Raw genomic sequence first — 57671 nt, 5'->3', positions numbered from 1 at the left:
TGGCACGGAAAGGCTGCGCATCACACCGTCGCCTCTGCATGACGACGCTTTGATCGACGGCCTCAAAGATGCTTTGCTCGAAGTATGGAACACGCTCGGCATTCCTTATGCGGAGCCTACGGTCTCACAGCCCGCCACTTCCGAGCGGATCATTCCGCTGATGGTCTCCAAGGCTGGCGGCTGACAATTTCTTAAATCTTCAAATAAAAGGCCGCTTCAAGTGGCCTTTTCTTGTCAGAGTTTCTCGATCCAGCGCACAAGCCGTTCTGCAGCTTCATCCACCTGTTCAGGATTCCGGCAGAAACAAAGGCGGAAAAACCCTTCACCACCGCGGCCAAATGCGCTGCCGGGCGCCAGCCCGACATTCGCATTGTCCACCATATCCATAGCTGCCTTGACGGAATCCTCAACACCATCCACGCCGAAGAATAGATAAAATGCCCCCTGTGGCGGTGTCAGGCGAACTTTCCCTGTTGATATCAGCGCGGCGCACAAACTATCGCGCGTGGAACGTGCCCGTTCAACCTGCATCGAAATAAAGGCATCGCCCTCATCCAGAGCCGTAACGGCACCACGTTGCATGAATTGCGCTACACCTGAATTCGAATATTGGATCAGATTTTCAATGACTGGTCCTAATGACGGGTGAACGGTCATCCAGCCGACACGCCAGCCGGTCATCGCCCAGTTCTTGGAGAATGAGTTGACGAAGATGATGCGATCATCCGGCTCCATGATATCCATGAAGGACCGAGCGCGACCGCCACCGTAATAGAAATGGGTATAAATCTCATCGGCGATGATCCAGAGACCATGCTTGCGCGCAAGATCGAGAATAAATTCCAATGTTTCCCGATCCGCCGTCCAACCTGTGGGATTGGATGGGGTATTGATGAAGAGTGCTTTCGTGCGCGGCGTGATGGCGGCTGCGATCTTCTCGGGATCCAGCATCCAGCCATTGGCACCGAATTCCAGCTCGACCGGAACCGGTACCGCTCCCGCGAGGCCAGCTGCGCCAACAAAATTAGGCCAGGCAGGGGAAAGATAAATCGCTTCTTCGCCCGCTCCAACGGTTGCTGTCAGCGCCATTTCGATGGCATGCATGCCGGAGCCGGTGACATAGAAATTCTCCGGCTTCAAAGGCAGCGGAAAATGGCGGGCATGATAGCGAGCCAGCGCCTCTCGCAGCTCCGGGATGCCAGCTTGCCAGGTGTAGAAGGTCTCACCGTCAGAGATGCCTTTTTGAGCCGCAGCGCGGATGAAATCAGGCGTCGAAAGATCGCCTTCACCCACCCAGAGCGGAATAAGCCCTTCGCGCCCGCGCCCGTGATTGGCGACAGCCACAATCCCGCTTTCCGGTGATTGAGCTGCTTCCCGACGAAGATTGGCTATGAGCGTCATGATTTCCCCGCGTTGAATTTCGATTTTGATTTCGTGCTTATCAAGGCTGGCTATCGAAATCACGCGGCTTTTTGTGATGGTCCGATCAAGCGTATTTATGGATCAAAAGAAAACGGGACCATAAGGCCCCGTTTTCACTGACCCGTTCTGAACCGATCAGGCTTTCTGCTTTGCCAGAAGATCGCGGATTTCAGTCAACAGGACCTCTTCGCGCGGTGCTTCCGGTTCCGGCTTTGCCTCTTCCTTCTTCTTCATGCGGTTCATCCCTTTCACCACAAGGAACAATACCCATGCGATGATCAGGAAGTTGATGAGAAGTGTAATGAAGTTACCGTAAGCGATAGTCGCACCGGCTTCACGGGCAGCTGCCAGCGTGGTCTTGGGTTCACCTGCCAGCTGAATGAACATGTTCGAAAAGTCCACACCGTTCGTTAGCAAGCCGATGAGCGGCATGATGATGTCATTGACGATGGAGTTGACGAGACCGCCGAACGCCCCGCCGATGATGACACCGATGGCCAGATCGACCATATTGCCCTTCAGGGCGAATTCCTTGAATTCCTTTAGCATAAGCCTGTCTCCCTCACGAACGCGGACCATCGGGCCGTCCTGCTGTGGCGGCGTTCGCCAAATCAACCTGGGCACCAGATAAACTGGCAATGGATGGCAGGCCGTCTTCCTGAAGCGGAACTGAAAAGCGCTCTGCCATTTCAAATGCTATCCTGAAAAGTGACGTGCACTTATTCTGGATCACGCTTCTAGTGTGTAAGCGAAAATTACCAAAGAAAAGATGAAACAGCTAAAAAACACTGTTTTCATCAACAGACATTTCCTATTTTGCCTGAACTGTGGAAGATGCTCTATCTCTTTATTTTACACATTCGCCTCACACGCAAAACCGCTTCACTCTTTTTGGATACGCTTTAACCTTGCGCGAACGCACCGAAAGTGCTTGCGTCAAATCATATTCAAGGAGTGAGGGAATAAGCCGGTTATGCAGGGCTGGGGTATTATTGGCGCCGCCTTCTTATATTTGCTGCTGCTTTTTGCGGTAGCCAGCATCGGCGACCGGCGCACCTCACGCTGGAACAGCGCCCCACGCCCATATATTTATGCGCTCAGCCTGGCTGTTTACTGCACCTCCTGGACCTTCTTCGGCTCGGTCGGCCTATCGGCTCAGCGGGGCCTCGAATTCCTGGGAATCTATATCGGCCCCATTCTCGTCTTTACGCTTGGCAACCGGTTGTTGCGACATATCGTACGACTGGCTAAATCCGAACATATCACCTCAATTGCCGATTTTCTCGCGGCCCGATATGGCAAGAGCTTCGGCGTAGCTTCTCTTGCAACCTGCATCGCAGCCGTCGGCTCGATCCCCTATATCGCACTACAGCTCAAAGCCGTTTCCGGCAGTGTCGGGCTTGTCATGGAGCATTACGGATCGGCCGTCGACCCGTCAGTATTCATATTCGGCGACATCTCCCTCCCCGTCGCGGCTGTGCTGGCTGTCTTTGCGATCCTGTTCGGAACGCGCCACACCGACGCTACGGAGCACCAGAACGGTCTCATTCTGGCTGTGGCCCTGGAATCAGTCATCAAGCTTTGCGCCTTCCTGACCGTTGGCTTTGCCTGCACCTTTTTCCTGTTCGGCGCTCCGTCGCAGCTGATCAATCAGATATCCCAATCGCCGGAAGCGCTGGAAGCGTTCCACTACCAGACATCCATCGGCACGTGGATCGTACAGAGCGCGCTGAGTGCCGCCGCCATCATCATGCTGCCGCGGCAGTTCCATGTGACGGTGGTGGAAAGCCGCAGCGAAAAGGAACTCCGCACCGCCTCCTGGCTGTTCCCGCTTTATCTGGTCCTTATCAATATCTTCGTGTTTCCCATCGCGCTGATCGGCGTGATGACGCTCGGAGGTAATGTCAGCGGAGATTTATACGTTCTGGCTCTGCCGCTGGCAGCGGGTGCCCATTGGCTCGCGCTCGTGGCTTTTCTTGGCGGATTATCAGCAGCAACGGCGATGGTCATCGTCGCCTGCGTTGCGCTTTCGATCATGATCTCCAACCATCTGGTGCTGCCACTCTTCATCCGGCGGCTGGCAAAGCAACACGCGGCAGAACAACGCGACCTCACCAAGATCATTTTGAACACACGCCGCCTTACCATTATTGGTATTCTGGCACTGGCATTCGCCTATTACCGCTTTACCTCCAACAACATTCATCTGGCTTCGATCGGTTTTGTTTCCTTCGCCGCGATTGCGCAATTCGTTCCCGCCTTCATCGGCGGATTGTTCTGGCGCAATGCGAATGGACGCGGCGCCATGCTGGGATTATCAGCCGGATTTCTTGTCTGGGCCTACACACTATTGCTGCCAACCATGGCGCCGGAAAATGCCGCCATCCTGCGCGACGGCTTTCTCGGCTTTACGGCCTTACGCCCCGAAGCGCTTTTCGGAACCAATGCTCTCCCTTTGACCAACGGCGTGCTGTGGAGCCTTGCGGCCAACTCACTCTTCTACATCCTTGGCTCCCTTTCGCGCGCCTCGACGCCGCTTGAACGCATTCAGGCCAGCATTTTCCTACCGCGCTATTTCATCGGCACACCGACACTCAAGCGCTTTCGCACAACTGTCACTGTCGCGGAACTGAAAGCCACCATGGCGCGTTATCTCGGTGCTGAGCGTGTCGAACGCGCCTTTCTTCGTTTTGAAGGAAGGGAACAGCGGCGTCTCGATCCAGGCATGACCGTCGACACGCCGCTGATCCGTCATGCGGAACAGCTTCTTGGCACAGCTGTCGGTTCCGCATCGGCCCGCCTTGTCCTGTCGTTGCTGTTGCAGAAGAGCGATGCATCCGGGCGTGACGCACGACAGCTCCTTGACGATGCTTCCACCGCCCTGCAGCAGAACCGCAATCTGCTGCAGACCGCCCTCGATCAGATGGAACAAGGCATCACCGTTTTCGACAAGGATCTGAGACTGACATTCTGGAACCGGCAGTTCCGCAAGCTTTTCAACCTTCCCGATGAAGTGATGCAGGTCGGGATACCCATTTCGGAAATCGTGGAACATCTTCACCATCGCGGCGATATATCGTTCAACGCGCAGAATGGGGTCATCCGTTCGCTTGCAGCTGCGCGCCAGCCATGGCGCATCGACATGAAATCGACGGGCAAGGTGCTGGAAATTCAATCCAACCCGATGCCGGACGGCGGAATTGTCGCGACATATACCGATATCACGGCGGCAGTCGAAGCCGACGTCACGCGCCAGAAGGCAGCGGAAATGCTGGAGCAGCGCGTGGCGGATCGCACGGCAGAACTGACCCGCGTCAACCAGCAACTCGCCAAGGCGCAAGCCGCAGCGGAAGAAGCCAATCAGGGAAAGACGCGATTTCTGGCAGCCGCCGGTCATGACATTCTGCAACCGCTCAACGCAGCGCGATTGTACAGCACCGCACTTGCCGAAAAACTTGGGCGCTCCGAAACCAGCGAATTCGCACGCAACATCGATTCCTCGCTGGAAGCCGTGGAAGCCATTCTAGGCATGGTGCTGGATATTTCCCGGCTGGACACCGGATCGCTCAAACCCGATCTCTCGGTATTTCGTCTCGACAAGTTGATGAGCCAGATTGCCACGGACTTTACGCCTCTTGCAGCCGCCAAGGGGTTGAAGTTGCGCGTTGTACCGTCAAGCATCGTCGTCAAAACTGACCGCAACATGCTGCGGCGCCTGATCCAGAACCTTGTTTCCAATTCGATCAAGTATAGCCGCAAGGGCGGCATTTTGCTTGGTGTCCGGCGCCGCAGCTCCTTTGTGGAACTGCAGGTACTCGATACCGGCATCGGCATACCGCCTCAGAAACTCAAACTCGTCTTTCGGGAATTCACACGCCTGGATGAGGGGATGCGGGAAGCGGAGGGGCTTGGCCTCGGCCTTTCCATCGTTGACCGTATCGCAAGGCTGCTGTCGCTGTCGTTGTCTCTGTCTTCTACCCCCGAGAAGGGAACTATGTTCACCCTGCGTATTCCAATTTCGCAGGAAAAAGTGCCCGTCGATGAAGCGAAGAGCCCTCGCGGTTTGCAACGGGCGCTGGAACTGACCGGGCTTGATGTTCTCTGCATCGATAATGACGCCAGCATCCTGTCCGGAATGGAAACGCTGCTTCGTGGATGGGGGTGCCAGGTCACGACGCTACCCAATGGAACTGCATTGAGGGGCTATTGCGCGGACCACGCCGCTCCCGATACGATCGTCGCAGATTATCATCTACTGAACGAAAACGGTCTCGATATGATCGGCTTTGCCCGCGAGACGTTTCAGGTGGAGATACCGGCCATTCTGCTAACGGCCGACCGTTCCAAGGAAGTCCGTCAGCGCGCTGAGGATGAAAATGTCACTGTTCTGCACAAGCCGCTTCGGCCTGCTGCACTCCGTTCCCTGCTATCGCATTTTTATCATGCGCGGCAAGACAACACTTCAGCACAGAACGCCGCTCAGTAACAGTGCAGCATCTAATCCGTGCTCAGCGCATCATTGCCGATGCGTGACAGAAGAATGACCGCCTGTGTGCGGCTGTCGACGCCGAGTTTCTGCAGTACTGCCGAAACATGCGCCTTGACCGTGGCTTCCGACACACCGAGTTCGTAAGCGATCTGCTTGTTCAGCAAGCCTTCTGCCAACATGGTCAGCACACGCGTCTGCTGTGGCGTCAATGTACGTAACCGCGTAATCAGAGCTTCGATTTCCGGATCGTGCGGATGATCCAGCTCAATGTCTGCCGGCGTCCAGATATCGCCTGCCAAAACAGCGGCTACGGCCTCGCCAATGGTCTCCATGCTGGCGGATTTGGAGATAAAGCCTGAAGCGCCGAGTTCGACTGCGTGGCGGATGGTTGCTGCATCGTCTGTCGCCGAGACGATGATGACGGGAAGCGCTGGCTGCAACGCTTTCAACGTCACCAGACCGGAGAGCCCCGTTCCGCCCGGCATCGTCAAATCCAATAACAGAAGATCGATATCCTGTCGCTCGCCGACCAGTTTCTTGACGGCGTCAAAATCGCCGACTTCGACGATTTCTACACTCTGTGACTGGCCTGAAAGGACCTGCCTGAGCGCTCCCCGGAAAAGCGGGTGATCGTCAGCGATGATGAAGTGCATGAGCCTCGCGCGCCATTGTTTCAGATCTCCTCCCCTCGCGGTGCCAACTATTCAAGTCGACCACTCCGTTTTATGCTGTTTTTTGGCTCGGGCAACCAAAATTCACGTTGCTAACCTCTTTTCACATTCGTCATTGCCGCCATCTAGCCGCATTGTGTGTTAGGCTGAGCATTGAAAATAACAAAAGAACGGCCCAACCAACCAATGGAAGGGAACCAAAAAGGCATTTCATGACGCGCAATACGCTTTATCCAGAAATCCAACCGTTCAAGGAAGAGATGCTTCAGGTTTCTCCGCTGCATCGAATCCATGTCGAACAATGCGGCAACCCCGACGGCAAACCGGTCGTCATGATCCATGGTGGCCCCGGTGGCGGCATCACGCCCACCATGCGCCGCCTGCACGACCCCGAGCGCTACCGCATCATCCTGTTCGATCAGCGCGGCTGCGGTCGTTCGACCCCGCATGCGGAACTGCGTGAAAACACAACCTGGGATCTCGTGGCGGATATGGAGCATATTCGCGCGCATCTCGGCATCGAGAAGTGGCAGGTCTTCGGCGGCTCCTGGGGATCAACCCTCGGCCTTGCCTATGCGCAATCCCACCCGGACCGGGTGGCAGAGCTTGTTCTGCGCGGCATCTTCATGATCCGCCGTTTCGAAGTCGACTGGATGTATTCCAACGGGGCAAGCATTCTCTTTCCCGATCATTTCGAGGCTTACCAAGAACATATACCCGAAGCCGAGCGCGGCGACATGATCGCCGCTTACTACAAGCGCCTCACCGACCGTGACCCGCAGGTGCAGCTTGAAGCAGCACGCCGCTGGGCGCGCTGGGAAGGCTCGGTCATTTCGCTTCTGCCTGATCCGGCGCGCGTGGACGCATTTGGCGAAGACCAATACGCCATCGCCTTTGCACGCATCGAATGCCACTATTTCCAGAACCGCGGCTTCCTCGATTCCGATGACCAGCTTCTGCGCAATGTAGATCGCATCCGGCATATTCCCGGCGTGATTATCCATGGGCGCTATGATGTCTGCACGCCGTTTATCAATGCCTGGCAGCTCAAGAAGATGTGGCCGGAAGCCGATCTCAGAACCGTCGAGGACGCAGGGCACGCGGTAACGGAACCCGGCATTACCCACGAATTGATAGAGGCGACAAAGCGTTTCGCGCAATAGGGCGAAACGCACTCACATTTGCTGGGAATGTTATAATGAAAAGGCGCCGCGCGGCGCCTTTGTTCCTTGCAGTCAGGTCCGCCCGCCCGGTGCAGCCTCGTTGACCGGTTTTTCCGGCTCGCTGTCAAAACTTTTCGCTATATCCATGAAGCGGCGCATAAAGCGTTCCATATAGCTCATGGACTGCTCGAATTCCTGCTCGGTTGGCAGGCCCGAAGCGGCACTTCCACTTTTCCCTTCAAGGACGGAAACCTTGTCCTCCAGCTTATTCACGCGATCCTGCAAGTCTGCAATGTCGTTCTCATAAGCTTCGCGATCCTCTGTCGCCATCTTGCAGACGAGTTGTCCCTGCTGCTCCGTACAGGTCGAGAGTGCCCCGGTTCGGGTGTCCAGACGGACATAGCCAGTTTCCGTGCCTTCCAGCCGGTAGCGCCCGTTTTCCTGCGCAACTGCATTAGCCGGAGCGAGCGCTGAACCGAGAAGAGCAACAGCAGCCAGATTGCGAACCATCAATGTCTTTCTGTTCAACATAATGCAATTCCCTTCAGCTTCTCTTTCAGATGTCCCCATCATATGGGACGTTTACGACGAAAATCGAACATGCGGGACTTTGATTTCCGAAGAATTTCGGTCTAGAGAACAGCCATGACAATTCAGATCATCTATAAGATCGCTCCGCGCGACCTTTGGGTACAAGCAGAACAGGCCGGTAGTTTTACCGGGGCTCCGGTTGATATTGCCGATGGCTATATCCATTTCTCCACTGCAACACAGGTGCGGGAAACGGCTGCCAAGCATTTTGCGGGCCAACAGGATTTGCTTCTGATCAGTGTGAATGCTTCTGCGCTCGGCACAGCATTGAAGTTTGAAGTTTCACGTGGTGGAGCTCTGTTTCCTCATCTTTATGGCGAGCTGCCGCTTGCAGCTGTTTTGAAGGTTGATCCCTTGCCATTGGGTGACGATGGTCTTCACATTTTTCCGGAGCTTGAAGATTAATGAGCGGGCTTTTTGAAACTCTCGGGCGACGTGCCCTTTTTGCCTTCGATGCGGAACAGGCACACGGTCTTTCCATCGCGGGCCTGAAGACAGGTCTTGTGACCTGCGGTGCGCCAAACGATCCCGCTCTTTCCGTCAAGGTCGCTGGACTGCAGTTCCCAAATCCGCTTGGCATGGCCGCCGGTTATGACAAGAACGCCGAAGTACCGGATGCACTGTTGAAACTTGGTTTCGGCTTCACCGAAGTCGGCACCATCACACCGCGTCCGCAAAGCGGCAATCCGCGCCCGCGCATTTTCCGCCTTGTGGAAGATAGAGCGGTTATCAATCGCCTCGGCTTCAACAATGAAGGTCATGACGCGGCGTTTAAACGCCTGTCGCAACGCGCAGGCAGGAGCGGCATCGTGGGCGTCAATATCGGCGCGAACAAGGATACGGAAGACCGCATTACCGATTATGTTGCCGGTATTCGCCGTTTCTACCAGCTTGCGCGCTATTTCACGGTCAATATCTCTTCGCCCAACACGCCGGGCCTGCGCAACCTTCAGGCGCGCGAAGCCTTGCGCGAATTGTTGAACCGTGTACTGGAAGCCCGCAATGAAGAAGGCAAAATGTGCACGCTGAAGCGTCCGGTTTTTCTCAAGATCGCACCTGATCTGGCCGACGGAGAATTGGACGATATCGCCGCCGAGGCAACCGAACAGAACCTGGACGGCATCGTCGTATCCAACACGACGCTGTCACGCGCCGGATTGAAAAGCGCAGAAAACCGCAATGAAACAGGCGGGCTTTCCGGTGCCCCGCTTTTCGACCGCTCCACCATCGTCCTTGCCCGGATGCGCGAACGCGTCGGTCCCGACATGCCGCTGATCGGTGTCGGCGGCGTGGATAACGCTGAAACAGCGCTGACCAAGATCAAGGCAGGCGCCGATCTTGTGCAGCTCTATACGGGCCTGATCTATCGCGGCCCGAACCTGCCTGCCGAAATCGTGAGAGGGCTGTCAGCCGCGGTAAAACACGAGGGCGTTACAAATATTGCCGCATTGCGCGACCGGGATACCAAAGACTGGGCCAGGCGCGAATTGCCCGCATAATCAGGCGATGAATTCCGCACGATAGCGTCGCGGCAGGATCGCCAGAAGCGTGACGCCGCGGATAGACAGAAACAGGTTAAGAGCAAGCCAAAGCCCGTGATTGCCCATCACGGGCTTTGCTGCATAAAGAACCACCAGAAAAAATGCAAGCGACAGAAACATCATGTTGCGCATGTCGCGCGACCATGTAGCGCCGATATAGACCCCGTCCATATGAAAGGCCAGCAAGCCCGTAATGCCTGTCAGCGCCGCCCAAGGGAGATACTTCAGGGCCTCAGCATGAACGTCTTCCGCCTTGGATAGAAGCGCGATGATCGCATCGCCGAACACCAGCAGGAAAAAGGCGATTATGCTCGCCATGATCAGCCCCCAAACAAAAGTAAGCTTGGCGCCGCGCACAAAGGCCGGACTGTAACGCGCCCCGATCGACCGACCCACAATCTGTTCGGCAGCCGCCGCCATACCGTCCAGAAAGAAACCGGCAACGAGAAAGAAGTTCAGCAAGACGGCATTCGCCGCCAGTGTGACCGGGCCGAGATCGGACCCCGCCCGCGTGAAGAATGCGAAGGCCGTAAGAAGCAGGAATGAGCGGATCATGATGTCGCGATTGACCGCGAACATGCGCAAAATACCCTCTTTCTGAAAGATTCGTACCCGGTTGGGGCGTAGCGATGCGTCCTTGCGGAAATGCCGCAGCACAATGAACATGCCGACAAGCGCTGCAACGGTTTCACCGGTCACCGTGGCCCAGGCAACACCGGTAACGCCCCAGCCCAATTCCAGCCCGAGGATAATGCAGAGTACGATATTGATGCCGTTTAGCAGCACTTGAAGACCGAGGCCGACGATGCCCTGCCCGCGACCGAGGACAAGCCCCAATATCGAATAGTTGATGAGCGCAACCGGTGCCGACAACATGCGGATGGAAACATAAGTCGCCATGGCTTCCTGCGTGGCGGAGGTTGGGTGCATGAAGGTGGATGAGACGGCGATGATGATCGGCAGGCAGAGGATCATCAGACTGCCAGCCACGACCGCGATGATGATTGCGCGCCAGAAGATTGCCTGCTCTTCGACGGCATCTTCCGCACCCACGGCCTGCGCAACAAGTCCAGTCGTGCCGGAACGGAGGAAATTGAACATCGACAGCAGGAAATCAAAAACAAGCGCGCCAATCGCCAGACCGCCTATTAGCTCAGCCTGTCCCATCTGGCCAACAACGCCCATGTCCACCAGCCCGAGAAGCGGCGTCGTGATCGCGGCAAGCGTCATTGGAATGGCGATCAGCATCACCATCCGGTGTGTTACGTCGAACGGCCTTGTTACGCCACCGACGCGTTGCAGCGACTGATCCATATGCTTGTCCCGAATGCATTCCCTCTGATCAAGATCATCTACTCTGGAATCAATCGAAACGACAGATAATTCGGCCACCGGATTGTCGCAACTCCTGACAGCGAACTGTCAGGAGAAAAAAGGACTATTACAGTCCGAGCATCATGGCCCAATATATATAAGTGGGTTTGTCTTCGGGCGTAGCCCAGGCAAGGCCGTAATGCTCAAATGTTGGATCAAGCATGTTCTTGCGATGGCCGGGAGATTTCATCCATGCGTCGAAGACAGCCTGTGTATTGCGTTGTCCCGATGCTACATTTTCCGCTGCCGGTCCACGGATACCCACCTGACGCAGTCGCGCAACGAAACCATTACCCCAACCAATGCTGTGACCGATCTTGCCATAACTCGCCATACGTCTGGCCTGATACAGCGCGGCCTGCTCAAGCTTGGAATCCGTCGCCATCAAAGGCAGACCGTTCGCCTTGCGAATAGCGTTGAAAATGAGGGTTGGGTCATTGTCGCCCGCAGCCCGCGCCATGTTCAATGGCACTGCCGACACCGCCAACGCTCCACCGACCAGAACCAGAAATCCGCGCCGGTTGAGTGTAAATCCTTGTTTTTGCTGCATTGCCTGTCTGTACTATCCAATTACCGAACCAAGAGCATTTCCAGCAAAAGTGTAAACCGGTTTTGCGTAAGGAAAATGCGATGAAACAAACCGTTAGAGCGGTTCCGGCGATTCCGTTAAAATAGAAACCGCTCGAGTTCATTTCCGGTAGCTGAGGATACGGAGCAAAATAAAGGCAGGAATAACGACTGCCGCACCAAGGATGAAATAATCGACAAAGCCTGCGATCGCCGAAAAGCCCATATTCCAAAGCCGCAGGAAGAAGTCACGAATACCGTAGAAAATATCGTAGGGCGTCCAGTGAAATGCACTCATAACCACACCAACGACCAGCGAAATCAACACCAGCTTGATCAGGACACGGGCGGGCGTATCGCCAAGAAAACGGTTCACACCATCCGACATGCAAATCTCCTGTGTGGTTATTGGTCAGAGCGACAGACTCATCGCGCAAGAAATAGGCTGTCCGTGCAGCCTTCGCAAGTTCTGCACCCGCTCATCGCTGCTTGCGGTATTCGCGGGGCGCTTTCTGCTTTTGCCGTGAGAACGAGCGGTTCATGCTCCGCGTATCGGTGAAGCCGCTTGCAACAGCCACTTCCAGTAGTGACAGGCCTGTTTCGGACAAAAGTTCCTTGGCTTTCTTGACCCGAAGCTCTTCACGAACCTCGAATGCCGTTCGTTCAAGGGCAAGCCTGAAGCCACGCTCCATCTGACGAACGGAGATTCCCAATCGACGCGCGACATCGATCATCGGCACCGGGTCTTCCAGCGTTTCCTCGAATATACGGATCGCCTTGCGGATCATCGGTGAGCGCACGCCGTTGAAGCTCAGGGCCGGTTGTTCAGACCGCACAAGCTCGTAAGGGATCATGAGGATGGATGCGCTCTTGCGCGCCAGTTCCTCAGAAATCTCGTTCTGGATAATTGAAAGCGCCAGCGACGCAGCACCAAGTCCGCCGGCGCAAGTGTAATGTCTTCCGCTACGATGAAACAGACTGGTCGTATCGGCTGTATAACCGTCGAAAAGCTCCAGAAAATCGTCGCGATGAAACCAGCTCACACAACAATTGCGATCCGGCAATAGATCCGCTTCTGCCAACAGAAAGGCGGCAGTGCAGAGACCAACCACGGTCTTGCCGCGTCGGTCTGCACGTTTGATAAGATCAATCAGCGTTTGTTGCCTTGGCCGATACTGTGCAAGCAGCCCACCGACAATGGCCACATAATCGCAATCGTCGAGTTCTCCCATGGGAGCGGTTGGCTCGATCACCATGCCGGAACTTGACGTGACGGGATCGCCCGACAGCGTGCAAATTTTCCACGCACAACGTATCTGACGGCTCTTGTCGCGATCATCAGCAGCAAGGCGAAAAGGATCAAGAAAAAGGCTGAGTGCGCTCAACGTGAAGCCCGGCAACGCAACAATACCGACCGACAGCCTGCGTTGCGGGTCATCGCTTGCAGCTTGAAACTTCTTGTCCTGGTCCCGTTCAGTTCCATTCATCACGTCGAGCGTTCTCCTCCACCCCCAATTATATCTGCTCGGAGGAGGCTAATATAGTCAACGAAAATGCTTGGAAAGCTTCAACTGCTGTGCCTGATAATTGGAGCCGAGATCGACACCATAGAGCGCCGAAGGGCGGTGCAACATATGTTCGTAAACCAGACGCCCGACAATCTGCCCATGCTCCAGAATGAACGGAACTTCGTGGCTGCGGACTTCCAGAACAGCGCGACTGCCGGTTCCGCCTGCAGCACTATGCCCGAAGCCCGGATCGAAGAAACCAGCATAATGAACGCGGAATTCACCGACCAGCGGATCGAAGGGCGTCATTTCCGCCGCATAGAGCGGCGGGACATGCACCGCCTCGCGCGAAACGAGAATATAGAATTCATCCGGGTCAAGCACGAGTTCGCGCGAACCCCGATCATAGATCGGCTCCCAGAAATCAAGGATGTCGTGCGCCGCACGCTTGTCCACATCCACCACAGCCGTATGGTGCTTGCCGCGATAGCCAATCAGCCGGTCAGGACCACCTGAAAGATCAACCGACAACGCAATGCCACCGCCGGAGATGTTCGGCATTTCCGCTGCGACCAGCGTTTCGGTCTTATGCAATGCAGCAAGTTCAGCCTCGCCCAGCTGAGCCCGCCCCTTGCGGAAGCGTATCTGCGACAAGCGCGACCCCGTACGCACGACAATCGGAAATGTGCGCGGGCTGACTTCCAGATAGAGCGGACCATTATATCCGGCAGGCACCTTGTCGAATTCCTGTGCCCCGTCAGCAATGACGCGGGTGAAGATGTCGAGGCGGCCCGTTGAACTTTTCGGATTTGCCGATGCCGAAAGGTCTGGCGATAGCGCCAAACCTTCGAGAAGCGGAACAATGTAAACACAGCCAGTTTCAAGAACAGCACCAGCGGTCAGGTCGATCTCGTGCAGCTTCAAACGTTCCAACTTATCGATGACTGGTGTGCCGGGACCCGGCATGAAGGAGGCGCGAACACGATAAGCTTTTGCACCGAGCCTCAGATCAAGGCTCGCCGGCTGTATCTGGTCGGGGTCGAGGGGGCGTGGAGACGCCAGCAAACCGTTTTCAAACAGCGCGGAAATATCCGCATCCGCCAGAATTCCAGCATCTTTCTGCATCATCAACCCGAAACTCCATAGCCTAGAGCGCCGTGCGCCCATTTGGGCGCACAAGGGGCGCTCTAACGTATTGAATCTACGCATCGTGTTTCCAAAAATCGATTCCGATTTTTAGGCCGATGCTGTAGCACATTGCTTGTCAAAGACAATTGACCGGTCGCGGCGACAATGCCAAGCCTTGGAGCAGCATGAAACCGAGTTTTCCGCAGGTTTCGGAGCATTATCGGGCCATGCGGGACGTACTTTTCCTAAGATGGAGCGGTTTCGGCATTGACGGCTCCATTCAACAGGCATAATGAAAAACTGTTCCGTGGTGATTTGGCCGGCCGGCTTGCAGCCACGTTAAAGAATTCGCTAAAAAAGGCCGCGGTTCGTTACCGGCCTTTTGCGTGTTCGCAAGGCCGGTTTTTTATTGGCCGCCGAGGCTTTTCTTCCTGCCCCGGCCGACCAGCTTTTCGACAGGTTGGAAAAATGACGACTGACAATACCCGCAAGTTTCGCCCCGCGACCGAACTCGTGCATGCCGGATCGCTTCGCTCCGGATTTGCCGAAATGTCGGAAGCAATGTTTCTGACGCAGGGCTTCCTTTATCCAAACGCTGAAGCTGCGGAAGCGCGCTTCAAGGGCGAAGATCCGGGTTTCATCTATTCGCGTTATGCCAACCCGACCACCGACATGTTTGAAAAGCGCATATGCACGCTGGAAGGCGCCGAAGAGGCGCGCGCCACCGCATCCGGCATGGCGGCAGTGGCCGCCGCCATTCTGTGCCAGGTGCAGGCGGGCGATCACGTAATTTCCGCTCGTGCTGTCTTCGGCTCCTGTCGCTACATCGTTGAAACGATCTTGCCGAAATATGGCGTCGAAATCTCGATCATTGACGGTTCCGATATTGAAAACTGGAAAGCGGCCGTTCGCCCGAACACCAAGGTCATGTTCCTTGAAAGCCCGTCCAATCCAACGCTCGAAATCATCGATATTGCAGCAGTCGCGCAGATTGCCAATGAGGCAGGCGCCAAGCTGATCGTCGATAATGTTTTCGCAACGCCGCTTTTCCAGAAGCCCCTAGAGCTCGGTGCACATATCGTTGTTTATTCTGCGACAAAGCACATTGACGGCCAGGGACGCTGCCTTGGCGGTGTGGTCCTTTCCGACCGTGAATGGATTGAAAACACTCTGCAGGATTATTTCCGTCACACAGGTCCGGGGCTTAGCCCGTTCAATGCGTGGATCATGTTGAAGGGCCTCGAAACATTGGCCGTCCGCGTTCGCCAGCAGACGTTATCGGCGACTGCGGTTGCCAATTTTCTGGCTGGTAAGCCGGGCGTCAAGCGCGTGATCTATCCGGGACGGGCAGACCATCCGCAGGCCGACATCATCGCCAAGCAGATGACGGGTGGCTCGACCCTTATTGCTCTCGAACTGGAAGGTGGTAAGGAGGCTGCGTTCAAGTTCCAGAATGCCTTGCAGGTCTTCAGCATCTCCAACAATCTGGGTGATGCAAAAAGCCTTATTACTCACCCGGCAACCACGACACACAAGAACCTTGCCGACGAAGCTAAGGCAGAGCTGGGCATTTCCGACGGGTTGCTGCGAATCTCGCTCGGTCTTGAAGATACCGACGACCTCGTGGAAGACGTGGAAGCAGCCCTGAAGATCGCTCGCTGAACGCCTCCATTTCAATATTGTAGGCTGCAGACAGAGAAACAAACGATGCAATTGCCGGAACATTCCGGCAATTGCCGCGCATTTTCCGCTCCGAATTGTTGACCTCCCCCGCAACTTTAGCGATAGGTGAGTGAATAACGGCGTCCGTAAACCAGAACCGACGAACCGTTGAGTAGACAAGCATCATTGCGATACGGCTTCGTCATATTGCAGGGTGCCAGGGCCGATGCGAATGTAGGGCGGGTGCGCATGTACAGAGCGGTAACGCGGGGGATCGAAGTTTCGGTCGAACCTTTCTATCTGGAAGACCAATCCGAGCCCGACGAAAACCGTTATGTCTGGGGCTACCGCATCACGATTGCCAATAATTCCGCAGAAACAGTGCAACTTCGCTCGCGCTACTGGCAGATTACCGACGCGAATGGTTATGTCGAAGAAGTGCGCGGGCCGGGCGTGGTCGGGGAACAGCCAACACTTGAGCCAGGCGATTCATTTCAATATTCATCGGGCTGTCCGTTGACCACCACATCAGGCGTCATGGTGGGTCGTTATCAGATGCAGGGCAACAGCGGCAGCCTGTTCGAAGTGGAGATTCCCGCCTTCTCGCTTGACATGCCGGACCTGCAACGTACATTGAATTGAGGATTTCCTCAACTTATTCCCCGGCGGACAGCGTAATGAGCAGGACTAACAGTAGCATTCTGTTCATTGCGATCTTTTGCCTATACTGGATCACGCTCGATCCTTTTATTGATTTGCGCGATCCGGATGTTCTTCTCGCTCAGGAAGCGGGAAATCCGATGCAACAGGTGCTTTCACTACTTATCACCACTCTCTGCCTCGGAGTTCTCTGGCAAAACCGCAGTCTGGTCGGCAAGGCACTGCCGCCGTCTTTGGTCTTATTGCTGGGATGGCAATTCATTACAGTCATTCTTTCCACACATCCCGATCTCTCGTTTCGCCGCTATGTTTTCAGTGTCACGGTTATCATTACTGCTTTCGCCTGGCTTCTTTTGCCGGAGAACGAGAACCATTTCATTCGCCTTGTCAAACCGCTATCGCTATTCGTGCTCGGACTAGCCTATTTTGGCGTCATCTTCTTGCCGGCCGTGTCAATTCACAATCTGGCGGAGGTGTTGGAATTGACAAATGCCGGGTCGTGGCGCGGACATTTTGCCCACAAGAATCTCGCCGGACCGGCTATGGTGGTGCTAAGCTGCTACGGCATGTATCTTTGGAGGGCCAAAGCTCGGCTCAGCGGGGCACTCATTACGATATCCGCGCTTTTTTTTCTTTACAAAACAAATAGCAAGACCTCTATCGGCCTAGTCGTGCTGGCCTTTGTCCTCGCATATTGTCTTGTGCAAACGCGAAGCCTCGTCGTGAAAGCGCTGATGGTTTACGTCCCTCTTCTGATCATGGCCTATCTGACGTTGGGAATTGTCCTTTTCCCTTCAGCCAAAAGCTTCGCCGAAAGCTTCACTTCCGACCCGACCTTCACGGGGCGTACCGAAATATGGAAATTCGTCCTCCGGCAACTTGCGGACCATCCGTTGGCGGGCTATGGCTACGATGCCTTCTGGGGCACCTCACGGCTAGTGAATGGCGGATACGACATAGAAACATGGGCTGCCCGCGCAGGTCATGCCCACAACGCTTATCTCAACATAGCGATTACGACGGGTTCCATCGGCTTGGCTTTGCTGATCTGGTGGATTGGAGTCCGCCCCCTACTCGACTTCCACCGTGCGCAACAATCAGGCAACTCCCTTAGCCTGGCGCTCATGTACCTTCAAATCTGGTTATTTATAATGTTCTACGCAAATCTGGAAACCCCGTTCTTCGTCGCGCGCGGACCGGTCTGGTTCAGTTTGCTTACAGCGGTTATAGGTATGCGGCTACACGCCTGCACCGTACAGAAAAAGCAGCAGTCAGAAATCCTTGCGAAAAATGGCCGACCCATTCGGGTCATAAGCTAAGCCGTCGATACGGCCCAACGCAACATCGATCAAATTTCCAAGAGAAGCCGGACTCAAGACCGGCTCAGCTTTCCTTCAACTAGGCTGTACATCGATCTTTTTCCGTAGCGTCGCCTTGGAACCCAGGCGGGTAAACGGTTTTTCAATCACGAGATAAGAAATCCTCGCCGCGACGAGACTGCCGATGACAATCGCCGTCGCAGCCAATGGGAATGCCTTTTCGGTCAAACCGAGACGATTGAAGACGGCCCAACCCGCGCCGACGACAAACATATGCGTCAGGTACAACGAATAGGAGCTGTCACCGACCAGCAGTAACAAATTCCGGGGTGAAAGATCGCGCAACCAGCGTTCGACACAGAGCACTGTCGTCACCAACAGAACGGACGTGATCAGGTAGACTAGGAATTCGATGAAAAGCGGCCCCTGAGTGAAATCGACGGTGAACAGAGTGGCAATGCCCAAAAGCATCGCAAATACCAGCACCGGCAGGCTATGGATGGAAAACCGGGCCCAGACACCCCTTCTTTGCAGCTCGGCGATCCACATTCCCGCTAAGAACGGCATCAGGTTGAAATTGAAATAAAAAGCTGAGACGCTTCCGTGACGCGGAACGAAGAACGCACCTAAAATGAGGCTCCCAAGTACGCCGCTCATCAAGACGGTGCGCTGTAATCCGTTGCGGCACCACCAGAACAACGAGAAGAGAACATAGAAGAAGATTTCGTAATTGAGCGACCAACCCGGCTTGAGTAAAGGCCGCCAGTCATCGGGAATACCGGGAACCGCCATAGGCAGGAAGGCCAACGACTTTAGCAGATATTCCGGCGTAAACACGGTTGTCTTGAAAAGGCTCGGCAGAACAATGGCGCAGACAGCTAGGAATAGCGTGCAGATCCAGTAAAGCGGCACCACCCGCATGATACGCCGTCGCATGAAGTTACTCGGCGTGAAACCGCCGGAATGAATATAGGCAATAATAAAGCCGCTGATAACGAAGAATATCGACACGCCAAACGCACCGAAAACGCCGAGAATGCGCGGAGGATCGGCAAGCGTATGCTGCAAAGTATGATCGATCACGACCAGGAGAGCTGCCAGGCCACGTAAAATCTGTATGGAGTTGAATTTTTCATTCTGTATGCCAAGCCCCGACAATTCACCACCCCATTGCCACAATCCCTAGGCGGCAGAGCTAGCATATTTCCAGGTAAAATACATGGCAATAATCCGCAGTGGGAATGTGACAGTCCAGCAGCTTTGGGCCAAGAAATCGAGCGAAGGTGGTTCGGTCACAGACCCACATGGATGGCATTTTCCATTGGCTGACGAGTATGGCGTATAAAGAGAGAGCGCCAAAACCGGCGCTCGTTTTCAACGGTTACAGACGTTCGAGCAGGAAATAGGTTGTTGGCCCAGGGGGCACGGGCAAGGAGGAAACATTGCTCCACAGCTCCGCACCTATTGGAGAAGTACCGTCTCCCGACACGACTTGCGGCTGCACAACCCCGTCAAGATTGATAGGAGAAATTCTCCATGGGCGATCGGTTGGCAATGAGAATTGCACCCACTCGACTTTGATCTCGACAGGCAGCGTCCCATAATTGGAAACGATCTTCTGCTCCGTATCGGAAAAAGTCATGCCGGTATTACGAGCATTCGTGGCCATGATAATTAAAAGCTTGCTGCTTTGCGCCACTGTTTGCCCATCAAGCGACGAGACCGCGAACAGGCTTGCACCGGAAGCATTCCAAACAGTCATCTGACCAAGTGAAATGGGCTGGGTAACTGATGCAAACGCTATGGCCTCCGTGTGCGGCGTAACAACCCTCATCTGTTTCGCCGCCATGTCGAGCGTGACCTCTCCAGTATCGCTGGCATAAATGCCTGACGCCGCATCGCTAGGATTATCAGCCGCCAGCACGCCACTGTTACGCAGCAACGTGACCGCAGCTGCCCGGGAATTTATCTGGCGGGGAGAGCCGACCGATACCGCCCCAGGTGCAAGTGTGGCGTCTCCTTGTGCGAAATTTGTCATCAACGACATGATGGTAACGGCGTCCGGTTCCTGTGTGTCCAACCCAACAAGATTGCTGACATCTTGTATTTGCGCCACAATCTGATGAGCCGCCTTTGCGACATCTCCACGCCGGAACAGCAGTGCCGCCAGAGTTTCGCCAGCACGAGCAATGGGATCAAGTGCCGTTCTGTAGGGGCGGATATACTGTTCATTAAAATCGCTGCCACCATAGCCAAGGACCAGTGCTCCATTGCTATGGCGGCAAAGCACATCCCATCCTTGAAACGCGGCATAAGATGGCATCGCCAAGCCAGCCTCATATCGAAATTTATTCCAGAATAAGTGGTCGTATTCTGTCATGACAAACGGCTTGCCGAAATGCCGTGCCGAGGCCGCAAGACGGAAATACTCCACCGCATTGGCGAGCGAACTATCCTGCTGGATCTGCCCGCCGGGCGACATATCACCGATCCAATCGTGATAGGTGTTCATCGCAACTGCCGTCTGATTGCGGCGCGTCAGGGCAGGCTGGATGCCTGTCCAGTTGTTGTGCGGTGCCACAACGCCAGTGAAACCCATAGCCCGAACACAGTCCCCCATCCTCTCCGCGGTTCGTGTTTCGACGTCCACCAGAAAGCGGGCAAAATCTCGCAGCCGCGCCGTGCTAACATAGCGATCCTCGGGCAATGCGATAGTGCCGTTTTCCAGATTCTCGTTCTGTGCCAGTTCGCTACCCCATGCGTTGGCCAGACCAGCCGTCGTACTGTAGCGTTCACGAAGCCACTCATTGAAAGGCTCGTGCAATTCGGCCAATCCCTGCAGATCACCGTTGGCGTAAACCCACGAGTTGAACGACAATCCATTTTCATTAAATGGCACGACAACCGCCATTGCCGGGTCTTCGAAAGGCACAAGCCCAGTGTAAGGATTGACTGTACCGAATATATCGACTTGAAAGCGCAGCCAGTGGCCGAAAGCCGCATTTTCAACATGCGTCTTCAGCTTCAGCCTGCCTTCCGTTCCCCAGCGGTCCATTACGCCGCCCAACGCACCGCCATTGGATGTAAGGCCATCCACGATCCAGTAGATGCCGTTCTGCTTCAACGCGGCCATGTAGTAGCGGAACCGATCAAGAATATCCTGCCGGTATTCGAAATCCTGAAGCTGCCCCTCCATCAACGCAATATCGAGAAAATGAAATCGCGCGCAGTTATATCCATGGCGCCGCAACTGGACGGCCATCTTATCCGCTGTCGCATTGTCAGGAATATTGCCGATGGTGCCGCAGAGCAGCCTATATGGAACAGACGGGTTGCTCTGCAATGCGATGTGACCATCCGGATTGACGATGAGCCGTCGCTCCTCCGTGATCGGCGGATTCAATAGGAACGTTGAGAAATCGAGTGGGCTGCCGGCCCCGATCTCGAGATTCTGCTGGGTAACTGGTAACCAAATATCAGGCATATCGTATCTCCACAATTAACCCGTGAAGATTAACAGCCTGCCCCAGCATGGGGATAAATTCCTACCAAATTTTTCTTTGGGTTAGCTACCGAACTCCGCAGGATCAAACTCATAACGTTTCGAACAGAATTCACAGGTAACGGAAATCTTTCCGTTTTCCACGCTGTCCTGGATTTCCTCGGCTGTAAAACCGGAAAGTACGCCAGAGATTTTTTCACGCGAACACGAGCACTCGTCCAACACCGGCACGGAGTCGAACACGCGTACGCCACGTTCATGGAACAGACGGTAAAGCAGCCGTTCCGAGCCAACTTGCGGATCTGTCAGCTCTGAGCTCTCTATCGTGCCAACCAGCGAACGGGCCTCGTCCCATGCGTCGTCTTCCGGATGAAATACAACTTCGTCTTCATCCCCGTCGCCGCCGGGGAGATCGGGGATCCGTGCACGTAGTTCAGATTCCGGGAGGAACTGAATAATCAGTCCGCCAGCGCGCCATTGTTCAACAGGCTTTCCATCGGCACCGCGTTCGACAAGCCTGGCGACACTCAGTTTCAGATCGGTCGGTATCTGTTCCGACTGACGGAAGTAGGTCGTTGCGATTTCTTCCAGCGTCGAGCCATCGAGCGCAACAATGCCCTGATAGCGCTGGGTGTAAGCGCCCTGATCCACGGTAAAAGCAAGTGTACCCCGTCCAAGGAGTTCCTCGGGCTTCGTCTTGTGGGCGGCAATCGCGTCCTTCAACCGTTCTTCATCGAAACGTGCATAAGCACGTACCGAGCGCGGCGTGCGAAAATCGACGACCAGCATGTCGACAGGACCGTCGGATTGCGTCTGGAAGATGAACTTGCCTTCAAATTTGAGTGAAGTGCCAAGCAATACGGTCAACACCGTTGCTTCCGCCAGCAGGCGGGCCACTTCTTCCGGGTAGTTATGGCGCTTCAGAATGCCGTCGATACTCGTGCCAAGCTGAACCGCGCGACCACGCACGTCGAGCCCTTCCACCTGAAAGGGCACAACGGCGTCATCGCCTGCAAAGTCGAAATCGCCCAGATTGACCTGAATGTTCTCGACTTCGGTATGCTCGGTGCTGGTCTTATCAGCCAAATTATGCTCCTTGCAGGCACCAGGCCAGAATGGCTTTCTGGGCATGGAGCCTGTTTTCCGCTTCATCGAATACGACCGATTGCGGCCCATCGATCACTTCATCCGTCACTTCCTCGCCGCGATGGGCAGGCAGGCAGTGCATGAAAAGCGCCTTTGGATCAGCTTTCGCCATCAGTCGCGCATTGACCTGATAGGGCATGAAAACATTGTGGCCGCGAGCATGATCTTCCTGCCCCATCGAAACCCACGTATCGGTCACGATGCAATCCGCACCGCTTGCCGCCTTTTCCGGATCGATGGTGGACATGATGCCCGCGCCATTGGCTTTCGCCCAATCGACATATTGCGACTTGGGTTCACTGCCTTCCGGCGTTGCGATATTGACGTTGAAATCAAAACGCGCCGCAGCCTCGACTAGTGAATGGAGGACGTTGTTGCCGTCCCCCATCCAGGCAAAGGTCTTGCCTTTGATCGGGCCGCGATGTTCTTCATATGTAAGAACGTCAGCCATGATTTGACAAGGGTGCGTATCGTCCGTCAGCGCATTGATAACCGGAACGGTCGCATATTCGGCAAGCTCCAGCATGCGTTCATGCGATGTGGTGCGGATCATGATCGCATCGACATAGCGCGACAGAACCTTCGCCGTATCGGCAATGGTTTCGCTGCGTCCGAGCTGCATTTCCGAACCGGTCAGCATGATTGTCTCGCCGCCGAGTTGACGCATACCCACATCGAACGACACGCGTGTGCGCGTGGATGGCTTTTCAAAAATCATCGCAAGCACCTTGCCTGCGAAAGGTCGTTCCATTTCTCCCGCCTTGAGACGCGCCTTGCGTGCCTTGGCATCTTCCATGATTGCGCGAAGCTCCGACGCAGGAACGGCAGAAAGGTCGATAAAGTGTTTGATCCCGTTATCGCTAGCCATGATATCACGCCGTCTTGCTGATCGGATTTGCAGTTGCGATCCGTTCGACCGCTGCTTCGATGCGCTTCAGCGCTTCGCGCGCTTCTTCCGGCGTCGTAACCAGCGGCGGAAGCAGACGAACGACATTATCACCAGCACCGACGCTCAGGAAATGCTCGTCACGAAGAGCCTGAATAAGGCTGGTGTTCGGCACCACGCATTTGATGCCGATAAGAAGGCCGCGACCACGGATTTCGGAAACGATGTTCGGGAAGCGATCGACAATGGAGGCAAGTCCCTGTTTCATGACCAGAGCGGTTGCCTGAACATTTTCGAGGAAGCCATCTGCCAGAACAACATCAAGCACCGCATTGCCGACCGCCATGGCAAGCGGATTGCCGCCATAGGTCGTGCCGTGAACGCCCGCCGTCATGCCCTTGGCAGCTTCGGCAGTCGCAAGGCAGGCCCCCATCGGGAAACCGCCGCCGATGCCCTTGGCAACAGCCATGATGTCCGGCTTGATACCGGCCCATTCATGGGCAAAAAGCTTGCCCGTGCGGCCAACGCCGGTCTGCACCTCGTCGAGGATCAGCAAAAGGCCCTCTTCGTCGCAGATCTGACGCAACATCCGCATGAATTCTTCAGGGAAGCCGCGCAGACCACCTTCGCCCTGTACAGGCTCAAGCAGGATCGCTGCGGTCTCGCCGGTAATGGCGGCACGTAATGCTGCTTCATCGCCGAACGGAACCTGATCAAAACCATCGACCTTCGGGCCAAAACCTTCGAGATACTTAGCTTGACCACCAGCGGCGATCGTGGCCAGTGTGCGGCCATGGAAAGCACCTTCAAAGGTCACGATGCGGAAACGTTCCGGGTGACCGCTTACATAGTGATAGCGGCGCGCAGTCTTGAACGCGCATTCAAGCGCCTCTGCGCCGGAGTTGGTGAAAAAGACCTTGTCCGCGAAGGTGTTGTCGACAAGGCGCTGCCCGAGTTTTTCCTGAGCCGGAATTTCATAGACATTCGACAGATGCCACAGCTTTTCGGCCTGGGCCTTCAATGTCTCCACCAGATGCGGATGCGAATGACCAAGCGAATTCACAGCAATACCGGCTGCAAAATCGAGATAGCGGTCACCGTCTTCGGTAATAAGCCAGATGCCCTCACCTCGCTCGAAGCGCAGAGCCGCACGATTATAGGTGTCGTAAAGCGGTTGCACGGTCGTAGCGTCGGTCATAACGTCAGGCCTCCAAAGCCCTTTTTAGCAGCCTGCCCCGCGGCAAAGCTGTGCTTCCCATTAACAGTCCCCGGACGCTCGAACCGTTTCCCACCATTCGAAAATCGCCCGATATTCCATTCCCAACTGCCACGAAAAACAATGAAACGTGAGAGGAATGGCCCGGATAACTTCGTGCTCCTCGCCTGAGCCTCCGGCAGAAATAAAAAACCGCCCCCAGGGCGGCATATTTATCTCGCGCGTATATTGGCGTTCATGGAAAAAATGTCAATCAAAGCAAATAAGGTTTGAAGGCCATCTTTCAGCATGAGTTCATGCATTTTCGCATTCTTGCAACATTCGGCTGTCGAAGGTGACTTTACGCGCGCATCCATACTATATAGAGAAAAGCCATTCCCCGGTGGAGGCTGCCAGTCGGCAGGTCCGCTCTGCAAGTTCGCGATGTTCCATCCTGAAACAATCCGGGTTTTCAGTTCAAAAGCAATTGCGTGCAAAATTTCGGTGCGGATCAAAGAAAAACCGTCTTTAGCACCCAAGTTGGGGAAAACCATAAAAATGGAATCTGCCTGACAAGGCTATCCCTTGTCATGGAGTCGTTGGATATTGTAGTTTCTTTTTAGAGATTAAAGCTACATTTCGTGCGGCGGACCTAGTCACCCGGATAGATATGGTGTTTGCGCTTGGAGCGATCCGAGAACACTGGTGGATTCCGGATAACGAAAATGATTGGAGCCCAGGGCGATGAACTGGACAGACGAACGTGTCGAACTACTGAAGAAGCTGTGGAGCGAAGGCTTGAGCGCAAGCCAGATCGCAGCGCAGCTTGGCGGCGTGAGCCGTAATGCAGTGATCGGCAAAGTGCACCGTTTGAAGCTTTCGGGCCGTGGCAAAACCACGACCGCTGCTCCGCGCAGCAAGAAAGTCAACACGGTTGCTGCAGCACCGCGTCCTGCAACACAACATTCAGCCGGCGTGCATACGACGACGATGCGCACGGCTACGGTCACCAAGACGGTTGGCGCCACTGCCCTACAGATGGACTACGCCGTAGACGTCGTTGCGGAAACCGTGGTGAAGCCCGCGTCTGATGTGGTGGTGCCGATTTCGCGTCGTCTTTCGCTGTTGCAACTGAGCGAGCGCACCTGCAAATGGCCGATCGGCGATCCGCTGAACGAAGATTTCCATTTCTGCGGACATGAATCAGGTGAATCCAGCCCTTATTGCAAGTATCACTCGCGCATGGCCTTTCAGCCGACTGCGGAACGCCGCCGGGCGCGCTGATATAAGGGAATAGGTGAGTAAGGGAATAAGGGAATAGGTCTGACGATATCGTCGGCAATCCCTTTTTCTATTCCCGCACTTTCTCAGGACACAAGCCGAAAAGTGGCAGTGTGCGAGATGCACGGAGACTTTTGGAACAGGCGCTTCTGCCCCTACTCCCTTCCTCCCCTACTCCCTTCCTCATAGACCTTCAGCGTGCGGTCGGCGATCCCGCTCCAGCTATAATCTCGCGCAATCCAGTCAATCATTTCCTGCGACTCCTCGTTAGTCAGCGGTTGATCGATCTTCTGCCGCAGCGCATCCTTCAATGCATCGACATCGCCAAGCGGAAAATAACTCTCCTTTGCAAGCCCCACTTCAACATTGGCGGTGATATCGCTCGCGAGCACATTTAAGCCATACCCCATCGCCTCCAGAAGCGCGATCGGCATGCCTTCATGGCTGGATGGCAGGACGAAAAGTGAGGCCTGACTGAACAAAGCCGACAGTTCCTCCCCCTGAAGTGCACCGGTCAGAACGACACCCGGCACAGCTTCAGCTCTTGCGCGAACCGTTCCGGCATATTCCGCCGTATATTCCGCCGAACCGATCAGAGCCAGCTTAAGAGAAGGATCGGAAAGCTTCGCGAAGGCCTCGATGAGATCAAGCTGGCGTTTTTCCGGGACAATACGAGCTACCAGGGCAATGTAGCGGTCAGGCGTCAGACCGTGTTTTTCCAGCCATGTCTTGTCCTGGCAGGCAGGACGGAGCGTGACGCCGTTTGGAATGAAGGTGATCGGCACATGATAATGCCGTTGCATGGTTTGCGCGATGTCGTTGGACACTGCGATACGCGCATTTGCGAAGCGCATCCCGCACCATTCACCAAGCTTGAGCATGGTGCGCGCAAGTCGTCCCCACTTCTGACGATTATAGTCAAAACCATGATGCGTCACGATGGTGCGCAATCCCAGCAGTCGCGCCAGCGGAACGGCGAGAGCCGGACCAATTGCATGAATATGCAGGACGTCTGGGCGTTTGAAACCTGCCCGCAGCACGCCCAATACCGTATGGACAATCGCCTCGAATTTCATAGAGGTCGGCGCCCGGATCGGCGTTACCCGCACCCCTTCCCAGACGTAAGGCTGCTTCTTTTCCAGATAAGGACGACGCCCGATAACCTCGACGTCCCATCCTTTCGTCACGTAAAGTCGAGCCAGTTCCTCGACATGCTTTTCCACCCCGCCCTGCACATTTGGAACACCGCGCAGGCCAAGCATCATGACGCGACGTCGTTTATCGTCTCGGCCCATCACAACGCCCCCAACTCGGCATAAAGTTCCAACGTCCGAGTTCTATATGCCTGCGGCGAAAATTCGCTACCGGCCCAAATCCGCCCTACATTTCCCATCTTACGCCTGGCTTGCGGAGATAATCTCGCAAAATCGCCAAGAACGCGGGCGAGATCATCGACATCGCCCGTACGCGAAACCGTTCCGGTTTCGCCTTCGATAATCATTTCCGGAATTCCGCCAATGTCAGCACCGATTACCGGCACGCCAAGCGCATAGGCTTCCAGAATGCTGATCGGGGCATTTTCATACCATTCAGACGGCAAAACGAGCGCCTTTGCTTCGCCGATGAGCCGATGCAGCCGCTCACCCGAAACATAGCCTGCAAATGTAACGTCGCCTCCCGTCTCAGTCGCGAGTGCCTTCAATGATTGCTCCTCAGGCCCAGTGCCTGCAATGACCAGTTTCTGGCCTGCAATGGCCGCTGCGCGAATGAGGGTACCGATCCCCTTTTCCGGTGCCAATCTTCCGACATAGGTGAAATAATTCCCCTCATCCGAATAGGGCTTCAGATCGTCCGTATGGGCGAAATTTGGAATGTAGACCAGCTTCTCTTCCGGCCAGCCCCATTCAGCTAGCTTCGCTATATAGAAGCGGCTCGGCACGACGATACGGTCAAGCGTATTGCGGTAAAGGCCAAGCATGCGATGAATTGCTGTTTCGACGAAAACCAGCCCGCTCAGCGCCGCGGAATTCTTGATGCATTTGTGAAGCGCCACGTTGTAGATGCGCCCACCCTTGCAGCGTTCGCAGATCTTATTGTGCGACAACATCTTATAGGCCGGACAGGCCAGTTTCAGGTCGTGTGCTGTCATAACCGTCGGCACACCGGCTTGCTTCAAAACTGGAAAAATCGACGGCGATAAATGATGATAGATATTGTGCGCATGCGCCACATTCGGGCGAAAGTGCTCGATCAATGCTTTTATACGGTCGCGTGCTTCCCATGAATAGATGATCTTGCCCGCCTGCACGACTTTGGTGAGCGGACTGCTTTCCCGGCCATACTCAATTTCCGAAACGAAATAAGACGACCAGTCGGATGCAAAATTATCAGGATGCTGCATGGCGAAAGGAGCCGTTTTCCAGCCGATCTCAGAAAACAGTTTTATATGGTCGAGAAAAACTGTTTCGGCGCCGCCGCGCCGATAAAAGTAATTGTTGATCGCCAGCAGGCGATGTTCCTTATCATTTCCATCCGTCAAGCAGCACCTCGTTGTACACCAAGGCGCGCCAAGGCCTCGCGCACAGAAAGAACAGTCGCCCCGCTTTTTACCGCGTGAGATACGAGGCGCTCAAAGGTTTCAGGCTTGCACCCGAATTCGGTCGGCGTATCGCTGACATCATGCGTATAGAAGACGAGCCAGCCGGGATCGGCATTCAAATCGTCGATCCAGCGGGTCTGACGTGCCGCCTCACCATCAGGCTGCCTGATTTCCACTGCCTGTAAAAAGGCCAGATCGATCATGCCGCGATTAATGCGGTTGCCGCCACCGCGACATGTTGCGAAACGATCCGCAAAAAGTCGACGCGACATCATGGAAGATGCGCAATAGGGATAAGCGAAATTACGCGGTTCGACACGATCAGGCTCGAATGCGTCGAGATAAGCGGTGTTGCGCTCCAGATCGGCCACAATGTTCCGGGCGCCCACATAAGGGACCTTGAGATGATTATAGGTATGACAGCCCAGTTCGTGTCCACGCTCGACCAGCTTCCGGCACCCTTCCTGCGTGATCAGGTTCCTTTTGGCTTCTTTCGTGCCGACCAGATTTCCTGCAATATAAAAAGTGCCATGCGCTCTGTACTTGTCGAGAATCGCCGCCCCCGTGCTTTCCGCCGTATCGGGCACATCATCGAATGTGAAAGTGATGATCCGCTCGTTCTTCGGCAGGCAGAATGGACGTAATGGAAACCGGCTACTGATAATATCATTCAGCCGAATAGCATACCATTCCAGGCGACTGCGCGCCCTGTCGAGACTATACATTTCCACCATTGCCCCAGCTCCCCCAAAAGCTATTTCAGACAAGTTTTTCCTTTGCCTGCAAGCGCAACCCGAAGACAACAACCATTATGCCCACCATTCTGAAAGAACGTATTTCTCATACAAGACATGTATAATCCGTAAAGACAAAAGCGAATATAAAGGAGCGTTAATATAAGATCGTTGTCTGTGCTTTCTGATTTCCTAATATATCGAAGCGGAGAGGCCGTTATCCAGATAAGTGTCAGAATTAAACCGATAACACCAGCATTGATCATCATATCCAAGACAGAACTAGGCGCATTGAAGGCGGTGGTGTTCCTGTGCACATGGTGCCGCGCCCTGTGCCAGCCAATACGGGTTCAATGACGTCAGTACTCTGATAAATCGCGCCGGCGGCGGCACTAATATCTGTATAGGGATTGGCGCCTATCCAGATGAATAGGAACATGCAGAGAAGACGAACAGCCCGACGGCTGACAAGGCCTCCGACTGTATCCCTTCACGCCAATGAACCGATATTCAGGCCATATTCTCACGGTTTCGGCGCCACGCGCCAAGATAGCCCAAACCGAGCGCGAGAACTACACCAAGCCCAATCCCGGCAATGCCGCCCCCAGCTCCCAACACCACGGTTTTAGGTGGCCAGCTGCGACCGATCGGAGGAACGGCGGTCGAAATGATCCGAATATTGGTTGCATCGAGCTGCTGGCGCTGGCTCGTTTCCGAAGAACGGGTCAGGAACGTATTATAGATCGATACTTTCACGGCCATGTCACGTTCGAGGTCCGAAAGCTGAACTTGCGCATCATTGTCAAGCGCGACGGCAGACCGTGCGGAAGCTGCCTGTGCATTAAGCGCGGCTACAACGGCATGTGCCTGATCAAGGTCAACCTTGGCCGATTGCAGGATACGCGCCCGTTCCTGCACCATCTGCTGTTCCAGCCCCGCAAGCTGACGTTCCGTATTTATAAGTTCCGGATAACGCGGCCCATAGGTCATGGCAAGAGCATCGTAGCGCTGTTTCAGCGACGCATATTGTCCACGCAAGTTTGTCATTGTGGGTGACTGCAAAGTGCTTGCCGGACTGACTGCACTGCCCGTATCTCTTGTCAGCTCCTGATAGCGCGTGCTCGCATCGGCAACTCGGGCTTTGGCATCCACCAGCTTGGAGTTGATCTGCGTCATCGACTGGGTGCTGACGAGTTCGCCACCCGCGGTCTGCAAACCATGTGCCCTGCGAAACGTTGCAACTTTCTCTTCCGCTTCGGTTGCTGCTTTCTGTAAGGAGGTCAGGCGTTCGGATAGAGCGGCAGCAGCGCGCCCTGCACCATCTGCATCTGCCTGTGCAACTTCTTCCTGAAAGGCATTCGCCAGCGAATCGGCAACTTTCACGGATTTCTCCGGATTATCCGTCCAGACGGCAATCGTAATCAGATAGGATCGTTCAGGCCGTGCGACATTGATCCGTTGCGAAAGTGCGCGAACCGCCGTCAGGGTATCATCTTTTGGACCCGCCGGTTTGCTGAGACCCAACATAGCGCGAAGATCAAAAACCGGTGGCGGAGGAACAAACTCCTCATCCTCGTTCAGTTTCAAATCCGTTACGACCCGCCGGAGTACGTTGCCGGATGTCAGGATACGCATCTTGCTTTCGATATCGAGAATCTGACTATCCGCCTGCAGACTCTGGGCATAGACGTCGTTGGGCAACAACTGAAGCCCCGAAGGTGGAACCAGCAAGTCCGTATAGGCTGTGTATCGCGGCTTTGCCGTCATGCCATAAGCGAACCCGGCCATGCCTCCTATTATTGCAAATGCCGCAATCAAAACCCACCGCGCACGCATCCAGGCCAATGCTTCAAACAGATCGAGTTCAGGCAGCATCAGCCCCTTCTTTGCGGGAGCAACCGTTTCAGAAACCTTTTGTGTCTCACGAACAACATGCGTTTCGTGCCTGACTGCGCGTAGACGGTCATCGACAGAAGCCAGATTTTCACTGTCCATCTCCGTTACCCGTGCTTTCAAGGCGAGGTCGCGCAAAGTGTACATTAGTCGTTCCTAAAGTTCCCTGAGTAGCGTGAACATCGCGCCACTGTTTTTCTTAGGCTTAAAGATTAAAAAATTCGGTTAATGAAAAGCAATCATCTGCAAAAGTGTCACTAAAATGCAAATGACCGTCATTAATCCTGTAGTTTCTCATAAATTTCAGGCGACATGCTTGGCATCCCATGTTTTTCGGGATTAAGAGAAAGGGAGGCATTTATCTCACCATCAGAAACTTTACGGAAAATAATCCGGTTCTCTGCCATAAGCTTCTCTTGAAATTCCAAGCGTCTTTTATTCTCCCAGAAGTACGCTGGGCTAGAGCGGCTCGAAAATTCGGTATGGAAACTTGAAACGCCATTGGTCGACATTACTGTCCTACGCAGCTTCTAGCGGCAGCCTTTTCGCAGCAAACATCGCACAGCTTTTTACATTTGCTATTCTGGCGCGATATCTCGGCTCTCACGAATTCGGTCTGTTCGTAACGGTGATGGCAGTTTGCAGCATTGCTACCTTCATCTGTGGTCTTGGGGGAGCTGAATGCCTTGTACGTCGCGTGGCACAGGATCGAGCGATCTACCCGGCAATGCTTGGCCACAATCTCATTCTCATCGCAATAACTGGCGTCATCCTCGTCGCCGCCGGGATGGTGATATTACCAATCTGGCTGAGCAGTTCTCCAGAGTTTACAGAAAATCCAGCCGGACTTTTCCTGTTGCTTGTCACGAATATTGTGCTGGTGCGTCTCATTCTGCTGGTCGAACAGATTTATATAGCACATACCGATTTTGTATCCGCCAATCTCTCAGTCGTCGGGTTTGCCATTGCCCGCACTATTGGCGCGGTAATCGCCTGCCTTGTATTCGGGGTCTCGACGGTTGTCGGATGGGCCTATTGGCAGTTTGGGGTTCATATATTAGTTGCTGTTGTTTACGCCTTGTTCTTGCGCAGGCTCGGTCAGCCACAATACATGATCGTGCGCGACGAACTGCGGCTCGGCCTCATGTTTGCATCGCAGTTCATCTTCAAGGCAGTGCGCCAGAATGCCGATCTTCTGCTACTCGGCACATTGATGCCGCCAAGCGTTGTCGGCAGTTACGGTGTCACCCGCCGCATCATCGACAGCAGCACATTGACAATCGAAGCGATGAACCGTCTAGTCTACCCCCATCTGGCTCGTGCAAGCGCAAACGGCATACATCATGCTCTGCCAATCACGATGCGCCTGCTCGGCGCCGCATTTGCAATCGGCATATTCACATCGCTGACTGTATTTATTATTGCGCCTTACCTGCCATATCTGTTCGGCAGTGAATACGACACGCTGGTTTCCTTCTGCCGCACACTTTGCTGGATCACGGTGTTTGTTGCCTTGTGGTCGATAGCAGTCGATCTTCTGGGCGCGGCGAGCCAGCACAGCTACCGCACTGCGGTCTTGAACACTGGCAATATTCTGGGCGCACCATTTCTGGCATTGGCTACCTGGTATGCACCAATCACCGGAACTTTCGCGGCCATTTACGTAATTGAAATCAGTATCGTGCTGGCATCGTGGAGCTGCGTTATCTACCTCGTTCGCCGGAGTCGTGATGCGGAAGAGAAAAAAGGCGCTTTCAAGCAGTTGGGGGCTTAGATCGCGCATATCTCTGGGATGATCTCATCACGATAGACAAGAACAAGCAGCGTGTGCTTAGCCCGGTCAGAATATGGTCCCGTATTGCGAGGCCTACAAGAAAAGCAGATGCGGCCAGTCGCAAGATTTTCATCACGGCTCTCTTAGAACCTTGCTTTCGATCCAGTCGGTTGGTTTGCGACGCGGCTGAAAAAAGCCGAGCGGAAGTGCAGCCGCATGAAATATCCATGCGACCACTGCATAGACACCCAATTCGATACTACGTGACCGAACAGACATTACCACAAACGGAACCGCCACAATTACGGCTGCTACCAGAATTGCCAGCGGCCATCCCGGCACGAGAATAAGAGAGGCGATAATCGCCAGCCACCAAAGATAAACCGCACCCCAAAGCCGTAGTTCCGGCAGTTCACGGAACAAGTTTTTCTGATGTGGGCGCCCGATCGCGGCGCGCAACACTTCACCAGTCCCACGCAGATATTTGCTTCTCCATCGTCGAACCAGGAGCTTGTATGCAGTCATCGTATAGCCAAAATGCTGTACGAAAGGACGATCCAAACGATATAGCTTCCAGCCATTGGTACGCAGGCGAACCCCCGCATCAAACTCTTCATGGCCATGAAGATTACGATCCGAGAAATATCCTGCTTGCTCGATCGCGCTGCGTCTGTAAAGCCCGCCGCCATTCATGCGATCAATGTCACCTGTGCGTGCTTCGGGTGAGTGTCGTTTCGCACGGCGCTGGAACTCCAGACTTTCCAAAATCTGGTCCACCACATGGCCTGTCACGCCGCCCACATCAGGATGCTTGTCGAAGTAATCGAGTGCCTCCGGCAGGAAATCAGGCTCGAGTATCATGTCGCCGTCAATCAGGCAGATATAGGGCTGTGTCGAATACTGAAAGCCCAGCTGCGGACCCAGACCACAGCTGGGCTGTGCCGGCGGCACGATCTGTACAACCCTGATTGGATAGGATCGTGCAATCTCCGTTGTGCGATCCGTGGAACCACTATCGGCCACGATCACTTCCACTTTTCCGCCAGGCAGAGCTTTCAACGCGCTCTCCACAGCCTCGGCGATGCGCTCTTCCTCATTCAAAGTTTTGATGATAATCGAAACTGACATCGTTACCCTATTTGCGAGAAAGCATGTGCATAGCAATCTAATGGCTGGAGGCAGTCAAGCCAGCATTTCATAGTGTTCTTTAGTTTCAAATCTACTAAACACTTTATCTATCAAATGAAATTCGGCGTACTCACATAATTGAGATTTCCTAAGTTTAGCAGGCTCTGAAAGAACTTTATGCTGGCCTCTGATTTTGATATTCGCGTTCATAAGAACACTGAACAGTTATCCACCGACTGGCCGGATGCTGATGACAAAACCGGCAGCGCATTTTTTGTGTTTCAGGCCAGGTCCTTCCTAAAGGCATGGGAAGCAAGTTACGGGCAAAAATCCGGTGTGCAATTATGCTTGACCGAGGTTCGCCAGCACGACGGTGTACCACTTCTTTTTCTGCCGCTCGCTATTACCCGTGTCTACGGTTCCCGGGTGCTTTCATTTATCGATGAAGGCGTAAGCGACTATAACGGGCCCATCGTGTTTCCAGCTGCAGCGCAGCTGTCTCAAGACACGGCGATACGTATTCTCGAATCTGTTGTCGCGACGGTCCCTTCTCACGATGTGATCGCATTCTGCAAAATGCCGGAGTACATCGAAGGCGTTGCCAATCCTTTGTGGCAGCTAACAAACCTGCCATCAGAAGCATCAACACACGCGATTTCCCTGACACGCCCAATGGAGGAGATCGAGCAATCTATACAAGGCATAAAAAACCTCAAAAAGCGTGACAGGACACTTCAAAAACTGGACGGATTTCATTTTTATGTGACGCGAACCAAAGCCGAACGGCAGTCTGTGCTCGAGACCATGTTACGTCAGAAACAACGGCGTTTCGAAGAAACTATGGTCCCAGGTTTCGATGCCCATCCTGAAAAACAACGTTTTTTCGAGGAAGCCACCGAGCAGCTTGCCCGGTATGATGCTTTGCATCTTTCAGCACTCACAATTGGAGAAACAATATTGGCCACTATGTGGAGCGTCGTTCGCAATGGCCATTACTGTGCAATGATTACCACTTTTGAAGACGGCAAGTGGAGCAAATTTTCACCGGGCAAAGTAATAATTTTGCGTCTGCTGCATATGCTTAAAGCAGACGGCTACCGATGTTTCGATATGGGCTATGGAGACGAACCATGGAAGCAGGGGCTGCGCGACCAGACTGTCCCTTTGCGGGACTATATTCGCGTGACCACTCTTCGGGGGCGCATGTCGCGATTTCTCGGCCGATCCCTGGAATGGGTACGCGCCACCGCGGTTTACCACAGGTTGCGCCCGCTGAAATGGCAGTTATTGCGCAGACTTCGATAAAAACTACGTCGCGCGCATTGGCAGACGCACCGTAAACGTCGACCCTTCACCCAACTGTGAACGAACAACCAGACGGCCGCGATGGCGCGCAAGAATATGCTTAACGATGGCAAGACCAAGACCTGTGCCCTTTTGGGCCCGGCTTGTTTCCACATTGATCCGGTAAAAGCGTTCTGTCAAACGCGGCAAATGCTCAGCTGCGATGCCCGGACCGAAATCCTGAACCGACGCAACGACTTCCGGCGCGCTGCCACTATCGTCCTCATCGAGTTTGACGATAACACGTTTGCCTGCCTGTCCGTATTTGCAGGCATTCTCGACGAGGTTTTGGAAGACCTGAATAAGCTCATCACGCGCACCGGTGACCATAACAGGATGATCGGGCAGGTTGCGCCCGATACTAATATCGAGGCCCGCTGCCAACGGCGTCAGTGTATCAGCGACGTGATTGAGAACGGCAGTCATGTCAACGCATTCATTGACCGTCAAATGCGCTCGCATTTCAAGTCGTGACAGAGACAAAAGATCATCGATCAGGCGCGACATGCGCTCAGCCTGTTTCTGCATTATGTCCAGGAAACGATCTCGCGCAGCCTCATCGTTTCGGGCTGGTCCTTGTAACGTTTCAATGAATCCGCGAAGCGACGCGAGAGGCGTCCGCAATTCATGGCTCGCATTCGCAATGAAGTCCGAACGCATGCGATCAATGCGACGCGTCTCGCTTTGGTCGCGAAACAGCAGAACAAAAAGTTCAGGTCTTCCATCCTTACCCGGCAAAGCCTTGACCATGGCCTTGAACCAGCGATCAATAGGGACGCGTTCGAAATACTCAATGCTTCGCGCCTCGCCGTCTGCAATAACGCCTTGAATGAGCGCGTGCATTTCCGGCGCACGAAACCGCAGATAAAGCGCTGTGCCAATTTCCAGTGACTGGAATGCGTCGATAGCCGCAGAATTTATGAATAAAACTGTGCCGCTATGATCGAAGACGATCATCGGATCAGCCAGAAGGTCTCCCAGACGCTCGCCCGACACTCCCGCCATTTCGGTGGGCGCTATGTTCTTCACCGGTGCTTCATCTGGCTCACTGCTCGCAACTTCACTTGCAAGCCACACAGCGCCAAGAACGACAACAGCCAGAAGACCTGCGCGAAACCAGAATGGAAGATCGAGGGCCAACACGCAGACCGCAAGAACAATGCTGGCGATCACAACGCCCTTGACCCGGAGAAGCGGTTCGAAAATCGAGTTCTCGGCTTCTGATTCTGGACCGGTGCGGTTGCCTGCCTCGCTCATGCTGTTTCCTTCTGCGGTTGTGGCATCGACTTTATCCGGAAATGTTCGAACGTCCTTTACGGAACTTCCAAACAGCCCATATCATGCTTTGATATAAACGAAAGGGAATTGCCGTGGGTGACAGTTCAAAGACAGCTAACAAAAAGAAAGACAAAAAAGACACTGCAAAACCAGCTGACAAGCCAATCAAGCTGAAAATTGGCGGTGTGGGGCGTTCGTTTGACATAAGCGATCCCAAATTGCCGAAATGGATCGACGACAATGCACTGCAGTCGGGTGGATATCCTTATCCATCCAAGATGAAGTCAGATGAATATGAAGAGACGCTTGAGCGACTTCAAATCGAACTCGTCAAACTGCAATACTGGCTTCAGGATACAGGCGGACGTGTCATCAGCGTTTTCGAGGGACGCGACGCTGCAGGCAAGGGCGGAACCATTTTTACAATCCGCGAGTTCATGAATCCAAGAACCGCACGTAATGTTGCCTTGCCTAAGCCGACCGAAACCGAACAGGGGCAATGGTATTTCCAGCGCTATGTTGCACATTTTCCAACTGCGGGTGAGTTCGTCACATTTGACCGCTCATGGTATAATCGTGCCGGCGTTGAGCGTGTGATGGGTTTTTGCACCCAAACGCAACTGGAGACGTTCTTGACCGAGACACCCGATTTCGAGCGTATGATCGTTACAGACGGCATTCATCTATTCAAATTCTGGCTGGATATCGGTCAGGAAATGCAGCTCAAGCGCTTTCATGAACGCCGTCACAGCCTACTTAAAAACTGGAAGTTCTCACCGATGGACGTGGCGGGCATTTCTCGCTGGAATAGCTATTCCGAAGCACTCCACACAATGCTCGAAAGAACCGACACAGGTTACGCCCCTTGGACAATCATCCGTTCGAATGACAAGAGGCGCGCCAGACTGGCTGCAATCCGGCGCATCCTTTTGACATTGCCCTATGAAGGCCGAGACCTTCAGGCAATTGGGGCCGAGGATCAATCGATCATCGGGCGTGGCTCTACATTCGTCACCTCGTCATCGGCGGAGATATAAAACAAGCTTGGCTGGTGCGGTGTCTTTTCCCACAGATGCGGCACTCGCACCAGCTGCCATAGTGCGCGCCAGGCCGAGATCGAAATCAGCATCCAGTATATCGGGATTGAGAACAGGTAGGCATAACCTCTCAACTCCGTCGGTTCCATCGTTCTCGCACCCAGAAGATAGAAACTCAGATAGGCCAACAGAATATTCGTCACATCAATCCCCAACAGCCAGATACCGTGTGTCGTCAACGGTCCAAACAACATGGTGATCATCAAGACCGCGAACATGGCCAGCATCAAGGGATGCAAAAGCGCCGAACTGATTATGCCAAAAGTATAAATCTGATTGACGGTAAACCTGAACCAGCCAAGTTCGCGCCATGTGTTATGCGGCTGGCGTCCGTGGACTAGCCATGTCTGCATCCAGCCTTTGAGCCAGCGTGTTCGTTGTTTGCGCCAGACATCATAATTTACCGGCGCATCCTCAATCGTTCCACGCGTGATGACACCAATGCGATAGCCGAACCGGGCAAGTCTCACACCAAGATCGGCATCTTCCGTGACATTGTAGGCATCCCAGCCACCCACCTCTTCCAGGCAAGATCGCCGGAAGTGATTTGAAGTTCCGCCAAGTGGAATGACAAGCCCCCGAGACGCGAGCCAAGGTAAGAGGCCGCGGAAAAGTGCGGCATATTCAAAGGCAAACATTCGCGTGAGCAAATTATGGCGGAAATTTCCGATTATCAGCGGAGCTTGAACACAGGCCAGCTTATTACCTTCAGCCCGAAACGTCTGCCATGCTTCCAGCAACTGATCAGGATGCGGACGATCCTCAGCATCAAAGACCGCAACAATTTCACCTCGTGCAAATTGTAAAGCATAGTTCAAAGCCTTCGGCTTTGTCTTCGGCCCTCCGGATGGCACGAGAACCAGTTCGAAATTTGACGGTAGTCGTTCACGACGTATGGCAGCTATCGTATCAAAGTCATCCTTTTCGCAGACAAGCTTGATATCGAGTTTGCTGGCCGGCCAGTTCAACCGTTTCAGGCCCAAAATGAGTTGGCCAACCACTTCCTGTTCTCGATATAGCGGGACCAGGACGGAATAATTCGGTAAATCGCGTGGTCTATATTTCTTGATTTCAGTAAATTTCAATCGTTGCCCGGAAACTGCTGCAAACAATCGAATTGTCACACATCCAAAGAAGAATATCGACAGCGCGACATGAAGCACCAGCAGAGTCATCCCTGGCCAGTTGAACAAGCAGGCGAGGAATACATAGATTGCCATCGCAATGATGAATGCCTGCGGCGTATCCAAAACGCGTGCCGCTGAAAGCAACTGCGGTGTCATTTCATGAGCCCGTGCAATCAGATCCTTTTGATGGCGTTGACGCATGATCTGCTTCAAAAGGGCTGGTGTGCAGATACGTATTCTGCTCTTCAATGTCGGTGTCGCTTGAATATAATCTCGAAGAGTTACGATGCGATTTTCCGACGGGGCGATATAGAGATAACTGCCACCGTCCGCGCCGAGCACCATAACTTGTCCTACGTCAATGAAAGCCGATGGTTTCTCCTCGCCTGATACAAAAATGCGCGACGGTAAAGCCTCGCTTGTGAACTCCACTCCCAGAAAGTCAGCAATTGCTGCATAAACGACTGTTTCTGAAACCTCACCTCGCTGCACCAGTTCCGCGCAAAAAGATGTTCCATGGTGAACAGCCGCAGTATAAGCCCCTAACAAAGCTTCTCTGGGCACGCCACATTGTTCCAATCTGGCTGATATGGCACTGCATACCTCCAGATCGAACACACTCGATACACTACTCATAGCACCCCCGCACTATTGAATATTCATAATTTATGTTTTAGGAATTTACATTTATACTAATTTCACCAATGGTTTTATTAGGTGTTTTCTTTGGTAAAACTCTCAGCTCGAAGGTATTACACTGCAAAAGAATTGCAACCTTTATTTTTATAGCACCTTGGTTGAATATCACGCGCCGCTCGATTTTTCAGTTAACGCGAAATTATAGGGAAAAGGGGAAAAGGGGGACATGAAACGCAACCTTTCAAGACTGCTGATCGCGCTGACATTCACGTGTGGCACTCACGGCGTCTGGGCTTTAGACTCCCAGCCGGAAGCCCCTTTCTTCATGAGCCAGAGAGAGCGCCTGCCCTTGCCATCCCTGCAAGCGCTCAACCGACTAAGGTTCATCACAACGGTCGATTTCCCCCCTTTTAATATGCTGGGCGATCAGGGGCAGCTTTCCGGCTATAACGTCGACCTTGCCAAGGCTCTTTGCCGTCAATTGGGCGTCGATGACATATGTCAGATTGAAGCCGTGCCCTGGAATGAGCTTGAAGAGCGACTGCTTAGCGGGCAGGCAGAGGCCATCATAGCGGGGTGGAGACCGACCGAGGCAAACCGCGAACAATTTGTCTTTTCACGATCCTATATGCGATTGCCTGCACGATTTGCCACAACCAATGCAGACGCATTTAGCGACAACGCGGTTATGGCCACAAAGGGCAAGATTGTCGGTGTGATTGCGGGAACAGCACATGAGCAGCTTCTGAAAAGCTACTTCCCTCAGGCGATCGCCAAACCTTACCCCGACGAGTCCCTCATGCTCGCCGATCTCAAAGGCGGTAAGGTAAGCGCTGTGTTCCATGATGGTATGTCGCTTTCGATCTGGCTGGACGGTTCTGAAGGTCATTCATGCTGTACGTTTGCAGCTGGGCCCTATCTTGCACCGCAATATCTTGGCAGTGGCCTTAGCATCGCCGTGGCACAGCAAAACATTCCTCTTGTCGACGCCTTCAACAATGCCCTTCAGGCCCTACAGCAGAAAGGCACCTTAACGGAGCTCTATCTGCGTTATTTTCCCAACAGCTTTTATTGAACGGAACATCAGACGGATCTGACCGATAGAATCGGACCACCTATTGCGTGCCATTTTGACGCAGCAAAGATTCAACAGCAATCGAATTTTCACATATTTTTGAAACTTCCGATATATCGATACTTACAGCATAAAAGTAAAATTATTTTCTATCAGATATATAAGCCGAACTTAGCGTTTAAAAGTCGACCTCAATATGTAAGATCCAACGTGAATTGCGCCGCTTTTAACATAAAAACCCCAACAAATACATCCATTTATTTTGACTTGAACAAATCACCCTCTCATCAATAATTAAGTTGAGGGAGAAGGAGGATTTATACAATGTTCGATGGTGTACCTGCTCAATGGCACAAAACTCCGGAACAGACGAAGCGCTCGCCCAATGAGGCTGCCTACGTGTTTCTCGGCATCATGCTTGCGGCACTCAGTGTACCGGCAACTTTTCTAGGGTGGGCAATCGTTCAGAGTATCGCATCGCTGTTCTAAAACCGGTGCAGCCCTTTTCGAAGGGCTACCGCAAAGAATTTCCAGTCTTGCCAAGGAGTGCAAGCCTAGGCTGATGTAAAAAAGCCCCGCCTTTCGGCGGGGCTTTTTGGTACTAAGACTAACTAGATTTGGCTATCAGCCTGTCCGCTGGGACCAGTTGTTTCATTCACATCTTCATCCTCCGGCTTCTTCGGAGGCTTGCGCGCTATCAGGCTGTAGAACATCGGAATGAAGAACGTAGCGATGAACGTTGCCGCCAACATGCCGCCGATAACGCCCGTACCGATCGAGTGACGGCTTGCCGAACCGGCACCCGTACTGATCGCAAGCGGCACCACACCGAGAATAAAGGCCAGCGATGTCATCACAATCGGACGGAAGCGCAGACGAGCCGCCGACGCCGCCGCCTCAATGGCGGACTTGCCCGTCTCTCGTTCAAGCACCGCGAATTCCACAATCAGGATCGCATTCTTCGCCGCCAGACCTATGAGTGTCACCAGACCGATCTGGAAATACACGTCATTCGTCAACCCGCGCAGATCCGTCGCCAACAATGCACCGAAGATTGCAAACGGCACTGCGGTGATGACGGCGAGCGGCAGGCTCCAGCGTTCATACTGTGCAGCAAGGATCAGGAACACCATGACGAGACCAAAGATCATAGCCTGAGTGCCTGTGCCGCTGGTGGTCACTTCCTGATAGGCTGAGCCGGTCCATGCAATCTGATAGCCTTGCGGAAGAACTTCCGCCGCCACTTCCTGCATTGCCTTGATCGCATCACCAGAAGTGAAACCCGGTGCCGGATTACCGGTAATCTTCGCTGCATTGAAAGCATTGAAGCGTTCCAGCTGATCCGGACCGACAATACGCTTTACGGTCACAAGAGCATCGAGCGGGATCATGCTACCGGAATTGGCCCGCACAAAGACATGCTTGAGATCGCTTGGGTCGCGACGGAACTCAGCTTCCGACTGCAGGTTGACCTGATAGTTGCGACCAAACAGCGTGAAGTCGTTGACATAGAGGCTACCGAACGTTGCCTGCATTGCAGTGAACACAGAGTTGATCGGCACACCCATAGCCTTTGCCTTTTCGCGATCAAGCTGGATGTCGTATTGCGGAACATTCGGATCGAACGTTGTACGCACGCCCTGCAGTTCCGGTCTCTTGGCCGCAGCGTCGGTAATGAGCTTGGTTGCACGCGTCAACGATTCCACGCCGCCGCCCGTACGATCCTGAACATAGAGTTCAAAACCGCCAGTCGTGCTGAGACCCATGATCGGTGGCGGGTTGAATGCAAGAACAAGCCCGTCCTTGATGCCCGCATTCATCGCCATGATAGCACCGGGAAGATTGCGTGCATCGGTTTCAGGCGTCGTACGCTCCTTCCAATCCTTGAGCATGATGAACATCGTGCCTGCGCTGGTTTTCAGGCCACCCGACAGAAGGTCGAAACCAGATACCGCAAAGACGCTTTCCACCGCAGGGCTCTTCCGAATATTCGCGCTCGCCTGATCCAAAACTGCCGTTGTACGTTCCAAAGAGGCAGCTGGGGGAAGGACCGCGACGCTGAACAGGAAGCCCTGATCCTCATCTGGCAACAGCGATCCCGGCACCCTTTCGAAAAGATAATAGGTAGCGCCAAGAAGACCCGCGAAAATGATCAGACCGATCGCAGCACGCTTCAAAAAGAAGCGAACGCCACGAGAGTAACCGTCTGTCACACCCTCGAAGAAGCGGTTGAATATGCGGAACGGTAGCATCGGCTCATGATGACCTGGCTTCAGAATCAGAGCGCAGAGCGCCGGTGTCAGCGTCAAGGCCACTAGACCGGACAGCGTCACCGAAATCGCGATAGTAACGGCGAACTGCTTATACATTTCACCGACAAGACCGCCCATGAAGGCCACAGGAATGAACACAGCGCAGAGCACGAGAACAATTGCGATAACCGGTCCCGTCACCTCGCCCATGGCCTTGATGGCGGCCTTGCGCGGCGACAGTTTCTCTGTCGTCATAATGCGTTCGACGTTTTCCAATACCACGATAGCATCATCGACCACGATACCGATTGCCAGCACCAGACCGAAGAGCGTCAAGAGGTTGATGGAGAAGCCGAGCACATACATGCCCGCAAATGTACCGATAATAGAGATCGGCACTGCGATGATCGGGATGAGCGTTGCCCGCCAGTTCTGCAGAAAAATGAATACAACCAGGACGACGAGAATGATCGCCTCGATAAAGGTGTGAATCACCTCCTCAATGGAGACTTTGATGAACTTCGTCGTATCGAACGGTATCGAATAATCGATCCCTGCCGGGAAGCTCGCCTTCAGCTCATTCATACGGTTTTGAATGAGTTCCATCGTGTTGAGCGCGTTCGCGCCGGGTTGCAGATAGATCGCAATCGGGACAGCAGACGTGCCGTTGAGATTACTGTCGACGAGATAGCTTTCTGTACCGAGTTCGACGCGGGCAACATCCTTCAGACGAAGGGTCGCGGCGTTGGGGCTTGAACGCAGGATAATGTTCTCGAATGCCGCAGCATCCGGCAGACGCCCCTGCGTCGTCGCCGTATAGGTGAACGGCCCGGCTTGCGGGTCCGGCTGATCGCCGAAGCGACCGGCAGCAAACTGCGCATTCTGCTCCTGAATAGCCGTCGATACATCGCTAGGCGTTAGATTATACTGCGCCAGCTTATCCGGACGCAGCCAGACGCGCATTGAATAATCGATATTGCCAAGCAGCTGCACGTCGCCAACGCCCTGAAGACGTTTAAGGTCATCGACCACGTTCAGGAGAGCATAGTTACCGACATAGGTGCGGTCATAGCGATCGCTGTCGGAGAACATGGCAACCATGCCCAGAATCGTGGTGGAACGCTTGTCCACCGTGACACCAAGACGTTGCACTTCCTGCGGAAGCGACGAGGTCGCACGCTGTACGCGGTTGTTGACGTTGATGGTGGCCTGATCCGGGTCAGTACCCAGAGCGAAGGTTACCGTCAGCTGCATGGTGCCGCTACCGAGGCTCGAGGACTGCATATAAAGCATGTTCTCGACGCCGTTGATCTGCTGTTCCAACGGCGCAGCAACTGTCTGCGCCACCGTTTCAGCACTTGCACCGGGATAGGTCGCACTGACAACGACCTGTGGCGGCGTCAGTTCGGGGTACTGGGCAATCGGCAGAATCCGAATACAGATCAGGCCGGCCAGCACGAGCACAATGGAGATGACCGCCGCGAAAACGGGGCGGTCGACGAAGAATCTATTCATTGCTTGCCTGCCGCCTGTTCTTTGCCAGCTTCAGCCCCAGCCTTGTCCGGCGATGCCTGATTGCTTGCTTCAGTAGCTGCGTCGACTGGATTCACGGGCTTACCCGGAGCGGCCTTGATGAGGCCTTCAGTTATGACCCGATCACCTGCATTGAGACCTTCAGAAACCAGCCAAGCGTCACTCAATTCACGCGCAACAGTGATTGGCCTCACTTCGACAACGTTGTCCTTGTTGACCACGTAGACAAACTGCGTTTGCGGCCCCTGAAGCAATGCTGCTTTCGGGATGGTGATAGCGTTCTTGACCTGAATACCGAGGATCACAGCACGGACGAACTGACCAGGGATCAGGCGACGATTTGGATTCTCAACGACAGCACGGGCACCAAGCGTGCCTGTTTCCGTATCAAGTGACGACGACGTGAAATCGATCGTTCCTTCATGATCGTAAGCATGTCCGTCACCGAACAGGATCTTGATCTTGAGACGATCGGCATCTTCACCGGTGGCACCGCGTTCAGCGCGCAAACGATCAATTTCGGCTGCTTCCGTATCGGTGAAGGAGAAGTTCACGTAGACCGGATCGAGTTGGGTAATCGACGTCAGAAGGCTGGAGGAGGCATCTGTCCCGATAAGACTACCCTCATTCACCTGCTCAAGGCTTGTGATACCGCTGATTGGTGCAGTTACCTTGGTATAGCTCAGATTGAGCTCTGCGGTACGCAATTGCGCCTTGGCTGCTGCCACCGACGCCTTATTCAAGTCGCGTGTAGCGAAAGCAGAATCACGAACGGCAGTACTCTGCACCTTCTGCTGCACCAGCTGTTCTGCACGTTCCGCATCACGAATGGATTGCTGATATTGTGCTTCGGCCTGAGCAACCTGTGCCTGAGCTTTTTCAAGCTCCGCCTCATAAGGCGCAGGATCGATCTCGAACAACACTTCGCCCGCCTTGACTTCCGTACCTTCGGTGAAATTACGGTGAAGCAATATTCCACCCACGCGGGCGCGCACCTGAACATCACGATAAGCGCTAATGCGCGCTGCATATTCATAGGTAACAGGTACATCATGCGGCTCAACCACAATTACGGAAACCTGCGGCGGAGGCGGCGTAGCACCCCCCGGTGCTTGCGCCAGAACGGGTTGCCCCGCAAAGGCAAGAAATGCGGCCCCTGCCGCAAAAAGCCGAATAGAACGGTTCATAGTCATGATGGGAGTGCCCTTGCTGTCGCGCGGTGCTGCCAATTTAACATACACGAGTGTTTGTAAATACGAACTACCGTGTTATAGTCAATCACCTAATATTACAGATCACGAATGAGTTATCCAGATTCAATGGCATATTGAGCCATTAGCCTGCATCCACCTGAGAGAAGTCATGCGAAGAACGAAAGCCGAGGCGGCCGAAACCCGGGAAGCCATTCTGGTGGCTGCCGAGCAGGTTTTCCTCGAGCGTGGTGTCAATCAATCTACACTGATGGAAATCGCATGTCATGCGGGAGTGACGCGGGGCGCGATTTATTTCCACTTTCACGATAAGCTTGAAATTATCCGTACAATCATAGGCAGCGTCCGATTTCCACAAGAAGAAATCATGCTGCAGGCGGCGACCGTCAATCATCCCAATCCAATGCATGTCCTGGAACAATCCATTATCCAGGCCCTGCAACTCTTCTCGAACGACGAGCGCCAGCAAAACATTTTCATTATCATTAACCAGCGATGTGAATTCGTCGGCGAAATGGCACCGCTTGAAGATCGTCTCCGGGAAGCCCGCGCCAATGTCCTCTCATTGTTTGCAGGATTGCTCGATGTGGCCGCAAGACGTGGCGAACTTTCGAAAGAATGGACTGCCGATACGGCTGCACCGATCCTGCTCTCCATGCTGAGCGGCCTTCTCAATGAGTGGTTGCGAGGCGACAGAAACTACGATCTTGTAACCCATGGCGGCAGAGCAATTTCGATACTCGTCCAATCCCTGAGAAATCAGGCACCGGCAGCGCAGTGAGCGTGTGACTTCTGGTCGGACCTGCTATTTCTCTACTGACAACCAGTTTCAACCCATTGTGATTGTTAAACTTCAAAATTGGGAAAGACGCTCGACTCTTTTATAATTTACGCTTACGTCAATGTAACTCTTGCGAAGAGAGTAAAACTCGACCACATTTATGAATGAGGAGGCTGTCCGGGCGGGCAGCTTGGGAGACGGCGGGCGCGCAGCTGCCCAACTTAGGACGGAGCAATCCGGGGAGAAGAAATGGCGAAAAAAACGACTGGGCAAGGCGTATTCGCAGTTGAATCCGTCGCGGCAGAATCGGCTGACAAGGGCATACCGACGCAAGAAAAAATTTGGTTGAAATCATATCCAGCCGGTGTTCCGCACGAGATCGACCTGAGTAATAGCTCATCCATCGGCGATATGATTCTAGCTTCCTGCCGACAGTTCCCGGATCGCCCTGCTTTTACCTGCATGGGCAAAGATCTCACTTTAAAGGAGCTGGACGAGCATTCTCGCGCGCTCGCCGCATTTCTGCAATCTCGTGGCCTCGTCAAAGGTGACCGCGTTGCCGTGATGATGCCGAATATTCTGCATTATCCAATTGCGTTTACCGCCATTCTCCGTGCTGGTTTCGTGGTGGTGAACGTCAATCCGCTTTATACCCCGCGCGAACTGGAGCATCAGTTGAACGATTCCGGTGCAAAGGCATTGATTGTTCTGGAAAACTTCGCATCGACAGTGGAGAAGACCCTCGCCTCCGTCAATGTTCCCAATATCATCGTCGCTTCGATGGGCGACATGCATGGTTTCAAAGGCCACATTATCAATCTCGTGGTGCGCCGCGTGAAGAAAATGGTGCCAATGTGGAGCATCCCGGGACATGTCCGTTTCAAGGACGCACTGGCGCTAGGCCGCGCCCAATCCTTCGACCCGATTCCAGTGCAGGGTTCGGACCTTGCCTTCCTGCAATATACCGGTGGCACGACAGGCATCTCGAAGGGTGCCATGCTTACCCATAGCAATATTCTCGCCAATGTCGAGCAGATGAATGTCTGGATGGAAGTTGCGTTCCGGAACAAGGGTAAGCCAAAGGCGCTGAATTTCGTATGCGCGCTTCCGCTTTACCACATTTTCGCGCTTACCGTGAATGCGATGATCGGCATCAAGCTCGGTGCGAGGAATATTCTCATTCCTAACCCCCGCGATATTCCCGGCTTTGTGAAAGAGCTGAAGAAATACCCGTTCCATATCTTTCCGGGCCTCAACACCTTGTTCAATGCCCTCATGAACAATCCCGATTTTCAGACACTGGATTTTAAGCCCCTCATTCTGACGCTTGGTGGCGGCATGGCTGTTCAGCGTCCCGTTGCCGAGCGCTGGCAGAAAATGACCGGTTGCCACATCACAGAAGGATACGGCCTTTCGGAGACCTCGCCCGTCGCCTGTGCCAACGCACTCGATGCAACCGAGTTCTCCGGAACCATCGGCCTGCCCATGCCGTCGACTGACGTAGCAATCCGTGACGACGACGGAAATGACCTGGCGCTTGGCGAGGTCGGGGAAATCTGCGTGCGCGGACCTCAGGTAATGAAGGGATATTGGGAACGTCCTGATGAAACAAAACGCGCGATCATGCCCGATGGTTTCTTCCGCACGGGCGACATGGGCTTCATGGACGAACGCGGCTACACCAAGATCGTTGACCGCAAGAAGGACATGATCCTGGTTTCCGGCTTCAATGTCTATCCAAACGAAATCGAGGAAGTTGCCGCCGGGCATCCAGGCATCGTGGAGACCGCTGCTGTCGGCATACCGAACGAGCATTCGGGCGAAGTCGTGAAATTGTTCGTTGTCCGCAGTGACCTCAACCTGACCGAAGACGAAGTCAAAGCCTATTGTGCCGAACGTCTCACCAACTACAAGCGCCCGCGCGAAGTCGAATTCCGCGAAAGCCTGCCAAAGAGCAATGTCGGCAAGATTTTGCGTCGCGAACTTCGCGACTGAGAACGTTGAAATTTAGAAACGATTGCGGCCGGACATTTCATCCGGCCGCAATCGTTTCAGATTGAATCATGCAGAGGGCGGCGCCAAAGGCTGAACGATTTCCTGAAAGGGTGCCAGCGCTTCGCATCGAGCCGCCAGACCAGCCAATGCCGGATATTTCTGTTCATTAAAGAGATTGGGATGCGCCTCACGCAGAAAGCGAAGTGCACAAGCCGCCGCGATAGCAGCGTGCCTGATGCCGTCTCCAAACCAGTACAATGATTTCCGTTCTGCGAGATCACTTTCCAGAACATCCAGCACCCGCGCGATCTGCGTCTCGCACCGCTCAACCCAAACGTTTGATTTTTCGCTTCGCAGCAAACCTTCATAGAGGAGGCTTACTGCCTTATCGGCAAGCCCGGTAGAAAGCGCGCATATCTTCAAAGCCTGACGGCGTTCGGCACCTTTGGGCGCGATCAACGGAGACTTGCCGACTGCGATCTCATCGAGATAGTCGAGTATCGCCGCGCTTTCGATCACGACGTCACCATCATCCAGCACAAGCGTCGGCACGCGGCTCAGCGGATTGAACTCTGCAATCCTGTCACGGTCACCGAACGTCGACCACGGCTTGTGTTCAAATGGCAAGTCGTAAAGCCGCATGGCGATGGCAACACGCCGCACAAAGGGGGAATCATACTGGCCGATCAGGATCATGGATGTAGCTCGTCGGGAACGTTAAACGTCCCGCATGCTACTCCACACCAACCACACCGCAAGTGCAGTGAAGATGAATTGTCCTGATGCTTCCATTCAATTCGCCGAATGGAAGCCAGCACTCATCTCTTCAGCAGTTCAGGCAATCCAGCCACGCTGTCCAATACCACATCGGCATGGGGTTCGAGCGCTTCGCGCGGAGAGTTGCCCGACAGAACACCAACCGCAAGCCCAGCATCGGCTGCATGGGCTGTTTCCAGATCGTGCAGATTGTCGCCGACCATGGCGATCTCTTGCGGCATCAGTCCCAACTTTTCCGCAAAATAGAGCAGCGGATCGGGATAAGGCTTTGGCCGCGCCGCCGTGTTGTAGCCGATCACCACGTCGAAAAGCCCATCAATGCCGAGCGCCCTGGCAGTGGCATGCGCCCCGGCCTCAGAATCATTCGTCGCGATTCCCAACCGTAAACCCATTGCACGCAATGTTTCGAGGGTCTCATGCACGGCCTCTATGGCAACAGCCGAACGCGCACCTTCGGTGACGCAATAAGCATCATATTCTTCGACCAGTTTGCGCAACTGCTCGGACGCGACGTCAGGATGCCAAAGCGAAACGATATCTTCGACTGTACCGGCCGCGATTACCGAATTCGCCCGGAAACGTTCGGTCAGCCAATCGTAGCCTCCGGCATCAAGCAGTGCACGAGCCCGTATTTCGTCACCTTTTGCAGCACGCTGCGCAAGCTGCCATGAGATTGCAAACCAAGTGCGGTCGAAATCGATCAGGGTGCCGTCCTTGTCGAACAGGACGGCACGGATTGACTTTAAATGTTCTGCGGACAGCTTGTCGCTCATGCTTCCAACGCACCGGCACGCTTTTTGACAGCAGAAGGCTTCGCGCCAAGCAGTTTGAGAAGATCATCCCCACGACGAACATAACGCAGCGAGCGACGGGTCAGGATACGTCCGTCCTGCGGCGCGGTTAGCGTGATGTCGCCTTCCGGTTCACCCGGTTTCGTAACCACTGTAACCAGCTTCGTGCCCGCCTTTACTTCATCGCCGGGCGCTACATGAAACAACACCATGCCGCCTTCCGGTGCGCGCAACATCTCAACATGCGAAAGCGGCGTGACAAGACCCTTATATTCCGTCTCTAGCTTCACATTGTCGTCGCGGATGACACCACGATGCACGAGGAATTTATAGAGACCTTCCGCGTCCCCCTTGCCCGTATCCGCATAAACATCGCTCAAGCCGCGGAATTCAACCGTCGTCACAGCCCGGCGTTTCATATCGCGCTTGTCTGCCGGCAATTTCAGGACAGGATGGGCGCAGGCCTCCTCAAAGGCCGCGTCAGCCGTCGTGTCCCATGCGAGGATTGCCGTCGAGTTCAACGCGATGGCCAGATCCTTCATGTCCTCGGCAAATTCTTCCGCAATATAGACGTAGTTTTCGCTCTCATCGTCACAATGCAGATCGAGCACGATGTCATTTGGCAGAGCCAGCTTCAAAAGCGTTGCCTTCAGGCGCTGTGCAAGCGCGACGGGTGCATCCGGCTCAGGAAGCTCGGATGTGTCGAAATCCGGCAGAAGTGGAAAGGCACGGTTGAAATTGGTCAGCGAAAACGTCTCGAAACGACCGAGATGCTGATGTGCCTGCCACTGGTTGGAACCGATCGGATTGGCTTGCGGAACAATGGTGATATTGCCAAGAACGCGCCCTTCCCCGGCTGCCTTCTTCAACATTGGGACCAGGAAATGAAGTGCTGCCTGCCCCGGAAGTTCGGCACCGTGAAGCGAGGATTGCAGATAGGCGGAAGGCGCATCGCTGTCCTTGCCCGCAAAGCGCAGCACACGCAACTCGATGGCATTTCCCGGTACATCGCCGGCAAATTTTACGGTCTCGGTTTTCATTTCACTTCCCATTTTATTTCTCATGAAGAGAGCCGGGTTAGGAACCCGGCTCTCCTTTATTTCTAGCTGTGCAGAGAATGCCGTCAAGCTTTCCTTCGCGCATGCAGATGCGCGACAAGCCCTTGCGTGGATGCGTCGCGACCGTCACTCGTTTCCTGGCCCGAAACTACCGGCAGAAGTTCGGTGGCAAGTTCCTTGCCAAGCTCGACGCCCCATTGATCGAAAGCATTGATGCCGAAAATCTGTGCCTCGACAAATACGCGGTGCTCATAGAGCGCCACCAGGCGCCCGAGCGCAAACGGATCAAGCTTGTCATGAACCAGCGTCAATGAAGGACGGTTGCCCGAGAAAACGCGATGCGGCGCAATGCGTTCGACTTCGCTTTCCGGAAGGTTCTTCGCTTTCAACTGCGCCCGCGCTTCATCAAGGGTACGCCCCTTCATCAAGGCCTCGGACTGCGCAAGGCAATTCGCCAGCAGCATTTCATGCTGATGGTCGAGGTGCTTTTCATGGCCTTTTGCCGCAACGATGAATTCCAACGGGATCGTGTCCGTGCCCTGATGCAGAAGCTGGAAGAAAGCGTGCTGGCCGTTCGTACCAGGCTCACCCCACACAACCGGGCCGGTGGGACCGGAAACCGGCTTGCCATCGACCGTTACGCTCTTGCCATTCGATTCCATATCCAGCTGCTGCAGATAGGCCGGGAGACGGGCAAGACGCTGGTCATAGGGAATGATCGCACGGCTGCCATAGCCACAGATCGCACGATGCCAGTACCCGATAAGGCCCAGCCAGACGGCTAAGTTCTTTTCCAGCGGCGCGTCTCGGAAATGCACATCCATCGAATGCGCACCTGCCAGAAACTTGCGGAAATTATCCGGTCCAATCGCAATCATCACCGGCAGGCCGATAGCCGACCACACGGAATAACGTCCGCCGACCCAGTCCCAGAAACCGAAGACCCGGTCTGCGGCTATGCCGAAGGCTGCGACCTTGTCCAGAGCGGTCGAGACAGCCGCAAAATGCGCGCCGACGGCCGCTTCTCCGAGCGCATCCGCCACCCATTTGCGCGCAGTCTGCGCGTTGGTCATAGTTTCGATGGTCGTGAACGTCTTGGAAGCAATGATAACAAGTGTCGTCGCTGGATCGAGGGTGCCAAGCGTATCTGCAATGTGCGCGCCGTCGATATTGGAGACAAAATGCGCACGAGGACCATCATGATATGGAGAAAGAGCCAAAGTTGCCATGACAGGTCCGAGGTCGGACCCGCCAATGCCAATATTGACGATATCGGTGATTTTCTTGCCCGTTGCGCCCTTGATTGCGCCAGACCGGATACCATCCGCAAATGCCGCCATACGGTCGAGCACTTCCTTCACGTCCGGCAAAACATTGTGACCGTCAACGAGCACTTCCTTCGAAGAAGTATCGCGCAGCGCGACGTGGAGAACAGCCCGGTCCTCCGTGTTGTTGATGTGCTCACCCGCAAACATCGCCGCACGACGGCCTTCAACATCGGCAGCAACAGCCAGTTCCTTGAGGAGCCCGATCGTTTCGTCGTTGACCCGGCATTTTGACCAGTCGAACAGAAGGTCATCCAGGGATAGCGAATACCGCTCGAACCGGCCCGGGTCTGATTTGAACGCCGCGCGCATATCGCGCGGGGCCGAATCTGCCCAGTGCTTTTTAAGCTTTGCGACCGTTGCTTCAAGCTTCGTCGCGTCTCTTGCCATGATGCTACTCCCGAATCAAATCGATTTAATTGCGGACATTAAGCGTTTTAGAGAGGATTTGCGGCAAATAAATTACCGAACTTCCAATTTGGACAGAGTGTCATATACACCATATTGATCAATTTAGGGTGATCCACCTCGGAGTGAAGCATGGACCTTACCGGAGAAGAGCGGATTGCGGCGCCACGGCAAGCAGTTTGGGATGCGTTGAACGACATCGAAACGCTGAAATCCTGCATTCCCGGTTGCGAAGATATTGAGCGCATTTCGGAAACGGAGATACGCGCCGCTCTCAAGGTCAGCTTCGGAATCCTGAAAGTCCGCTTTCACGGCATTCTCGAACTGTCGGATATGAAACCGCCGGTATCCTATACGATCTCCGGCCATGGTGAAGGCTCGATAGCCGGGTTTGCGCATGGCGCGACCGATGTGCGTCTGGACGAAGATGGCGACGATACGATCCTATCCTATGCGATACGGGGAGATGCGGGCGGCAAGGTGGCGCAGATCGGCACGAAGCTGCTCGGCTCGGTCGCACGGAAAATCGCAGACCGCTTCTTTGCCAATATCGCAGAAGCGGCGTCGAACACCGCCGCAAAAACGACCTGATAGAGTTTCACTCTTAGAAAATCGATAGTTCTGCCCGCAATCGTTTCTGAAAGTCCATCGGCATGAAACCGAAAGATGTCGCGACTTATATTTTCCTTGCCGTGGCATGGGGACTATCGTTCCTTGTGGTCCTGCGCGTGGTGGAAGCCTTTGGCTGGGCTGGCGCGGTCGCTTTCCGCTCCTTCATTGCTGCCGGAACGCTTTTTGCGATTGCGAAACTCTCGGGACGCAGGCTTGATTTTCACGCAGGCTGGAAACCCTTCGCGGTCGTCGGCGCAACCACCGTCGCGGGCCAGTTGATCGGCCTTTCCTACGGCACACCGCTGATCGGCACGGCAATGGCTGCAATCTGCGTTGCATCCATTCCGCTTTTCTCGATGGTCATCAGCCAGCTCTGGGGGCTTGAACGCATTACTTCGCGCGGCCTCATCGGCCTGCTGCTCGGCGTCACCGGCATCGTGCTACTGGTCGGCTTCCCGGCGGTTGCCGTCACGCCTGCCTTCGTCATGGGCTGTATCGCCGTGCTTTTCTCCTGTTTTTCTGCGGCTTTCGGCAGCAACTATGCCAGCCGCCGCCTATCCGGCACCGGCTCATGGGAAACCACTATCGGCGCATTCGTCTTTGGCGGTATTCTGACCTTGCCACTGATCTTCGCAGTTCCCGTGCCAACCATGCCGGGGCCGATTGATTTTATCTATCTGCTTATCTCAGCCTGCGTCATGAGTGCCCTCACCTATGTGCTTTATTTCAAGCTGGTCGGAAATGTCGGGCCAACAAAAGCCATCAGCGTTGAATTCGTCGTGACAGTCATCGCGGTTCTCGTCGGTGCGGTGTTCCTCAAAGAACAGCTTTCCGTGATTCAGTTTGTCGGCGCTGCTGTCATCATCGCAGGTTGCGCTCTGGTGCTGAGTTCGCGCCCGGCACTACCCAAAGAATCCCAAACTTTCCCGACCTCGGAAGCGACACCGGATGGTCTCAAGTCCGATCCGCTTTGATTTCGCATTTAGCTGAATGTTAAAGACCCGCGCTCCCACAGCCGGGCCATTTCTGCATTTGTAGTGCAGGATCCTCATAAATTGACCAGATGATAAAAAATTTGACCTTCCGTGAAAATCTGTCATCCTGTCATGAACGGGCATCATATGACGACAAAGATCGCAGCCCGGAATAGTTGAGGCGCGCAAAGGGAACCCGCGCCAAAACGCAAGCAAAAATGGGAGATGCGATCCATGCGATCAGCAGAGAATTCGCCTATTGATGCAGTCGATCATCCGGGACACACGAACGGGCCTGACATCCGTGGGGCGCGGCTTGAAAAGGCCGACTACGCGCATGTTTTCGACGATCTGCATCCGCCACTTACCAAGCATGAAGCTTTAGTTGAATCGGACCGCTGCTATTTCTGCTACGATGCACCGTGCATGAATGCCTGCCCGACCAGCATCGATATTCCACTGTTCATCCGGCAGATCAATGCCGGTAATCCGGTGGGCGCAGCAAAAACCATCCTTTCGGAAAACATTCTGGGTGGTATGTGCGCCCGCGTTTGCCCGACCGAAACGCTCTGCGAAGAAGTGTGTGTTCGCGAAACTTCGGAAGGCAAGCCGGTCAAGATTGGCGAATTGCAGCGCTATGCCACCGATGTTCTGATGGAAACCGGCATTCATCCATTCAAGCGCGCGCCTGAAACCGGCAAGCATATCGCCATCGTGGGTGCAGGCCCAGCAGGCATCTCCGCAGCGCATCGCCTTGCCATGTATGGTCATCAGGTGACGATTTTTGAAGCGCGGCCTAAGGGCGGCGGTCTCAATGAATATGGTATCGCTGCCTATAAGACGGTCAATAATTTCGCCCAGCGCGAGCTGGAATTCGTGCTGAAAATCGGCGCTATCAATATCGAATATAACCAGACGCTCGGCCAGGACATCACCATTGAAGCGCTGAAAATGGGCTATGATGCGCTGTTCCTCGGCATGGGCATGCCGGGTGTCAATGATCTGGCACTTGGCGGAGAAGATGCGCCCAACGTGATTGATGCCGTCGATTACATCGCTAATCTGCGTCAGGCAAAAGATCTCTCGTCCCTGCCCGTTGGTCGCAATGTCGTGGTTATCGGTGGCGGCATGACCGCAGTGGACGTTGCCATCCAGACCAAGAAGCTCGGCGCTGAAAACGTGACAATCGTTTATCGCCGCGGTCAGGAGAATATGAATGCCAGTGCCTATGAGCAGGAACTGGCGCAGATTCATGGCGTGGTGATCCGTCACTGGTTGCAGCCGCACGCTCTTGAGCGGGGCGAAGACGGCACGGTCAATGCCGTTGTCTTTGAGTATACAGCCATCGACGGCGGCAAGCTTTCCGGCACCGGCGAATATCTCATTCTTGAAGCCGATCAGGTTTTCAAGGCTATCGGTCAGAAGTTCGAACCGGAGTCGCTAGCGGGTTCAGGCATCGGACTCTCGAAAGGACGCATCAGCGTCAATGAAGATCGCCGCACATCTGTCGAGGGCATATGGGCCGGAGGCGACTGCGTTGCAGGCGGTCAGGATCTGACCGTCGCGTCGGTGGAAGACGGCAAGGTTGCCGCTGAATCCATCCATGCAACGTTGACCAGGCGTCCCGAAGCGATTGAAGGCTTTGCCGATGCGGTGTTGTCGGGCGGCGCTCTTCATGCGCCTGCAACATCTGCTTCCCGTGACCGCAGTGTCCATTTGGGCCAGGAACAGGGCTGAGGAGAGTAAGAATGGCTGATCTTTCAACGAATTTCCTCGGCATCAAGTCGCCAAACCCGTTCTGGCTGGCTTCAGCCCCACCCACCGACAAAGCGTATAATGTCGAGCGTGCCTTCAAGGCTGGCTGGGGCGGCGTGGTCTGGAAAACACTGGGTGCAGAAGGCCCTCCGGTCGTCAACGTCAATGGTCCGCGCTATGGCGCGATCCATGGTGCTGACAGGCGTCTGCTTGGTCTTAACAATATCGAGCTGATCACCGACCGACCACTCGACGTGAACTTGCGCGAAATGAAAGAAGTGAAGATGCGCTGGCCCGACCGCGCATTGATCGCTTCGATCATGGTGCCATGCGAAGAAGAAGCATGGAAAGCCATCCTGCCTCTGGTGGAAGAAACCGGCGCAGATGGCATCGAGTTGAACTTCGGCTGTCCGCATGGCATGAGCGAACGCGGCATGGGTGCGGCTGTCGGTCAGGTGCCGGAATATGTCGCCATGGTGGTGAAGTGGTGCAAGCAATATAGCCGGATGCCAGTGATTACCAAGCTGACGCCGAATATCACCGATATTCGCAAGCCCGCCCGAGGCGCTCATGCCGCAGGTACGGATGCTGTATCGCTAATCAATACGATCAACTCCATCATTTCGGTCGATCTCGACAGCATGTCGCCAGTACCGTCCATTGACGGGCGCGGCAGCCATGGCGGTTATTGCGGTCCAGCGGTTAAGCCGATTGCGCTGAACATGGTGGCGGAAATCGCACGCGATCCTGAAACGCATGGCCTGCCGATTTCAGGCATTGGCGGCATTACCACATGGCGTGATGCAGCAGAGTTTATTGCGCTCGGCTGCGGCACGGTTCAGGTCTGTACGGCTGCAATGACCTATGGCTTCAAGGTCGTTCAGGAAATGATCGATGGTCTTTCAGACTGGATGGATAGCAAGGGTTATCGGTCGCTCGATGATTTTCGTGGCATGGCTGTGGGGCATGTCAGCGACTGGCAGTATCTCAACCTCAATTATGTCACCAAGGCGCGGATCGATCAGGATCTCTGCATCAAGTGCGGTCGCTGCCATATTGCGTGCGAAGATACTTCGCATCAGGCAATCACCAATCTGGTCAATGGTGCGCGCCACTTTGAAGTGATCGATGAGGAATGCGTTGGCTGCAATCTTTGCGTCAATGTCTGCCCGGTCGAAGATTGCATCACCATGGAGCAGATCGGTGATTTCGATCCGCGCACTAAGGCACCAATCCCGGCACAATATGCCAACTGGACGACCCATCCGAACAATCCGATGGCTGTAAAAGAAGCCGCAGAGTAAAACAGAAACGCCGGGGAAAACCCCGGCCTCAGGCTGCTGACAAACCCCTGGCTATGCCGGGGGTTTTGTGATTCATTGGGATATGTTGAAGAAACCAGCCGC

General features: G+C 54.3%; 49 protein-coding genes and 1 riboswitch (1 of these 50 running past the window's edge). Of the genes, 20 read left to right on the top strand and 29 right to left on the bottom strand.

All coding sequences use genetic code 11. The annotated features are described in order from the left end of the window. Positions 1 to 184 carry the end of a 5-aminolevulinate synthase gene (gene hemA / locus JNC70_RS06540; protein ID WP_104756130.1) on the top strand. 1094 nt of this gene lie to the left of the window's left edge, so the window shows 184 of its 1278 coding nt (coding positions 1095-1278); its start codon lies beyond the left edge, outside the window; the stop codon is at positions 182 to 184. 50 nt (positions 185 to 234) lie between these two features. On the opposite strand, the gene JNC70_RS06535 is transcribed toward hemA, so the two are convergent. Both JNC70_RS06535 and mscL read right to left on the bottom strand, forming a co-directional pair. After that, complete coding sequence (locus tag JNC70_RS06535; RefSeq protein WP_104756176.1) at positions 235 to 1401, bottom strand: pyridoxal phosphate-dependent aminotransferase; 1167 nt, start codon at positions 1399 to 1401, stop codon at positions 235 to 237. Between the two features lie 156 nt (positions 1402 to 1557). Continuing rightward, positions 1558 to 1971 carry a large conductance mechanosensitive channel protein MscL gene (mscL, locus tag JNC70_RS06530; protein WP_104756131.1) on the bottom strand — a complete coding sequence of 138 codons (414 nt, stop codon included), beginning with the start codon at positions 1969 to 1971 and terminating at the stop codon, positions 1558 to 1560. A 424-nt stretch (positions 1972 to 2395) separates the two neighbouring features. On the opposite strand from mscL, the gene JNC70_RS06525 reads away from it, so the two are divergent. After that, positions 2396 to 5908, top strand: a complete 3513-nt coding sequence (locus JNC70_RS06525; protein ID WP_104756132.1) for a PAS domain-containing hybrid sensor histidine kinase/response regulator — start codon at positions 2396 to 2398, stop codon at positions 5906 to 5908. An 11-nt stretch (positions 5909 to 5919) separates the two neighbouring features. Here the strand turns inward: JNC70_RS06525 and JNC70_RS06520 are convergent, their stop codons facing one another. Continuing rightward, the gene (locus JNC70_RS06520) at positions 5920 to 6564 is read right to left on the bottom strand and encodes a response regulator transcription factor (protein ID WP_104756133.1); all 645 of its coding nucleotides are present in this window, start codon (positions 6562 to 6564) and stop codon (positions 5920 to 5922) included. 230 nt (positions 6565 to 6794) lie between these two features. Here JNC70_RS06520 and pip point away from each other — a divergent pair, with 230 nt between their 5' ends. Further along, the gene (gene pip / locus JNC70_RS06515; protein WP_104756134.1) at positions 6795 to 7745 is read left to right on the top strand and encodes a prolyl aminopeptidase; all 951 of its coding nucleotides are present in this window, start codon (positions 6795 to 6797) and stop codon (positions 7743 to 7745) included. Positions 7746 to 7817: 72 nt separating this feature from the next. On the opposite strand, the gene JNC70_RS06510 is transcribed toward pip, so the two are convergent. After that, entirely contained in the window at positions 7818 to 8276 is a 459-nt protein-coding gene (locus JNC70_RS06510) for a hypothetical protein (protein ID WP_245414772.1), read from the bottom strand. A gap of 114 nt (positions 8277 to 8390) precedes the next feature. Here JNC70_RS06510 and JNC70_RS06505 point away from each other — a divergent pair, with 114 nt between their 5' ends. Both JNC70_RS06505 and JNC70_RS06500 read left to right on the top strand, forming a co-directional pair. Then, complete coding sequence (locus tag JNC70_RS06505) at positions 8391 to 8741, top strand: DUF952 domain-containing protein (protein ID WP_104756135.1); 351 nt, start codon at positions 8391 to 8393, stop codon at positions 8739 to 8741. Then, positions 8741 to 9835 carry a quinone-dependent dihydroorotate dehydrogenase gene (locus JNC70_RS06500; RefSeq protein ID WP_104756136.1) on the top strand — a complete coding sequence of 365 codons (1095 nt, stop codon included), beginning with the start codon at positions 8741 to 8743 and terminating at the stop codon, positions 9833 to 9835. The genes JNC70_RS06505 and JNC70_RS06500 overlap by 1 nt, the downstream gene beginning before the upstream one ends. Here the strand turns inward: JNC70_RS06500 and JNC70_RS06495 are convergent, their stop codons facing one another. From JNC70_RS06495 to JNC70_RS06475, 5 genes are all read right to left on the bottom strand, one after another. After that, a complete protein-coding gene (locus JNC70_RS06495) occupies positions 9836 to 11191 on the bottom strand; it encodes an MATE family efflux transporter (RefSeq protein WP_104756137.1) in 1356 nt (451 codons plus the stop codon). Positions 11192 to 11318: 127 nt separating this feature from the next. Further along, positions 11319 to 11801 carry a CAP domain-containing protein gene (locus JNC70_RS06490; protein ID WP_104756138.1) on the bottom strand — a complete coding sequence of 161 codons (483 nt, stop codon included), beginning with the start codon at positions 11799 to 11801 and terminating at the stop codon, positions 11319 to 11321. Positions 11802 to 11939: 138 nt separating this feature from the next. Further along, a complete protein-coding gene (locus tag JNC70_RS06485) occupies positions 11940 to 12206 on the bottom strand; it encodes a DUF6460 domain-containing protein (RefSeq protein ID WP_104756139.1) in 267 nt (88 codons plus the stop codon). Positions 12207 to 12297: 91 nt separating this feature from the next. Beyond that, a complete protein-coding gene (locus JNC70_RS06480; protein WP_104756140.1) occupies positions 12298 to 13305 on the bottom strand; it encodes a GlxA family transcriptional regulator in 1008 nt (335 codons plus the stop codon). Positions 13306 to 13362: 57 nt separating this feature from the next. Continuing rightward, positions 13363 to 14454, bottom strand: coding sequence for a 2'-deoxycytidine 5'-triphosphate deaminase (locus tag JNC70_RS06475; RefSeq protein ID WP_104756141.1), 1092 nt, complete (start codon positions 14452 to 14454; stop codon positions 13363 to 13365). 297 nt (positions 14455 to 14751) lie between these two features. Continuing rightward, positions 14752 to 14831: riboswitch (SAM riboswitch) on the top strand. Between the two features lie 91 nt (positions 14832 to 14922). On the opposite strand from JNC70_RS06475, the gene JNC70_RS06470 reads away from it, so the two are divergent. From JNC70_RS06470 to JNC70_RS06460, 3 genes are all read left to right on the top strand, one after another. Further along, a complete protein-coding gene (locus JNC70_RS06470; RefSeq protein WP_104756142.1) occupies positions 14923 to 16116 on the top strand; it encodes an O-succinylhomoserine sulfhydrylase in 1194 nt (397 codons plus the stop codon). A gap of 249 nt (positions 16117 to 16365) precedes the next feature. Continuing rightward, positions 16366 to 16758, top strand: coding sequence for a Co2+/Mg2+ efflux facilitator ApaG/CorD (apaG, locus tag JNC70_RS06465; RefSeq protein ID WP_104756143.1), 393 nt, complete (start codon positions 16366 to 16368; stop codon positions 16756 to 16758). Between the two features lie 35 nt (positions 16759 to 16793). Beyond that, positions 16794 to 18095 carry an O-antigen ligase family protein gene (locus JNC70_RS06460; RefSeq protein WP_104756144.1) on the top strand — a complete coding sequence of 434 codons (1302 nt, stop codon included), beginning with the start codon at positions 16794 to 16796 and terminating at the stop codon, positions 18093 to 18095. Between the two features lie 75 nt (positions 18096 to 18170). On the opposite strand, the gene JNC70_RS06455 is transcribed toward JNC70_RS06460, so the two are convergent. The 6 genes from JNC70_RS06455 to JNC70_RS06430 all read right to left on the bottom strand — a co-directional run bounded on the left by JNC70_RS06455 (position 18171) and on the right by JNC70_RS06430 (position 25378). After that, positions 18171 to 19253, bottom strand: a complete 1083-nt coding sequence (locus tag JNC70_RS06455) for an acyltransferase family protein (RefSeq protein WP_245414773.1) — start codon at positions 19251 to 19253, stop codon at positions 18171 to 18173. Between the two features lie 223 nt (positions 19254 to 19476). Continuing rightward, a complete protein-coding gene (locus tag JNC70_RS06450) occupies positions 19477 to 21579 on the bottom strand; it encodes a glycoside hydrolase (RefSeq protein WP_104756145.1) in 2103 nt (700 codons plus the stop codon). Positions 21580 to 21660: 81 nt separating this feature from the next. Further along, positions 21661 to 22683, bottom strand: a complete 1023-nt coding sequence (locus tag JNC70_RS06445) for an Hsp33 family molecular chaperone (RefSeq protein ID WP_104756146.1) — start codon at positions 22681 to 22683, stop codon at positions 21661 to 21663. A 1-nt stretch (position 22684) separates the two neighbouring features. Continuing rightward, positions 22685 to 23611, bottom strand: coding sequence for an ornithine carbamoyltransferase (gene argF, locus JNC70_RS06440; RefSeq protein WP_104756147.1), 927 nt, complete (start codon positions 23609 to 23611; stop codon positions 22685 to 22687). 4 nt (positions 23612 to 23615) lie between these two features. Continuing rightward, positions 23616 to 24827: an aspartate aminotransferase family protein gene (locus JNC70_RS06435; protein WP_104756148.1), complete on the bottom strand. Its 1212-nt coding sequence runs from the start codon at positions 24825 to 24827 to the stop codon at positions 23616 to 23618. A 230-nt stretch (positions 24828 to 25057) separates the two neighbouring features. Then, positions 25058 to 25378, bottom strand: coding sequence for a hypothetical protein (locus JNC70_RS06430; RefSeq protein ID WP_104756149.1), 321 nt, complete (start codon positions 25376 to 25378; stop codon positions 25058 to 25060). A 190-nt stretch (positions 25379 to 25568) separates the two neighbouring features. On the opposite strand from JNC70_RS06430, the gene JNC70_RS06425 reads away from it, so the two are divergent. Then, positions 25569 to 26108 carry a GcrA family cell cycle regulator gene (locus JNC70_RS06425; RefSeq protein WP_104756150.1) on the top strand — a complete coding sequence of 180 codons (540 nt, stop codon included), beginning with the start codon at positions 25569 to 25571 and terminating at the stop codon, positions 26106 to 26108. A 152-nt stretch (positions 26109 to 26260) separates the two neighbouring features. Here the strand turns inward: JNC70_RS06425 and JNC70_RS06420 are convergent, their stop codons facing one another. From JNC70_RS06420 to JNC70_RS06400, 5 genes are all read right to left on the bottom strand, one after another. Continuing rightward, the gene (locus JNC70_RS06420) at positions 26261 to 27400 is read right to left on the bottom strand and encodes a glycosyltransferase family 4 protein (protein WP_104756151.1); all 1140 of its coding nucleotides are present in this window, start codon (positions 27398 to 27400) and stop codon (positions 26261 to 26263) included. After that, positions 27400 to 28644 carry a glycosyltransferase family 4 protein gene (locus tag JNC70_RS06415; protein WP_104756152.1) on the bottom strand — a complete coding sequence of 415 codons (1245 nt, stop codon included), beginning with the start codon at positions 28642 to 28644 and terminating at the stop codon, positions 27400 to 27402. Before JNC70_RS06415 ends, JNC70_RS06420 begins: the two co-directional genes overlap by 1 nt. Continuing rightward, positions 28641 to 29438 carry a polysaccharide deacetylase family protein gene (locus JNC70_RS06410; protein ID WP_104756153.1) on the bottom strand — a complete coding sequence of 266 codons (798 nt, stop codon included), beginning with the start codon at positions 29436 to 29438 and terminating at the stop codon, positions 28641 to 28643. The genes JNC70_RS06415 and JNC70_RS06410 overlap by 4 nt, the downstream gene beginning before the upstream one ends. A gap of 510 nt (positions 29439 to 29948) precedes the next feature. Then, positions 29949 to 31478, bottom strand: coding sequence for a GumC family protein (locus JNC70_RS06405; RefSeq protein ID WP_104756154.1), 1530 nt, complete (start codon positions 31476 to 31478; stop codon positions 29949 to 29951). Positions 31479 to 31609: 131 nt separating this feature from the next. Continuing rightward, positions 31610 to 31738 (bottom strand): hypothetical protein, encoded by a 129-nt coding sequence (locus tag JNC70_RS06400; RefSeq protein ID WP_280952361.1) that lies wholly within the window; start codon positions 31736 to 31738, stop codon positions 31610 to 31612. Positions 31739 to 31821: 83 nt separating this feature from the next. Here JNC70_RS06400 and JNC70_RS06395 point away from each other — a divergent pair, with 83 nt between their 5' ends. Further along, positions 31822 to 33105, top strand: a complete 1284-nt coding sequence (locus JNC70_RS06395) for a lipopolysaccharide biosynthesis protein (protein WP_104756155.1) — start codon at positions 31822 to 31824, stop codon at positions 33103 to 33105. A 132-nt stretch (positions 33106 to 33237) separates the two neighbouring features. On the opposite strand, the gene JNC70_RS06390 is transcribed toward JNC70_RS06395, so the two are convergent. Next, a complete protein-coding gene (locus tag JNC70_RS06390) occupies positions 33238 to 34233 on the bottom strand; it encodes a glycosyltransferase family 2 protein (protein ID WP_104756156.1) in 996 nt (331 codons plus the stop codon). Positions 34234 to 34410: 177 nt separating this feature from the next. Here JNC70_RS06390 and JNC70_RS06385 point away from each other — a divergent pair, with 177 nt between their 5' ends. Beyond that, positions 34411 to 35538 (top strand): GNAT family N-acetyltransferase, encoded by a 1128-nt coding sequence (locus tag JNC70_RS06385; protein ID WP_104756157.1) that lies wholly within the window; start codon positions 34411 to 34413, stop codon positions 35536 to 35538. 3 nt (positions 35539 to 35541) lie between these two features. Here JNC70_RS06385 and JNC70_RS06380 read toward each other — a convergent pair whose 3' ends face one another. Beyond that, positions 35542 to 36834, bottom strand: coding sequence for an ATP-binding protein (locus JNC70_RS06380; RefSeq protein WP_104756158.1), 1293 nt, complete (start codon positions 36832 to 36834; stop codon positions 35542 to 35544). Between the two features lie 113 nt (positions 36835 to 36947). Here JNC70_RS06380 and ppk2 point away from each other — a divergent pair, with 113 nt between their 5' ends. Next, positions 36948 to 37892: a polyphosphate kinase 2 gene (ppk2, locus tag JNC70_RS06375; protein ID WP_104756159.1), complete on the top strand. Its 945-nt coding sequence runs from the start codon at positions 36948 to 36950 to the stop codon at positions 37890 to 37892. On the opposite strand, the gene JNC70_RS06370 is transcribed toward ppk2, so the two are convergent. Then, a complete protein-coding gene (locus JNC70_RS06370; RefSeq protein WP_104756160.1) occupies positions 37835 to 39715 on the bottom strand; it encodes a glycosyltransferase family 2 protein in 1881 nt (626 codons plus the stop codon). The two genes, ppk2 and JNC70_RS06370, sit on opposite strands and share 58 nt — an antisense overlap. A gap of 229 nt (positions 39716 to 39944) precedes the next feature. On the opposite strand from JNC70_RS06370, the gene JNC70_RS06365 reads away from it, so the two are divergent. Together JNC70_RS06365 and JNC70_RS06360 are read left to right on the top strand one after the other, a co-directional pair. Then, positions 39945 to 40793, top strand: coding sequence for a transporter substrate-binding domain-containing protein (locus JNC70_RS06365; RefSeq protein WP_104756161.1), 849 nt, complete (start codon positions 39945 to 39947; stop codon positions 40791 to 40793). Between the two features lie 324 nt (positions 40794 to 41117). Then, entirely contained in the window at positions 41118 to 41282 is a 165-nt protein-coding gene (locus JNC70_RS06360) for a hypothetical protein (protein ID WP_006466025.1), read from the top strand. 122 nt (positions 41283 to 41404) lie between these two features. Here the strand turns inward: JNC70_RS06360 and bepE are convergent, their stop codons facing one another. Together bepE and JNC70_RS06350 are read right to left on the bottom strand one after the other, a co-directional pair. Then, positions 41405 to 44560, bottom strand: a complete 3156-nt coding sequence (gene bepE, locus JNC70_RS06355) for a multidrug efflux RND transporter permease subunit BepE (protein ID WP_104756162.1) — start codon at positions 44558 to 44560, stop codon at positions 41405 to 41407. Further along, entirely contained in the window at positions 44557 to 45771 is a 1215-nt protein-coding gene (locus tag JNC70_RS06350) for an efflux RND transporter periplasmic adaptor subunit (protein ID WP_104756163.1), read from the bottom strand. Before JNC70_RS06350 ends, bepE begins: the two co-directional genes overlap by 4 nt. A gap of 169 nt (positions 45772 to 45940) precedes the next feature. Between JNC70_RS06350 and JNC70_RS06345 the strand changes: the two genes are divergently transcribed. Then, on the top strand, positions 45941 to 46570 hold the full coding sequence (locus JNC70_RS06345; protein WP_104756164.1) for a TetR family transcriptional regulator: 630 nt from the start codon (positions 45941 to 45943) through the stop codon (positions 46568 to 46570). A 249-nt stretch (positions 46571 to 46819) separates the two neighbouring features. Then, positions 46820 to 48565, top strand: coding sequence for a long-chain fatty acid--CoA ligase (locus tag JNC70_RS06340; protein ID WP_104756165.1), 1746 nt, complete (start codon positions 46820 to 46822; stop codon positions 48563 to 48565). 66 nt (positions 48566 to 48631) lie between these two features. Here JNC70_RS06340 and JNC70_RS06335 read toward each other — a convergent pair whose 3' ends face one another. The 4 genes from JNC70_RS06335 to pgi all read right to left on the bottom strand — a co-directional run bounded on the left by JNC70_RS06335 (position 48632) and on the right by pgi (position 52906). Continuing rightward, positions 48632 to 49261, bottom strand: coding sequence for a glutathione S-transferase family protein (locus tag JNC70_RS06335; protein WP_104756166.1), 630 nt, complete (start codon positions 49259 to 49261; stop codon positions 48632 to 48634). A 122-nt stretch (positions 49262 to 49383) separates the two neighbouring features. Next, positions 49384 to 50115, bottom strand: a complete 732-nt coding sequence (locus tag JNC70_RS06330; protein WP_104756167.1) for an HAD family hydrolase — start codon at positions 50113 to 50115, stop codon at positions 49384 to 49386. Then, positions 50112 to 51173: a succinylglutamate desuccinylase/aspartoacylase family protein gene (locus JNC70_RS06325; RefSeq protein ID WP_104756179.1), complete on the bottom strand. Its 1062-nt coding sequence runs from the start codon at positions 51171 to 51173 to the stop codon at positions 50112 to 50114. Before JNC70_RS06325 ends, JNC70_RS06330 begins: the two co-directional genes overlap by 4 nt. An 83-nt stretch (positions 51174 to 51256) precedes the next feature. Continuing rightward, on the bottom strand, positions 51257 to 52906 hold the full coding sequence (gene pgi / locus JNC70_RS06320) for a glucose-6-phosphate isomerase (RefSeq protein ID WP_104756168.1): 1650 nt from the start codon (positions 52904 to 52906) through the stop codon (positions 51257 to 51259). Between the two features lie 150 nt (positions 52907 to 53056). On the opposite strand from pgi, the gene JNC70_RS06315 reads away from it, so the two are divergent. The 4 genes from JNC70_RS06315 (at position 53057) to preA (ending at position 57569) form a co-directional block, all read left to right on the top strand. Beyond that, positions 53057 to 53515 carry an SRPBCC family protein gene (locus JNC70_RS06315; RefSeq protein WP_104756169.1) on the top strand — a complete coding sequence of 153 codons (459 nt, stop codon included), beginning with the start codon at positions 53057 to 53059 and terminating at the stop codon, positions 53513 to 53515. A gap of 62 nt (positions 53516 to 53577) precedes the next feature. Then, complete coding sequence (locus tag JNC70_RS06310) at positions 53578 to 54510, top strand: DMT family transporter (protein WP_104756170.1); 933 nt, start codon at positions 53578 to 53580, stop codon at positions 54508 to 54510. A gap of 225 nt (positions 54511 to 54735) precedes the next feature. After that, on the top strand, positions 54736 to 56247 hold the full coding sequence (locus tag JNC70_RS06305; RefSeq protein ID WP_208623462.1) for an NAD(P)-dependent oxidoreductase: 1512 nt from the start codon (positions 54736 to 54738) through the stop codon (positions 56245 to 56247). An 11-nt stretch (positions 56248 to 56258) separates the two neighbouring features. Next, entirely contained in the window at positions 56259 to 57569 is a 1311-nt protein-coding gene (gene preA / locus JNC70_RS06300) for an NAD-dependent dihydropyrimidine dehydrogenase subunit PreA (protein ID WP_104756172.1), read from the top strand. Positions 57570 to 57671 lie beyond the last annotated feature (102 nt).

The sequence above is a fragment of the Brucella oryzae genome (genome assembly GCF_041929965.1).
GTDB classification, from domain to species: Bacteria; Pseudomonadota; Alphaproteobacteria; order Rhizobiales; family Rhizobiaceae; genus Brucella; species Brucella oryzae.
Note: the sequence above shows the minus strand (reverse complement) of the source record. Positions and strands in the feature narration are given on the sequence as shown.

What these genes read in the sequence shown, in the direction of transcription:
- JNC70_RS06535 (WP_104756176.1), bottom strand. Translation starts at nt 1,401, where the DNA reads ATGACGCTCATAGCCAATCTTCGTCGGGAAGCAGCTCAATCACCGGAA.
- mscL (WP_104756131.1), bottom strand. Translation starts at nt 1,971, where the DNA reads ATGCTAAAGGAATTCAAGGAATTCGCCCTGAAGGGCAATATGGTCGAT.
- JNC70_RS06525 (WP_104756132.1), top strand. Translation starts at nt 2,396, where the DNA reads ATGCAGGGCTGGGGTATTATTGGCGCCGCCTTCTTATATTTGCTGCTG.
- JNC70_RS06520 (WP_104756133.1), bottom strand. Translation starts at nt 6,564, where the DNA reads ATGCACTTCATCATCGCTGACGATCACCCGCTTTTCCGGGGAGCGCTC.
- pip (WP_104756134.1), top strand. Translation starts at nt 6,795, where the DNA reads ATGACGCGCAATACGCTTTATCCAGAAATCCAACCGTTCAAGGAAGAG.
- JNC70_RS06510 (WP_245414772.1), bottom strand. Translation starts at nt 8,276, where the DNA reads ATGTTGAACAGAAAGACATTGATGGTTCGCAATCTGGCTGCTGTTGCT.
- JNC70_RS06505 (WP_104756135.1), top strand. Translation starts at nt 8,391, where the DNA reads ATGACAATTCAGATCATCTATAAGATCGCTCCGCGCGACCTTTGGGTA.
- JNC70_RS06500 (WP_104756136.1), top strand. Translation starts at nt 8,741, where the DNA reads ATGAGCGGGCTTTTTGAAACTCTCGGGCGACGTGCCCTTTTTGCCTTC.
- JNC70_RS06495 (WP_104756137.1), bottom strand. Translation starts at nt 11,191, where the DNA reads ATGGATCAGTCGCTGCAACGCGTCGGTGGCGTAACAAGGCCGTTCGAC.
- JNC70_RS06490 (WP_104756138.1), bottom strand. Translation starts at nt 11,801, where the DNA reads ATGCAGCAAAAACAAGGATTTACACTCAACCGGCGCGGATTTCTGGTT.
- JNC70_RS06485 (WP_104756139.1), bottom strand. Translation starts at nt 12,206, where the DNA reads ATGTCGGATGGTGTGAACCGTTTTCTTGGCGATACGCCCGCCCGTGTC.
- JNC70_RS06480 (WP_104756140.1), bottom strand. Translation starts at nt 13,305, where the DNA reads ATGAATGGAACTGAACGGGACCAGGACAAGAAGTTTCAAGCTGCAAGC.
- JNC70_RS06475 (WP_104756141.1), bottom strand. Translation starts at nt 14,454, where the DNA reads ATGATGCAGAAAGATGCTGGAATTCTGGCGGATGCGGATATTTCCGCG.
- JNC70_RS06470 (WP_104756142.1), top strand. Translation starts at nt 14,923, where the DNA reads ATGACGACTGACAATACCCGCAAGTTTCGCCCCGCGACCGAACTCGTG.
- apaG (WP_104756143.1), top strand. Translation starts at nt 16,366, where the DNA reads ATGTACAGAGCGGTAACGCGGGGGATCGAAGTTTCGGTCGAACCTTTC.
- JNC70_RS06460 (WP_104756144.1), top strand. Translation starts at nt 16,794, where the DNA reads ATGAGCAGGACTAACAGTAGCATTCTGTTCATTGCGATCTTTTGCCTA.
- JNC70_RS06450 (WP_104756145.1), bottom strand. Translation starts at nt 21,579, where the DNA reads ATGCCTGATATTTGGTTACCAGTTACCCAGCAGAATCTCGAGATCGGG.
- argF (WP_104756147.1), bottom strand. Translation starts at nt 23,611, where the DNA reads ATGGCTAGCGATAACGGGATCAAACACTTTATCGACCTTTCTGCCGTT.
- JNC70_RS06435 (WP_104756148.1), bottom strand. Translation starts at nt 24,827, where the DNA reads ATGACCGACGCTACGACCGTGCAACCGCTTTACGACACCTATAATCGT.
- JNC70_RS06430 (WP_104756149.1), bottom strand. Translation starts at nt 25,378, where the DNA reads ATGGTTTTCCCCAACTTGGGTGCTAAAGACGGTTTTTCTTTGATCCGC.
- JNC70_RS06425 (WP_104756150.1), top strand. Translation starts at nt 25,569, where the DNA reads ATGAACTGGACAGACGAACGTGTCGAACTACTGAAGAAGCTGTGGAGC.
- JNC70_RS06420 (WP_104756151.1), bottom strand. Translation starts at nt 27,400, where the DNA reads ATGGGCCGAGACGATAAACGACGTCGCGTCATGATGCTTGGCCTGCGC.
- JNC70_RS06410 (WP_104756153.1), bottom strand. Translation starts at nt 29,438, where the DNA reads ATGGTGGAAATGTATAGTCTCGACAGGGCGCGCAGTCGCCTGGAATGG.
- JNC70_RS06405 (WP_104756154.1), bottom strand. Translation starts at nt 31,478, where the DNA reads ATGTACACTTTGCGCGACCTCGCCTTGAAAGCACGGGTAACGGAGATG.
- JNC70_RS06400 (WP_280952361.1), bottom strand. Translation starts at nt 31,738, where the DNA reads ATGGCAGAGAACCGGATTATTTTCCGTAAAGTTTCTGATGGTGAGATA.
- JNC70_RS06390 (WP_104756156.1), bottom strand. Translation starts at nt 34,233, where the DNA reads ATGTCAGTTTCGATTATCATCAAAACTTTGAATGAGGAAGAGCGCATC.
- JNC70_RS06385 (WP_104756157.1), top strand. Translation starts at nt 34,411, where the DNA reads ATGCTGGCCTCTGATTTTGATATTCGCGTTCATAAGAACACTGAACAG.
- JNC70_RS06380 (WP_104756158.1), bottom strand. Translation starts at nt 36,834, where the DNA reads ATGAGCGAGGCAGGCAACCGCACCGGTCCAGAATCAGAAGCCGAGAAC.
- JNC70_RS06370 (WP_104756160.1), bottom strand. Translation starts at nt 39,715, where the DNA reads ATGAGTAGTGTATCGAGTGTGTTCGATCTGGAGGTATGCAGTGCCATA.
- JNC70_RS06365 (WP_104756161.1), top strand. Translation starts at nt 39,945, where the DNA reads ATGAAACGCAACCTTTCAAGACTGCTGATCGCGCTGACATTCACGTGT.
- JNC70_RS06360 (WP_006466025.1), top strand. Translation starts at nt 41,118, where the DNA reads ATGTTCGATGGTGTACCTGCTCAATGGCACAAAACTCCGGAACAGACG.
- bepE (WP_104756162.1), bottom strand. Translation starts at nt 44,560, where the DNA reads ATGAATAGATTCTTCGTCGACCGCCCCGTTTTCGCGGCGGTCATCTCC.
- JNC70_RS06350 (WP_104756163.1), bottom strand. Translation starts at nt 45,771, where the DNA reads ATGACTATGAACCGTTCTATTCGGCTTTTTGCGGCAGGGGCCGCATTT.
- JNC70_RS06345 (WP_104756164.1), top strand. Translation starts at nt 45,941, where the DNA reads ATGCGAAGAACGAAAGCCGAGGCGGCCGAAACCCGGGAAGCCATTCTG.
- JNC70_RS06340 (WP_104756165.1), top strand. Translation starts at nt 46,820, where the DNA reads ATGGCGAAAAAAACGACTGGGCAAGGCGTATTCGCAGTTGAATCCGTC.
- JNC70_RS06335 (WP_104756166.1), bottom strand. Translation starts at nt 49,261, where the DNA reads ATGATCCTGATCGGCCAGTATGATTCCCCCTTTGTGCGGCGTGTTGCC.
- JNC70_RS06330 (WP_104756167.1), bottom strand. Translation starts at nt 50,115, where the DNA reads ATGAGCGACAAGCTGTCCGCAGAACATTTAAAGTCAATCCGTGCCGTC.
- JNC70_RS06325 (WP_104756179.1), bottom strand. Translation starts at nt 51,173, where the DNA reads ATGAAAACCGAGACCGTAAAATTTGCCGGCGATGTACCGGGAAATGCC.
- pgi (WP_104756168.1), bottom strand. Translation starts at nt 52,906, where the DNA reads ATGGCAAGAGACGCGACGAAGCTTGAAGCAACGGTCGCAAAGCTTAAA.
- JNC70_RS06315 (WP_104756169.1), top strand. Translation starts at nt 53,057, where the DNA reads ATGGACCTTACCGGAGAAGAGCGGATTGCGGCGCCACGGCAAGCAGTT.
- JNC70_RS06310 (WP_104756170.1), top strand. Translation starts at nt 53,578, where the DNA reads ATGAAACCGAAAGATGTCGCGACTTATATTTTCCTTGCCGTGGCATGG.
- JNC70_RS06305 (WP_208623462.1), top strand. Translation starts at nt 54,736, where the DNA reads ATGCGATCCATGCGATCAGCAGAGAATTCGCCTATTGATGCAGTCGAT.
- preA (WP_104756172.1), top strand. Translation starts at nt 56,259, where the DNA reads ATGGCTGATCTTTCAACGAATTTCCTCGGCATCAAGTCGCCAAACCCG.